The sequence below is a fragment of the Sporosarcina quadrami genome (assembly GCF_014836615.1).
GTDB lineage: Bacteria > Bacillota > Bacilli > Bacillales_A > Planococcaceae > Sporosarcina > Sporosarcina quadrami.
In genome coordinates, this window is the sequence record NZ_JACSQN010000007.1 from 1 (window position 1) to 57,671 (window position 57,671).

Annotated in this window: 48 protein-coding genes (1 of these 48 running past the window's edge); 14 read left to right on the forward strand and 34 right to left on the reverse strand. The window is 42.2% G+C overall.

Annotated features, from left to right (window positions below):
* Positions 1-294: 294 nt before the first annotated feature.
* Together H9649_RS08870 and H9649_RS08875 are read right to left on the reverse strand one after the other, a co-directional pair.
* The gene (locus H9649_RS08870; RefSeq protein ID WP_191694394.1) at positions 295-789 is read right to left on the reverse strand and encodes a C40 family peptidase; all 495 of its coding nucleotides are present in this window, start codon (positions 787-789) and stop codon (positions 295-297) included.
* Between the two features lie 207 nt (positions 790-996).
* Positions 997-1,701 carry a glucosamine-6-phosphate deaminase gene (locus tag H9649_RS08875; RefSeq protein WP_225229773.1) on the reverse strand — a complete coding sequence of 235 codons (705 nt, stop codon included), beginning with the start codon at positions 1,699-1,701 and terminating at the stop codon, positions 997-999.
* A gap of 350 nt (positions 1,702-2,051) precedes the next feature.
* Here H9649_RS08875 and H9649_RS18035 point away from each other — a divergent pair, with 350 nt between their 5' ends.
* From H9649_RS18035 to H9649_RS08890, 3 genes are read left to right on the forward strand one after another with little or no spacing between them, the layout of a single operon-like run.
* A complete protein-coding gene (locus tag H9649_RS18035; protein ID WP_318241672.1) occupies positions 2,052-2,198 on the forward strand; it encodes a cytochrome c oxidase subunit 2A in 147 nt (48 codons plus the stop codon).
* Positions 2,199-2,222: 24 nt separating this feature from the next.
* Positions 2,223-2,729 (forward strand): cytochrome c oxidase subunit II, encoded by a 507-nt coding sequence (locus H9649_RS08885; protein WP_191694397.1) that lies wholly within the window; start codon positions 2,223-2,225, stop codon positions 2,727-2,729.
* Positions 2,726-4,378, forward strand: coding sequence for a b(o/a)3-type cytochrome-c oxidase subunit 1 (locus H9649_RS08890; protein ID WP_191694398.1), 1,653 nt, complete (start codon positions 2,726-2,728; stop codon positions 4,376-4,378). The genes H9649_RS08885 and H9649_RS08890 overlap by 4 nt, the downstream gene beginning before the upstream one ends.
* 118 nt (positions 4,379-4,496) lie before the next feature.
* Here H9649_RS08890 and H9649_RS08895 read toward each other — a convergent pair whose 3' ends face one another.
* Positions 4,497-6,407, reverse strand: a complete 1,911-nt coding sequence (locus tag H9649_RS08895) for a sensor domain-containing phosphodiesterase (protein ID WP_191694399.1) — start codon at positions 6,405-6,407, stop codon at positions 4,497-4,499.
* 215 nt (positions 6,408-6,622) lie between these two features.
* Between H9649_RS08895 and H9649_RS08900 the strand changes: the two genes are divergently transcribed.
* From H9649_RS08900 to H9649_RS08920, 5 genes are all read left to right on the forward strand, one after another.
* Positions 6,623-6,970 carry an SCP2 sterol-binding domain-containing protein gene (locus H9649_RS08900; protein WP_225229774.1) on the forward strand — a complete coding sequence of 116 codons (348 nt, stop codon included), beginning with the start codon at positions 6,623-6,625 and terminating at the stop codon, positions 6,968-6,970.
* 136 nt (positions 6,971-7,106) lie between these two features.
* The gene (locus H9649_RS08905) at positions 7,107-7,853 is read left to right on the forward strand and encodes a C40 family peptidase (protein ID WP_191694400.1); all 747 of its coding nucleotides are present in this window, start codon (positions 7,107-7,109) and stop codon (positions 7,851-7,853) included.
* Between the two features lie 138 nt (positions 7,854-7,991).
* Positions 7,992-8,600 (forward strand): ECF transporter S component, encoded by a 609-nt coding sequence (locus tag H9649_RS08910; RefSeq protein ID WP_225229775.1) that lies wholly within the window; start codon positions 7,992-7,994, stop codon positions 8,598-8,600.
* Positions 8,601-8,618: 18 nt separating this feature from the next.
* A complete protein-coding gene (locus H9649_RS08915; protein WP_191694402.1) occupies positions 8,619-9,386 on the forward strand; it encodes an energy-coupling factor transporter transmembrane component T family protein in 768 nt (255 codons plus the stop codon).
* Entirely contained in the window at positions 9,383-11,038 is a 1,656-nt protein-coding gene (locus H9649_RS08920; protein ID WP_191694403.1) for an ABC transporter ATP-binding protein, read from the forward strand. Before H9649_RS08915 ends, H9649_RS08920 begins: the two co-directional genes overlap by 4 nt.
* A 63-nt stretch (positions 11,039-11,101) precedes the next feature.
* Here the strand turns inward: H9649_RS08920 and H9649_RS08925 are convergent, their stop codons facing one another.
* The 6 genes from H9649_RS08925 to H9649_RS08950 form a co-directional block, all read right to left on the reverse strand.
* A complete protein-coding gene (locus H9649_RS08925; RefSeq protein ID WP_191694404.1) occupies positions 11,102-11,839 on the reverse strand; it encodes an SDR family NAD(P)-dependent oxidoreductase in 738 nt (245 codons plus the stop codon).
* A gap of 149 nt (positions 11,840-11,988) precedes the next feature.
* Positions 11,989-13,956 (reverse strand): TRAP transporter permease, encoded by a 1,968-nt coding sequence (locus H9649_RS08930; protein WP_191694405.1) that lies wholly within the window; start codon positions 13,954-13,956, stop codon positions 11,989-11,991.
* A gap of 31 nt (positions 13,957-13,987) precedes the next feature.
* Positions 13,988-14,989 carry a TAXI family TRAP transporter solute-binding subunit gene (locus tag H9649_RS08935; RefSeq protein WP_191694406.1) on the reverse strand — a complete coding sequence of 334 codons (1,002 nt, stop codon included), beginning with the start codon at positions 14,987-14,989 and terminating at the stop codon, positions 13,988-13,990.
* Between the two features lie 252 nt (positions 14,990-15,241).
* Entirely contained in the window at positions 15,242-16,360 is a 1,119-nt protein-coding gene (locus H9649_RS08940; RefSeq protein WP_191694407.1) for an amidohydrolase, read from the reverse strand.
* A 77-nt stretch (positions 16,361-16,437) separates the two neighbouring features.
* The gene (gene murJ / locus H9649_RS08945; protein WP_191694408.1) at positions 16,438-17,721 is read right to left on the reverse strand and encodes a murein biosynthesis integral membrane protein MurJ; all 1,284 of its coding nucleotides are present in this window, start codon (positions 17,719-17,721) and stop codon (positions 16,438-16,440) included.
* A complete protein-coding gene (locus H9649_RS08950) occupies positions 17,714-18,817 on the reverse strand; it encodes a glycosyltransferase (protein ID WP_191694409.1) in 1,104 nt (367 codons plus the stop codon). The genes murJ and H9649_RS08950 overlap by 8 nt, the downstream gene beginning before the upstream one ends.
* A gap of 385 nt (positions 18,818-19,202) precedes the next feature.
* Here H9649_RS08950 and H9649_RS08955 point away from each other — a divergent pair, with 385 nt between their 5' ends.
* From H9649_RS08955 to H9649_RS08965, 3 genes are all read left to right on the forward strand, one after another.
* Positions 19,203-20,102 (forward strand): C40 family peptidase, encoded by a 900-nt coding sequence (locus tag H9649_RS08955; protein WP_191694410.1) that lies wholly within the window; start codon positions 19,203-19,205, stop codon positions 20,100-20,102.
* Positions 20,103-20,238: 136 nt separating this feature from the next.
* Positions 20,239-21,969: an N-acetylmuramoyl-L-alanine amidase gene (locus H9649_RS08960; protein WP_191694411.1), complete on the forward strand. Its 1,731-nt coding sequence runs from the start codon at positions 20,239-20,241 to the stop codon at positions 21,967-21,969.
* Positions 21,970-22,162: 193 nt separating this feature from the next.
* Positions 22,163-24,328: a 5'-nucleotidase C-terminal domain-containing protein gene (locus H9649_RS08965; protein ID WP_191694412.1), complete on the forward strand. Its 2,166-nt coding sequence runs from the start codon at positions 22,163-22,165 to the stop codon at positions 24,326-24,328.
* Positions 24,329-24,372: 44 nt separating this feature from the next.
* Here the strand turns inward: H9649_RS08965 and H9649_RS08970 are convergent, their stop codons facing one another.
* The 7 genes from H9649_RS08970 to H9649_RS09000 all read right to left on the reverse strand — a co-directional run bounded on the left by H9649_RS08970 (position 24,373) and on the right by H9649_RS09000 (position 31,735).
* Positions 24,373-25,440 (reverse strand): CapA family protein, encoded by a 1,068-nt coding sequence (locus H9649_RS08970; protein ID WP_225229792.1) that lies wholly within the window; start codon positions 25,438-25,440, stop codon positions 24,373-24,375.
* Positions 25,441-25,582: 142 nt separating this feature from the next.
* Positions 25,583-25,774, reverse strand: coding sequence for a hypothetical protein (locus H9649_RS08975; RefSeq protein WP_191694414.1), 192 nt, complete (start codon positions 25,772-25,774; stop codon positions 25,583-25,585).
* 72 nt (positions 25,775-25,846) lie between these two features.
* The gene (locus tag H9649_RS08980) at positions 25,847-27,271 is read right to left on the reverse strand and encodes a methyl-accepting chemotaxis protein (protein WP_191694415.1); all 1,425 of its coding nucleotides are present in this window, start codon (positions 27,269-27,271) and stop codon (positions 25,847-25,849) included.
* A 235-nt stretch (positions 27,272-27,506) separates the two neighbouring features.
* Positions 27,507-28,862 carry an ABC transporter substrate-binding protein gene (locus H9649_RS08985; protein WP_191694565.1) on the reverse strand — a complete coding sequence of 452 codons (1,356 nt, stop codon included), beginning with the start codon at positions 28,860-28,862 and terminating at the stop codon, positions 27,507-27,509.
* Between the two features lie 40 nt (positions 28,863-28,902).
* The gene (locus tag H9649_RS08990; protein ID WP_191694566.1) at positions 28,903-29,715 is read right to left on the reverse strand and encodes a carbohydrate ABC transporter permease; all 813 of its coding nucleotides are present in this window, start codon (positions 29,713-29,715) and stop codon (positions 28,903-28,905) included.
* A 2-nt stretch (positions 29,716-29,717) separates the two neighbouring features.
* Positions 29,718-30,605, reverse strand: coding sequence for a carbohydrate ABC transporter permease (locus H9649_RS08995; protein WP_191694416.1), 888 nt, complete (start codon positions 30,603-30,605; stop codon positions 29,718-29,720).
* A complete protein-coding gene (locus H9649_RS09000) occupies positions 30,602-31,735 on the reverse strand; it encodes an ABC transporter ATP-binding protein (protein WP_191694417.1) in 1,134 nt (377 codons plus the stop codon). The genes H9649_RS08995 and H9649_RS09000 overlap by 4 nt, the downstream gene beginning before the upstream one ends.
* A gap of 150 nt (positions 31,736-31,885) precedes the next feature.
* On the opposite strand from H9649_RS09000, the gene H9649_RS09005 reads away from it, so the two are divergent.
* Positions 31,886-32,740, forward strand: a complete 855-nt coding sequence (locus H9649_RS09005) for a glycerophosphodiester phosphodiesterase family protein (RefSeq protein WP_191694418.1) — start codon at positions 31,886-31,888, stop codon at positions 32,738-32,740.
* Positions 32,741-32,809: 69 nt separating this feature from the next.
* Here H9649_RS09005 and H9649_RS09010 read toward each other — a convergent pair whose 3' ends face one another.
* The 4 genes from H9649_RS09010 to aceA form a co-directional block, all read right to left on the reverse strand.
* Positions 32,810-33,976 carry a pyridoxal-phosphate-dependent aminotransferase family protein gene (locus tag H9649_RS09010; protein WP_191694419.1) on the reverse strand — a complete coding sequence of 389 codons (1,167 nt, stop codon included), beginning with the start codon at positions 33,974-33,976 and terminating at the stop codon, positions 32,810-32,812.
* 122 nt (positions 33,977-34,098) lie between these two features.
* Complete coding sequence (locus H9649_RS09015) at positions 34,099-34,224, reverse strand: YhfH family protein (protein WP_191694420.1); 126 nt, start codon at positions 34,222-34,224, stop codon at positions 34,099-34,101.
* A 17-nt stretch (positions 34,225-34,241) separates the two neighbouring features.
* Positions 34,242-35,816 carry a malate synthase A gene (aceB, locus tag H9649_RS09020; protein WP_191694421.1) on the reverse strand — a complete coding sequence of 525 codons (1,575 nt, stop codon included), beginning with the start codon at positions 35,814-35,816 and terminating at the stop codon, positions 34,242-34,244.
* A 59-nt stretch (positions 35,817-35,875) separates the two neighbouring features.
* A complete protein-coding gene (aceA, locus tag H9649_RS09025; RefSeq protein ID WP_191694422.1) occupies positions 35,876-37,159 on the reverse strand; it encodes an isocitrate lyase in 1,284 nt (427 codons plus the stop codon).
* A 191-nt stretch (positions 37,160-37,350) separates the two neighbouring features.
* Here aceA and H9649_RS09030 point away from each other — a divergent pair, with 191 nt between their 5' ends.
* Positions 37,351-38,022 carry a LytTR family DNA-binding domain-containing protein gene (locus tag H9649_RS09030; protein ID WP_191694423.1) on the forward strand — a complete coding sequence of 224 codons (672 nt, stop codon included), beginning with the start codon at positions 37,351-37,353 and terminating at the stop codon, positions 38,020-38,022.
* 163 nt (positions 38,023-38,185) lie between these two features.
* On the opposite strand, the gene H9649_RS09035 is transcribed toward H9649_RS09030, so the two are convergent.
* The 3 genes from H9649_RS09035 to H9649_RS09045 form a co-directional block, all read right to left on the reverse strand.
* Positions 38,186-39,331 (reverse strand): polysaccharide pyruvyl transferase family protein, encoded by a 1,146-nt coding sequence (locus H9649_RS09035; protein WP_191694424.1) that lies wholly within the window; start codon positions 39,329-39,331, stop codon positions 38,186-38,188.
* 110 nt (positions 39,332-39,441) lie between these two features.
* Positions 39,442-41,670 (reverse strand): S-layer homology domain-containing protein, encoded by a 2,229-nt coding sequence (locus H9649_RS09040; protein WP_191694425.1) that lies wholly within the window; start codon positions 41,668-41,670, stop codon positions 39,442-39,444.
* A 272-nt stretch (positions 41,671-41,942) separates the two neighbouring features.
* A complete protein-coding gene (locus tag H9649_RS09045) occupies positions 41,943-43,406 on the reverse strand; it encodes an O-antigen ligase family protein (RefSeq protein ID WP_191694426.1) in 1,464 nt (487 codons plus the stop codon).
* A 315-nt stretch (positions 43,407-43,721) separates the two neighbouring features.
* On the opposite strand from H9649_RS09045, the gene H9649_RS09050 reads away from it, so the two are divergent.
* Complete coding sequence (locus H9649_RS09050; RefSeq protein ID WP_318241674.1) at positions 43,722-45,725, forward strand: S-layer homology domain-containing protein; 2,004 nt, start codon at positions 43,722-43,724, stop codon at positions 45,723-45,725.
* Between the two features lie 48 nt (positions 45,726-45,773).
* Here the strand turns inward: H9649_RS09050 and H9649_RS09055 are convergent, their stop codons facing one another.
* The 11 genes from H9649_RS09055 to ilvB form a co-directional block, all read right to left on the reverse strand.
* Positions 45,774-48,038 carry an S-layer homology domain-containing protein gene (locus H9649_RS09055; protein ID WP_225229776.1) on the reverse strand — a complete coding sequence of 755 codons (2,265 nt, stop codon included), beginning with the start codon at positions 48,036-48,038 and terminating at the stop codon, positions 45,774-45,776.
* 40 nt (positions 48,039-48,078) lie between these two features.
* Entirely contained in the window at positions 48,079-48,294 is a 216-nt protein-coding gene (locus tag H9649_RS09060) for a hypothetical protein (protein WP_191694427.1), read from the reverse strand.
* A gap of 312 nt (positions 48,295-48,606) precedes the next feature.
* Complete coding sequence (locus H9649_RS09065) at positions 48,607-49,038, reverse strand: hypothetical protein (protein WP_191694428.1); 432 nt, start codon at positions 49,036-49,038, stop codon at positions 48,607-48,609.
* A gap of 111 nt (positions 49,039-49,149) precedes the next feature.
* The gene (locus H9649_RS09070) at positions 49,150-50,097 is read right to left on the reverse strand and encodes a hypothetical protein (protein WP_191694429.1); all 948 of its coding nucleotides are present in this window, start codon (positions 50,095-50,097) and stop codon (positions 49,150-49,152) included.
* 150 nt (positions 50,098-50,247) lie between these two features.
* Positions 50,248-50,832: a 3-isopropylmalate dehydratase small subunit gene (leuD, locus tag H9649_RS09075; protein WP_191694430.1), complete on the reverse strand. Its 585-nt coding sequence runs from the start codon at positions 50,830-50,832 to the stop codon at positions 50,248-50,250.
* 18 nt (positions 50,833-50,850) lie between these two features.
* Positions 50,851-52,260 (reverse strand): 3-isopropylmalate dehydratase large subunit, encoded by a 1,410-nt coding sequence (leuC, locus tag H9649_RS09080; protein WP_191694431.1) that lies wholly within the window; start codon positions 52,258-52,260, stop codon positions 50,851-50,853.
* 16 nt (positions 52,261-52,276) lie between these two features.
* Entirely contained in the window at positions 52,277-53,377 is a 1,101-nt protein-coding gene (leuB, locus tag H9649_RS09085; protein WP_191694432.1) for a 3-isopropylmalate dehydrogenase, read from the reverse strand.
* Positions 53,378-53,467: 90 nt separating this feature from the next.
* The gene (locus H9649_RS09090; protein ID WP_191694433.1) at positions 53,468-55,018 is read right to left on the reverse strand and encodes a 2-isopropylmalate synthase; all 1,551 of its coding nucleotides are present in this window, start codon (positions 55,016-55,018) and stop codon (positions 53,468-53,470) included.
* Positions 55,005-56,039, reverse strand: coding sequence for a ketol-acid reductoisomerase (ilvC, locus tag H9649_RS09095; RefSeq protein ID WP_191694434.1), 1,035 nt, complete (start codon positions 56,037-56,039; stop codon positions 55,005-55,007). The genes H9649_RS09090 and ilvC overlap by 14 nt, the downstream gene beginning before the upstream one ends.
* 250 nt (positions 56,040-56,289) lie before the next feature.
* The gene (gene ilvN, locus H9649_RS09100) at positions 56,290-56,805 is read right to left on the reverse strand and encodes an acetolactate synthase small subunit (protein WP_191694435.1); all 516 of its coding nucleotides are present in this window, start codon (positions 56,803-56,805) and stop codon (positions 56,290-56,292) included.
* Positions 56,802-57,671, reverse strand: partial view of an acetolactate synthase large subunit gene (gene ilvB / locus H9649_RS09105; RefSeq protein ID WP_225229793.1) — the 3' portion only. The gene runs 858 nt beyond the window's last position; 870 of the gene's 1,728 nt are visible here — the last part of the coding sequence; its start codon lies off the right edge, out of view; its stop codon occupies positions 56,802-56,804. Before ilvB ends, ilvN begins: the two co-directional genes overlap by 4 nt.

Below are 57,671 nucleotides of genomic sequence, written 5' to 3' on the forward strand. Positions count from 1 at the left end.
CATAACTCCCGCGCAACGAAACGTAACTGCTTCGTATCGAAACGTAGGCGCCGTATCGAAACGTAACTGCCGCGCAACGAAACGTAACTGCTTCGTATCGAAATGTAGACGACGTATCTAAACGTAAACGCGGCGTATCGAAACATAACGCCCGCGCAACGAAACGTAACTGCTTCGCATCGAAATGTAGACGACGTATCTAAACGTAACCCGCGCGCAACTAAACGTAGACACGATAAAAATCCCCATAAAAAAACAGACCCCTTAAAAAGGAAGTCTGTCTATTCGTCACAATCACTTTGCAAACGCAACATCGCTTGAACCATTAATGCGCTTTGCGCCAATATAGCGTTTACCCCAATAGTATGGATCATCGAGTGCATCCACACTCACACCTTTAGACGTTGACGCATGGACAAATTTTCCGTCCCCTACGTAAATGCCTGCATGGGAAACACCTTTACCTGTCGTATTGAAGAAAACGAGGTCGCCTGCTGCCAATTCAGCTTTATCGACTTTGACACCTGTCGCATGCATACCTGATGTAGTACGCGGCAAATTGAGGTCATGTTTTTTAAATACATATTGGATAAATCCTGAACAGTCAAAGCCGGCCGTTGTCGTTCCGCCGTATTTATATTTAATTCCTTTTAAACTAGTAGCTGTGTCAATAAGTCCCACAGTATCATGTGAAGAAGCTTGAGCTTGGCTGATGAATGGAGTGACAAATAATACGAATGAAAGAGCTAAAATCACAAAGGACTTCTGTGCATGTGCTAAGATTCTCATATGTTCCCCCAAAATTTTAAATTTATCTGAAAAAATCATCTGAGATAACTTTACCATGACCTATGCTCGTCCTATATTACATTTATGTAACAATAGCGTAACAAATGGAATACTAAATAACTGAATACTGAAATCATTGTTACATTCCTATAATCAAGTAAAAAGCCGTGTCCCTTTGTGATTAAAAGGGCACGGCTTATTTATCGTTTACTTCAAATCTAAATCTGTAATGATTGTTACATCATCATGTTGTAACAAATACGTAATTGTCCAGTCTTTATCCACTTTGCCTTCCAACACTTTCATCAAAGCTGGTCTTTTCTTTTCACCAAACGCAAGTAGAACCAATTTCTTTGCACTTAAAATGGAGGCAATCCCCATCGTCAACGCCGTCTCAGGTATCTTCTCATCGTTTTCGAAATACTGGCTATTGACGCCTAAAGTGGATTCAGTCAATGTCGCTACATGCGTGGCTGAATCAGCAGGAGTTCCAGGCTCGTTGAATGCAATATGACCATTCTCCCCTACTCCTAGCAGTTGAATATCGAGTTTTGCATTTTGCAAAGCCGCTTCATATCGTGCGCATTCTGTGTCAAGGTCAGAAGCCATACCATCAGGAATATTCGTTTCTTTAAATGTTTTTTTGTTAAATAAGTTGTCTTTCATGAAATATGCATAGCTATTTGGACTGGATGCCGGCAAGCCTACATACTCATCCAGGTTGAATGTCGTTACATTGGAGAAATCCAGTGCTGATTCCGTCAACTTCTTATAAACGGGGATCATCGTACTGCCTGTCGCTAACCCGAGCACATGAAGTCGATCGTTTTCAAGCTCTTCTTTTATCAGATGATAAAATTGATCTGCTCCTTGTTCAGGGCTATTCACTTGAATAAATTTACATTTTTCCATCATTCTCAACCGACTTTCATTTTAGATTTTTTCTCACTCTTCATATTGTAAATTCCATTAATCGTCTGGTCAACTTAACGGATAATTTACACAAAAAGGATAACTATACTACCTTTCCCTATTATGACGTTAGCAAAACATGAAAGTTCCCCAGTCGATATCAGTGGCTAAATAACTCTTAACACATTTACGAGCATAAAAATGTGGCAATCTATTGAAGTGCTTTTGTATATTTTGTGAACTCTATGTATTTTGAACGATTCATAGGGATATCCCTAATTCTCTATTTTCGTTAAGTGCTTATGATAAAAGTATGAGCAAACGACATTTTTATGCAGGGGGTGGAAGGCGTGGCTAAAGATAAGTTAAGGCACCAAACGACAAAAAATGATGATACTAGTATTGATTTAAAAGGAACATTCATATCGGTCATGTTGCTAGGAATCTTCATTCTAGTATTGTGGTTCGGCATATACGCACTGTTTTTATCAAGATAATAAAACCTGTTAGGAGGAACAACGATGCATTTGCATAAATACGAAAAGATCTGGCTTGTATTTGGATTAGGTTCACTCGCACTATTCTTACTTATAATCGGTTTTGCAGCATTTTGGAAAGGAACCCATCCACAAAGCCATATCGAAACTATCGATCCGCAAAACGTTGAAGCACATGAATCATTCAAACCTGAAAATCTTGGCCTTCGAGAAGTTGCGGATGGAAAGTACATCGTTAATATTGTCGCTTCGGCATTCAACTATGATATTGGTAGCGACGATGCAGGAAAGCCGGTCAAAACGATCCGTGTACCAAAAGGATCAACCGTTTTGTTCCAAGTTACTACTAAGGACGTCGTACACGGCTTCCAAGTTGCAGGAACAAACGTCAATATGATGGTAGAGCCTGGTCACATCAGTAGACTTGAGACAGTCATGAAAAACGCAGGTGAATTCACAGTCGTATGTAACGAATACTGTGGCATCGGTCACCATCAAATGTTCGCAACTGTGGAGGTGTATGACGAATGAATAAACATTTGAACTTTACAAAGAAAGAATCACGTTTATACATGTCATTCATGTATGTTACTTTTGCTTCACTTCTAATCGGTGGTCTGATGGGATTATTGCAGACATTTGCACGTTCAGGTAAATTCCAATTACCATTCGGGATAAATTACTATACAATTTTAACAGTACACGGTGTCATTTTAGGATTAGTATTGACCACTTTCTTCATCATTGGATTCCAATTCGCTCTACTCGGAAAGACGGTCGGTCTTTCTGACAAACAGCGAAAATGGGCTTGGATTTCATTCTGGACAATGCTCATCGGTACTGTCATTGCAGCGGTCACAATTTTAGTCGGTCAAGCAAACGTATTATATACATTTTATGCACCATTACGTGCTCACGTAGCCTTCTATATCGGGCTAGCTCTCGTCATCGTAGGTAGCTGGATTGCCGTATTCACGAACTTCCGTCAATTATACGTATGGAAAAAGGCGCATCCTGGTGAAAAGTCACCACTCCTGGCATTCATGGTTACAATCAATATGGCCATGTGGTTCATCGCTTCACTCGGAGTTGCTGCGTCCGTTCTCATACAGTTCATCCCTTGGTCACTTGGCTACGCTGAAACAATCAACGTCTTGTTGAGCCGTACATTGTTCTGGTATTTCGGTCATCCATTAGTATATTTCTGGTTGCTGCCAGCTTATATGGCATGGTACGCAATCATCCCGAAAATCATCGGCGGAAAATTATTCAGTGACTCACTTGCAAGACTATCATTCATTCTATTATTAATGTTCTCGATCCCTGTCGGATTCCACCATCAGTTGACTGAACCAGGAATTGACCCGACTTGGAAATTCATTCAAGTAGTATTGACATTTATGGTCGTCATCCCTACTTTAATGACAGCATTCTCGATTTTTGCTACATTTGAAACAACTGGAAGACGAAAAGGCTATAAGAGCTTGTTTGGCTGGTTCAGACATCTTCCTTGGAAAGATGTACGTTTCTTGGCACCTTTCATCGGTATGGTCGCATTCATCCCTGGTGGAGCAGGCGGTATCGTCAATGCTTCTCACCAAGTGAACACATTGATTCACAATACGATATGGGTTACGGGGCACTTCCACTTAACTGTTGCGACTACAGTTATCCTGACGTATTTCGGTGTTGCTTATTGGCTCGTGCCGCACTTGACTGGAAGACGTTTAACGCCGAAGTTGAATAAACTCGGGATCATCCAAACAATTATCTGGACTTTGGGTATGACAATCATGTCCACATCTATGCATATTCAAGGATTACTAGGCGGTCCTCGACGCTCCAACTTCTCAAACTATGCAGGCGGAGCTCAAGTTGACACTTGGATCAACTACCAGATTGCACAAGCAGTCGGAGGTACAATCCTTTTCGTCGCGATTATCTTGATGACGTACATCTTCATCCAGCTTGCGTTCTTTGCTCCACGTGGCGTTCAGGAATTCCCGATCGCAGAAGAGGAAATCGATGCCGAACCGACACCTAAGATTCTCGAAAACTGGTATTTGTGGATTGGTATAACAATTGCATTGATCTTATTCGCGTATACAATTCCAGTCATCGATATATTAAAACACTCTCCCCCTGGCTCAATTCCATTCGATTGGCCAATCGGTAGATAATAATAAACGTAAAAGACGCTGGATAACATTTCGTTATCCAACGTTTTTTTCAATAAAGAAGACTGTCCAAGAGAGAGAAATACCTCCTCTTCTTGGACAGTCTATTTTAATGAAATCATTAAACGGCAGTTAAGTCTTTTGTATAAGGCAATAGTAATTTCCCTGCCACACCGTACTCTTCGAATAAGCCATTAATGACATCTACTTCAAGCGGTCTACTGAAATAATAGCCTTGCAGATCAGAACAGCCGAGTTGCTTTAAAATGTCCCATTGCTCTTTCGTTTCTACACCTTCACCAATTGTCCGCAAACCGAGCATTTCTGCCAGATGAATGATTGTTTGAACGATACCTGTACTTTTAATATCATTGCCGAGTTCAGAAATAAACTCACGATCAATTTTAATTTCATGGATTGGAAAATGTTGCAAGTAAATGAATGCCGAATAGCCTTTTCCAAAGTCATCGATTGAAATGGAGTAACCCATTTCTTTTAGTAGTTTAATGCGGCTTATAACTGCTGTCTGGTCTTCAAGCGCTACATTTTCAGTAATTTCCAAGACGACTTTATCAGGTCCAATCCTAGCCTCTGCAATGCACTGTTCTAAATAAAGCGGTAACGTTTGGTGCAGAAAATGACGGGGGGACAAGTTTATCGAGATGGATATATTGTCGATACCAGTCTCTTGCCACTTCCTAATCTGCTGTGTCGCCTCTTTAATGACCCATTCTCCAATAGGTGTGATCAAACCCGTCGATTCTGCAAGCTCGATGAATTCAGCAGGGAAAATCAGACCCCGTTCGGGATGTCTCCACCTTAGCAACGCCTCAAAACCGACGACTTCCCCTGTTCGGCAATTGACTTGCGGCTGAAAGTGTAATTCGAATTCATCCAAGTCGAGTCCTTTACGCAAATTCATCTCTGATAACATACTCTCTTTTAAAAATGTATGCATATCATCCTTGTAAACACTTGTCGCTTTACGATTGGATATTTTCCTTCCTGATTGCAACGCCATATAGGATGCTTGAATACCGTATTTCACATTTAGTACATGATCCGGGTATATCGCAACTCCTAAACTTATTGTCATATACACTTCCTGACCGGATATGTACATTGGAAATTTCATCTTGTCCATCATTCTTTCTATTAGCTTCTCAATTTCAGCTTGCTCATCTTTTTCATACGGATGGAAAACGATAAAATGATCAAAACCGATGCGCGAAATCCGTGACGGCAATTGAAACACTTCTTTCAGTCTGTCAGCCATGACTTTCAAAATTTTCTCTGAGCCTTCAGGACCTAACACACCTTGAACTTCGGTGAACTGATCCAATACAAAGTAGATGAACACACTTTTTTGCTCTTTCCTGAATTCATGCAAATCCTTTGTTACTTTTTCCGCGAATGAATGCTGATTATCGAGTCCCGTGATCAAGTCTTGGTATGCTAGCTTATGGACGTGTTGCTCGACTTCTATCCTCTCGATCCGATCAAATATGAATGACAGCATATCAGCTATAGAAGCGACGAGCACTTTATCCAAGTTTGTCCACTCACGTTTTTCATAGGACTCACAACAGACGATTCCTCCAATCCCTTTGCTCAGGATAATAGAAGCGTCAATCATTGACTGGATTTTGCCGTCGCGATATGTCTTTTTCAGCTTGATTTCGCTCGTCGCAGGATGATTCGCCACATCCGATACGGCTAGCACTCGTTGCTGTTGAATCGCCGCAAAATAAGAGGGAACTTCCGTTTCTAAAATCACTTCATTTACTAAACTATTCGTTCCGCTTGATAAATAAGACATTTGTGAAGTTAAAACAGTATACTCCTTGTTGAATAACCAAATGCTAATCTGCTCACAGGACATAATTTTCGCTATGCGCATACATAATTCCTCGAGTATTGAAGAAATCGACTCCATTGAAATGTTCAAATGCTTCGCTTGGGTAAAGATATATTCCTGTTTCCTACTTAGTTCTTCTAGTAAGAAGGCAATGTCTTCGTCTGATCGCTTCATCGAACATATACACCACCAATTCTTCATAAATATTGTCTACTACTCTTATCGTCATAATACGTATGAATATGAAGTGAATTCCCTCATTTATTCATTATTGTTTTTGTGATGTGACAATTATCTACAAGAAAAGGACTACTAAAATCAGACCATTTCTACAACTCATGTTATAATGAATGAATAGTCACTCACATTATACTGGGATGGTGCTGAAAATGGACATTAATGAAATGAGCATGGATGAAATTTGGAAGGAAATCAATCGTCAATTAAATGCAAATCCTACACCTTATACGGGACTGAACACATTGTATGCATTGGATTTGGCAGGTGATGACGGAGGTCAATTCGGATTGAAATTTGCAGATGGGAAGGCCGAAACAATGAAAGGTCAAATTGAAAACGCTGACTGTGCATTGCAAATGAGTGTATCCGATTTCAAAAAGTTACTTGGCGGAAAGTTAAATTCTACTGCTGCTTTCATGATGGGAAAACTGAAAGTAAAAGGCAATATTGGACTTGCTTTAAAACTTGAGAATTTGCTGAAAGAATATCAATTATAACCAATTGCCGACTCCATAATTAAAGAGTCGGCTTTTTCATAGAATTTTCAAAATACAACAGAATACCCTCTTGTTTTATTGCTAGTTTACCAGTACTATAGATTTATAGGATTTTGTCAAAGAGGGGGAAACTTGCATGAAAAAGACCGTTTTTTCGGTTTTAGCAACTGTTGTTCTTGCGACAAGTATCGCGTCAAGCAATGCTGAAGCCGCCAACGATGAATATATTGTAAAAACTGGTGATACGCTTTGGAAAATCGCTACTCTTCATAAGTTAACGGTTGATGAGTTAAAAGATTTGAATGGTTTTACGAAGGATTCCATTACTGTATCTCAAAAAATTTATGTCAAAAAGAAGACGGATATGGAAAAGAATGATAAAGTGTCTATTAAAAACAGTGTTACTGTAACGAAACAGACATCTTCCACAAATGAATTCAAAACACCTGTCGCTCATATGGACAAGCCGATCATCTCTTCATCTCCATCTCTGACAGCTCAAGCAATACAGGCAGCTACAGTGGACGTTGCAATGCCACTAATCGATACACCATACAAATGGGCAGGCACAACGATAGAAGGATTCGATTGCAGCGGTTTCATCCATTTTGTATTTACGACAGCGGGACTAGATTTACAGCGACTCGACACAATTGGCATGTACAACAATTCCTCGGAAGTTGTGACACCAGTTCCGGGAGATCTTGTCTTTTTTGAAAATACATATCGTAAAGGGATTTCACATGCCGGTATCTACTTAGGTGATGGTCAATTTATCCATGCCGGTACAAAGAAAGTCGAAATCGCCAAAATTGATTCGGTCTATTGGAAAGATAAATTTGTCGGCTTTAACCGTTTTAACCAACTTCAAACAGTTCAATAATTATGCGGCCAATTAGGGAGAAGAAAAATTTCCTTATTGGTCGTATTTTCAATTTCAATAGAACAGGGCTTCCTTAATCTCTAAAAGTAGTTTAGTATATACATGTGTCTTGACACTTATAAAAAGCGAACGGAGTAGATGAAATTGAACAGAAAAAGTATGTGGTCTTTGCAATTTTCCACAGTAGCGCTAGTACTAATACCTGCAGCGATAGGTATTAACTTTTTAGGTAAGCTATTTGCAGAATTATTGAAATTACCATTATGGATCGATTCCATTGGTACGGTATTATCCGCTATGTTGGCAGGTCCAATTATCGGTGCTATTGTCGGTATTATAAATAACGTCATTTACGGTTTTACAACAAGTCCAATTTCTTTCGTCTATGCAATTACGCAGGCGGTCATCGGTCTAGTCGTCGGTATTATGGCGTATAAAGGCTGGATTTCAAGTGTAAAAAAAGCAATCATTCTTGGTCTAGTTGTCGGTTTTATCGCAGCGACTGTTTCAACGCCGCTTAATATTATGTTTTGGGAAGGGATGACTGGCAACGTATGGGGCGATGCCTTATTCGCTTATTTACGCGCAAACGATAATGCATTATGGGTAGCTTCGTTTGCTGATAGCATCGTCGTTGATGTACCTGATAAGGTCGTCACTGTCCTATTAAGCTTCCTGCTATTCAGAAGTTTGCCGAAGAACGTCAAAAACATGTATGACAACCACGGAGAAATTGAGAAGTTGTAAAATGGAGGGAACCCTACTATGAAGACGATGACATTATATAGAGAAAAGGATTCGCCCATTCATAGGATTGATCCGTTGACAAAGCTTTTGTTTGCCATCGTCGCTGTTTCCACGTCATATATTGTGTCGAATCATGTCTTTGTATTATGTGTCTTAACAGTAACTTTTCTCATACTTATTGCCGGTAAAGTGATCAAATACATTTTACCGGTCATCGCACTAAGCTTTTTACTAATTGCTTCCATCATTATTGTCCAAGGGTTTTTCCATCCCGATCGTGCAACGGTCCTTTTTGAGATCGGCTCCATTCCAATTTACAAAGAAGGATTCTCTATCGCATTGCTTGTTACGTTACGTGTTGTGACTATGATTTCTGCATTCGGTGTACTTATCCTAACGACAAAACCAGATGATCTCGTAGAAACGCTAGTCGAAAAAGGTTTATCTCCACGATTTGCATATGTATTGCTTTCCGTGTTGCAAATTATTCCGCAGATGGTGGCGCTGACAGGTAAAATTACAGATGCACAGCGAGCACGTGGACTTGAGACAGAAGGCGGACTTTTTGTGCGCTTTAAATCGTTCATTCCCCTACTCGGTCCTGTCGTTCTAAATTCGTTGAATGAAACACGCGAACGCTCAATAGCGCTAGAAATTCGAGGATTCAATTCAAAAAGCCGACGTACATATTTACACGAACGAGAACCCTATAAATTCGGATTGCCATTGAAAATCATCCTTGTTCTATTTTTAGTTACCGTCATCGTCTGGAGGGTTGTGTCATGAGTATCATTCGCGTCAATCAGTTGAAATACAAATATCCCGATAGCGATGCGTTAGCGATTGATGACCTTTCATTCACAGTAGAGAAAGGTGAATTTATCGGAATTACCGGCATGAACACTGCAGGTAAATCGACATTATGCTATGCGCTTTGCGGACTCGTCCCCCACTTCTTTAAAGGCGGTTATGGCGGTACAGTCACTATAGATGGCATGGATGTTCTTACACATGAGCTCAGTGAAATCACTTCCAAAGTGGGTCTAGTATTTGAAAATCCTTTCTCCCAAATGACGGGCGCAAAGTTTACAGTGTATGATGAAATTGCATTCGGTCTAGAAAACATGGGATTGCCGCGCGAAGAGATTCATAAGCGCATAAGCGACACGATGAAAATGCTTGGTATTGAAAAACTGAAAGACGAGAATCCATTTTCCTTGTCGGGAGGACAAATGCAGCGTGTAGCAATTGCAAGTGTTATTGCGATGAAACCAGCCATATTAATACTGGATGAACCAACATCTCAATTGGATCCGGAAGGCACCGAAGAAGTGTTCCGTATTGTCGATATGCTTTCAAAGCGTGGGATGACGGTTATTATGATTGAACAGAAGCTTGAGAGATTAGCTGAATATGCTAACCGTATCATTTTAATGCATGAAGGGAAAATCATTCATGACGGCCTACCCGCAGAAGTATTTTCAAGAGAAAACCTTTTCGAATACGGCATTCAACCACCTTTATATGTAAAGATTGCAAAAGCACTTAACATTCAAGACGCTCAAACAGGGTTGTATCCGGTCAAGCTGCAAGATATGCATGTCGATCGGAAATTAAGTTTTTCTATACAAGCGGCACGTTCGATCAATTATAAGACTGTAAAAATTGACGTGCACAATCTTCATTTCTCCTACAATGAAGGAATTGACATTATTAAAGGAATGAATGTCACACTTGAAGGTGAACCAATCGCGATTATCGGACAAAACGGTGCCGGTAAATCAACTTTTGTTAAACTATTGAAAAAGTTATTGAATCCGAATGCTGGAGAGATTCTACTTGACGGTCATACTATTTCAAAGCGCACAGCAGCGAAACTGGCAGGACGCATTGGACTAGTTTCACAAAATCCGAACGACCAAATATTCAAGAACAATGTGTTAGACGAAGTACTGTTCGGCCCGTTAACTATCGGTCAATCTAAAGAAGTAGCTACTACAAATGCATTAGCTATGCTAGAGCTAGTTGGTCTATCGGAAAAAACCGACGAGAATCCTTATGATTTAAGTTTGGCAGAACGTAAAATGGTCGCCATCGCCTCTATCCTTGCAATGGATACAGACGTTGTCATTTTCGACGAACCTACTATGGGACAAGATTACCTCGGTAAATTGAAAGTGAAGGAAATCATCCATTCACTGTATGAACAAGGCAAACTGGTCATCTGCATCTTGCATGATATGGATTTTGTAGCAGAAGTTTTTGACAGAACAATCATATTCAGTAATGGAAATATACTTTTTGATGGTCCAACGCGTGTTGCTTTCTCAAACAAGGCGATATTGCATCAAGCCCGTGTGGAACAGCCTCACTTAACAAAGTTCGTAGGGAAATTGGGGTATGAAGAGATCATTTTAGATGTGAATGAATTGAAATAAAATTGCTCATAAAAACAACAAAACGACATTGCCTGTAATGCAGCAATGTCGTTTTGTTAGTCATTATCGTGCTGAATATCCACCATCGATAACTAGTTCCGCACCGGAGATATACGAAGCGTCATCCGATGATAGGAATAACACTGCATTAGCAATATCTTCAGGTTGTCCTAAACGTTGCAATGGAGTCATACGGATAAGTGCATTAACCGTTTCTTGTGAGTCTTCAAGTGACTTTGTCATCGGTGTTTCGATAACTCCAGGGAAAATCGCATTGACACGAATTCCATGCTGTCCGAACTCCGCTGCTGCAGCTTTAGAGATTGCACGAACAGATCCTTTAGATGCAGAATAAGGATTAACACCCATTCCAATCAATGCTGTATAAGATGAGATATTGACAATCGAACCTTTTTTCGCTTCCTTCATGTATTCAAGAGCATGTTTCATACCGAGGAATGTACCAAATCCATTAATATCAGACAGACGGCGCCAGTCTTCGATTGTAATTTCATTCATACCTTTTTCTGTTGAAATACCAGCATTGTTCACTAATACATCAATACTACCAAGTTGATCAACTGCTTTTTTCATTGCAGTTGCCCATTCTTCGTCAGATGTGACATTCAATTTCACAGTCATAACGTTATCAAAGCTGCCCCACTTTTCATTTAGAGCATCTTCATTTATATCAGCCGCTACAACTTTAGCGCCTTCTTCAGAATATTGTCTAACCATCTTTTCGCCCATACCAGATGCTCCACCTGTTATGAATACAACTTTATCTTCAAATCTTTTCAATTTAATCACTCCGTTTTTGTTTATTTTAACATCTAAATAGTAATCCTTTTCAGTGTAAATTACAAGTAAAAAGGATGCAAAATAGAAAAGCGGAACACAAAGAAAAAATCTCCTCTGCGTTCCGTTTTTCCTAGTTATTCATATAATTCTTACGCCATTACTTCCTCAATTTTCTGTTTCCCTTCAGGTCTTCTTCTTTGAATGACCCAGATAAGTGCAATTAGAAAAATTCCCATTGCACTTGTCGTAAGTTCAGGAATAATTAGCATTAACCCTCCTGCAAATAAAATAATCCTTTCCCAAATGCGTGAATCTCGGATGAAATAGCCGATTACCGAGCTGCTCACCCCAATCATTCCAATAACAGCTGTTAAAATACCGAGAATGAGCTTAACGGGTGTCACATCGACAAACACTAATATCGGATTATAAATGAACACATAAGGGATAATGAATGCAGCAATAGCCAGTTTCACTGCAGTAGTCCCTGTTTTGAATGGATTCGCCTTCGCTATTCCAGCACCTGCATACGCCGCAAGACAAACAGGTGGTGTAATATCCGCAACGATTCCAAAATAAAACACAAACATATGTGCAGCAATTGGAGCTATACCGAATTCGTTAATAAGTGCAGGGGCAGCAATCGTTGCCGTCACGACGTAATTTGCTGTCGTTGGTAGCCCCATCCCTAAAATAATACACGCAATCATTGTAAAGAATAGCGCAAGGAATAAGTAGCCGTTTGAAAGTGCAATGATACCGGAAGCAAATTTTGCACCTAGCCCTGTCATACTGACGACGCCTGCTATAATTCCTGCCGTTGCGACTGCTGCAATGACCGGCAACGCAACTCTACCCCCTTGCTCAAGAACATAGAGAATCCGTTTGAAATTGAACTCCGATTCCTTCCGTAACTTAGCATTTACTAACCAGATGATAATGGCCGCTAGGATACCGAACAACGCTGCCCGTTGTGGTGTGAAACCGGACATGATTGTCGCGATGATGACCAATAATGGAATAATCATATAGCCATCACGGATGAAGATCTTCCTGAATACGGGTAGTTCCGATTTCGGAAGGCCGAGTATCTTCAGACGTTTCGCTTCAAAATGTGTTCCAATAAAGATACCCGTAAAATACAAGATTGCTGGGATAAGCGCCGCCAACATGATCGTTGCATAACTGACACCTAAATACTCCATCATGATAAAAGCTGCTGCCCCCATCATGGGCGGCATAATTTGACCACCTGTAGAAGCGGACGCCTCTGTAGCTGCAGCAAATTCCGGCTTAAATCCAGCTCGTTTCATCATCGGAATTGTAAAACTACCTGTTGCAACAGTGTTTCCTACAGAACTTCCCGACACTGTTCCTTGTAAAGCACTCGCTACAACTGCCGCTTTTGCAGTCCCCCCAGTATATTTTCCAGTGAGAGAAAACGCGAGATTATTGAAGAATTGCCCAATTGGTGTATTGACGAGCAGAACACCGAAGAACAGGAACAGGAAAATGAATTTCGCGGAAATCTGAAGTGGTGTACCGAACACACCACTTTCGCGATACCAAAGATTTGTCATCGTCCGGTCAATTGAAAAACCGGGATGCGATAAAATTTTCGTTGGTATAAAGTTTCCATAGATCGCATAGAGCATCGCCACACTTGCTACGATGACAATCGGCAAACCTACTGTTCTTCGTGTCGCTTCTAATACTAGCAAGACGCCCAGAACCGAAAGAATCATGTCGAGATTGCTATAGCCTGACACTCTACTTTGAAGAATCGAATCGAAAAAGAGTATTTTATGATAGGACACATACATCGCAGTAAATGCGAGTAATACATCATACCAAGGAACTTTCTTCTGTGTTTTCCGCCATTCTTTTTTAGCAGGATAAAGAAGGAAGATGATTCCTAGTGCTGTACCGAGATGTATCGCTCCCTGTTGTTGGGAAGGAAGTACGCTCGTAGCACCTGTATATAAGTGAAAGACCGTAAGTGCGATACTTAGAAAAGTTACAATCCATGCCCATCTTCCGATTTGTGAGCGAAATTGGCTTTCCTTGTCATACTTTTCAAGAATCTCCTCTGCATCTACCACCTTCTGATCTTTCATATTTTGCCACCTTTCCGCTTCAGACTACTAATTACTTCAAGTCCTCAAAGCCTTTAATTTTCGTTTTCTCTCTCGTTACAATTTGTACAACTTCAGGATAAATATGTCCGATGAACGCTGCGTTAGTGACAGCATTTCCTTCAAAGTCCGCTTTGCCGTTCAGCGCATTCAAAGCAGGAACGTGAACAGACATCCCTAGATCCATCTCGTCTTTGCTGATCGAGGACAAGTTTTCAACCGATGCACCCGTTTCCATATTCGTCACGTTGATGCCATCAACATATTTGTTCCACAAGTTCGCCATTTCGCCACCAAGCGGATAATATGTTCCACCTTGACTGCCTGTTCCAAGTGTAAACTCTGCTTTGCGATCGCCTTTTGTTGCAGACACTTCCGCCACTTCATTATTGACTGTCAAACCCTGTTCTTCATAATACTTCTTTGCACCAGGGTGAATGAGTAACCCTTCTGCACCATTTAAAGCATTCTCCAAAATCATCTGTTTCGCCTGGGCATGTGTATTTTCGGAAGCATTTTCAATCATGCTCTTCGCCAATTCATACCCTAGCTCTTCATCAATCGTATTTGTATTCCCCATCAATATAGCGTAAGCAGTAATTGTCTGAACATCATCCGTCAGGAAATCATACGTATCCTTAGGAATCGTAAAATGCTTGTAGCCCGATTTTTCTTCGATTTTCTTAATCGCATCTTCAGATAGGCTAATCATTTTCACATCACCTGCGGACGCTTGTAAACTCTCAATACTCGCTGCAGGAAGACCGAGAATACCGATTGAAATATCAATATTGCCATCTTGCACCCCGTCAGCCGCTGCACCGAATCCTTCCAGGAACGCCTTATAGTCTCCATCACCAACTCCATAAGCATCCAAAATGATTTTTGAAACATTGTTCGTTTCACTTGCCGGCGGACCAATTGCAATATTTTTCTTGCCACCACCGCAAGCAGATAATAATAAAATTACTCCTAGTAAAACTACTAATAGACTGTGTACACGTGACTTTCTCAAATTCCGTTCCCCCTTTTGTCATTTTCCCTCTCTTCGTAAGCGCTTACAAAAGTACTTAACAATTGTCGCTCTTACAAAAAAGATGGTCGTACGTTGAAAATGAAATCTATCTCTAATTATACTAAACTTTCTTTAATAAGCAATCTGTTTTTATTTTATTCTGATTATCAAAACAATATATATCATCCGACTTCTTGCATTAACACATAAAAACTCCATCTTCAGGAATATCCTGTCAGATGGAGTTTTTTGTTAATTTGCGAAAGATGCTTTCTGTAGTGTACTTGCTAGCACTCTCGCACCAATATCTAGAGCGTCGTAGTTGAAAGTCATGTCTGGATGATGAAGCCCCGGTCCTAAATCTGCCCCTATCCCAATCATAGCCGCCTTTAAATCAGGACGATGGATTGTGTAGAAATGGAAATCGTCGCTGCCTGATGTAATGATAGCAGGTGCGAAAGAATCCTCATCTAACGACTCTCTAATTGCTTCTGCCGCAATTTCCGCCGCTTCTTCAGACACTTCCGCTGCTGGTGTGTAATCCGACCAGTTCAAGTCAATCTCTATGTTATGAAGTTCACTTATTGAACGGATACCATTGCTGACACGCTCTTTCAATTCCTTTAGGACGTTGTTCGATTGTGCGCGCATATCAATACCAAACGTAGCGGTACCAGGAATAATGTTCAAACTGTCGCCACCTGCCTGAATTTTTGTCAATTTAGCTGAGTAAGGCTCATACGGTGAAAAGTGGATAGTCTTTAAAAATGCAGCAAGCGCAAAAATCGGATCCAGTGCGTTTTTTCCTTGCTGAGGACGCGCTCCATGCGCATCTTCTCCTTTAATTTTCCCTTCTAAAAAAATTGCAGCGCCATGATGGATAGCCGGTGATACTTTTCCGAAAGGGATTTCTTCTTTCGGTCGCAAATGGACACCGAACAAATGAGAGACGCCGTCCACTGCTCCTCTTTCAATCATCGAATTAGCACCATTTCCCTTTTCCTCTGCAGGTTGGAAAATGAAGCGTACGCGACAACCAAGTTCCTGTTCTTTCAAGTAAGCAAGGGCCCCTAATACCATAGACATGTTTGCATCGTGCCCACAAGAATGGTTGGCACGAAATTCTCCATCCACTTCTTGCCAAAGTGCATCGATATCGGCACGTACCGCGATAATCTTTTCCCCTTCACCGATTTCCGCCACAACTCCTGTGACATCATTGAATGTATGATGTTTTACGTCCATCGATGTGAGGATTTCAGCTAACTTCCTTGTCGTTTCAACTTCTTTCCAGCTCACTTCCGGAAAAGCATGAAAATGTGCAAACCATTCACTAATCTGTTTATCCACGGCCACTGTATCCCTCTCCATTCCATTAAGTTCTTCTTTCAGAATAGCGCAATTCGGCAAAGAAAAAAAGCCGATTTTCAAGACCGGCTTTAATTACGTTATAATCTCCATTTTAATCTCGCATAAACCATTAGCATGACGAGATTTATAGCAGAACTGATGACAGTTCCGTATGCAATTGCAACAGCTCCCATTGAATCGATGAGTGCATAAATAACGAGTATATTAATGCCTAACACACTAATTAAGCTGAAAATAACGGGCAACATGGAATTGCCTTTCGCATAATAAAAGCGCGTGACATATGTGTTCGCGGCTAGGAAGAACATAGACAATGTAAAAATACGGAAAATCGGCGTCGTAATCATTGTTGAATCAGGGCCAAAATTACCTCGTTCAAAGATTAATCGGACAAGCGGTTCTGCGAAAAAGAAAGCAATTGCTGTAGCAGGAATTATAAGTGCTGCTAATAACAATAGACCTTTTTTGTAAAGTTTTTTAATGGATTCATTATCTCCTTCTCCTTGTTTTTTGCTCAGAAGAGGATAAATGACTGTAGTTACTGCAGTGATCATGATTGCTTGTGGGAAATTACTTAATTTAGATGCATAGTTGACGGCTGACATATATCCTTCACTCATTCCCGATGCAGCAATCCGTTGAATAAATGCATAAAATTGCATGGAAGCACCACCAAGAAGAATCGGTAGCGCAATTACCCACACACGTCTGACATCTTCCGATTTTCCGAGCATCGGTTTAAGTGAGTATAGCTTACTCCGTTTTACACCCACAAAAAGGAATAAGCCCATTAATAATGCACTTAACAAAGCTCCGATTCCATAAGCTGTCGGACCGTAAAAAGCGACTAATGGCGCAGATATGATGACGAACGCGGCATTATAAACTAGAATGGCAACGCTTGAAAGTTTGAATTTATCATTCAAATTCAATAAACCCGATAGCCAGGTGGATAGAACAAGAATAACCGTTGACGGCATCATCCACATGAATAAAGAAAAGGTCATGTCAAACTGTTCAACTGACATGTCTTTAAACGCTAACCTTAATAGTGGTTGTGCAAATAGAATGGCTAATACAGTTATCGTCGTCGCCGACATTAGCACAGACGTGAACATTCGTCGGACGAACAGCGCTTTGTCGGTTTTCGACGAATGATAGACCGAAATGAAAGCAGTAGTCAATCCACCTCCGACTACAAGATAGATAAAGTTTGGAATGGTATATGCTGCGGCGATGGCATCCGCTGCTGCTGACGTCCCGAATTGATTACTGATGACCATTTCCCGCAAAAAACCAAATAGACGAGCGACAATATTAATGATCGCTACTGTGCCGATAATTTTCAACATCTTATTCATCGGTTTTTCGCCCTTTCGCTACACTGTCATAAATTGTCTGCAATCTTTCTGCTATTACGTCATATGTATGCTGTGCAACTTTACATTGCATATTAGGTTTTCGGTCAGTCTGCCCTTCATTGAGCGCTTGTATAATTCCGTCAGCCAAAGAATCAGAGTTTTTCGCTTCAACTAGTATACCTGCGTCATTATCGAGCAGATAGGATAGCCCCCCAACATTTGTCGCTACAACCGGAGTGCCCGTCGCCATGGCTTCAAGTGCAACTAAGCCGAACCCCTCATGATGTGATGGAAGGACAAATACATCTGCGGCAGACAACCATTTGGCAATTTCGATTTGTGACAGAGGTGCGTGATGCGAAATGTGCACATCATCCATTTGTACACGCGCAGCAAAAGTCTTCATAAACTGCTCATCTTTGTCAGAACCTATTAGATGTAAAGAAGTATTAGGATAGGCATCATGAACAACTTTATATGCATCGACTAAATCCAGAACACCTTTTGCTTCTATTAGATTACCGACAAATAAAATCATCTTTTCAGTTTGCGATATGTTTAATTCATCACGCATGTCGACTTTCGGCAATGGCTTAAAGATTTGTGTGTCAACACCCATACTCATTGTGTGGACAAGCTCTTCACGAACGCCAAATTGTTCGATGACATCTCTTTTTAAGCGCTCTCCCACAACGATAACTGCTGATGCCTGCTGAAGAATTTCCTTTGTCATGCTAGCAATTCTTTCGCTTTTCGTGGCCATTTTATCGATATCTCCACCATGTACAGTAACTACGTAAGGTAACCCCAACCACTTCTTCCCAAGTAATGAAATATAGCCTGTTGGAAATGCATAGTGTGCGTGTGTAACGGAAATGCTTTTTCGGTTTTTCAACATGTAGCCCAATGATTTCAAAAACCAAAAAGCATATTTCCTTATAGCATTCACTTTCCCTTTAGAAGGATCATCGATAGCAGTTACTTCAACGTCAAGACCCTTTGACCGAAGAAGATCCACTTGATTTTTTACAAAGATCCCAAATGTCGGATGTTTTTCCGATGGATACATATTACTGAACACAGCAATTTTTCGCATTGTTTTTTCATCCCATCTATAAGTGACTTGATTATCCACCATTTATACATTGAACGATTATAACATGACTTGAGTTCCTTTTGTGAGATTGGCATTCCTTAGCAAATCATTGGACTTTTACAGTAATATTACATTTCGCACACAAATTTTTATTAGGTATATTGCATGTAATTGTCGAAAAATGAAAAATGAGACTACTGACTAGGTTTTCCACTATTAAACATAATGAATTTTCTGTTGATACCATTGACTTGGTAACTGCTGGAAGTGTTTGTAATCTGTTTGTAATACAACTGTAATCAAAATGGAGGTTTAGCTATGATAGGATAATCTCAGATAAAGCACACTGTACGTAAACGTGCGAAAGGGGAATTTGAGAACCATTATGAAACGACTGTTTTTACTTGTGTTTGCTAGTTTACTAATATCAACGTCCATTCCTGCCATGGCCTCAGCGAATTCACCAACCTCGCTCGTCAGTACAGCGCGGACTTACATGGGAACACCTTATTCCTATGGCGGTACAACCACTTCCGGATTCGACTGTTCAGGATATACGCAATTTGTGTTCAAGAAACAAGGGGTTTCAATTCCAAGATCGACAGGACAACAGTATGCTATGGGAACATCTGTTAAGAAAAGCGATCTTAAAACTGGCGATTTAGTATTTTTCAATACGACGGGCAGAGGGGTATCACATGTAGGTATCTCAATCGGCTCGAACAGATTCATCCACGCTTCAACTAGTAAAGGTGTTATGATTTCTTCAGTGAACGATCCTGCTTACTGGGGTAAACGCTATTTGGGGGCTAAACGGGTTGCAAGTTTTGAGAACGACAAAAAAGTCGCTTTCGAAGAACCGACAGCAACTGAAACAACTCCAAACTATGTATCTCGTGCAAAAATTGCTGAAACGCTTGTAACAGAATTAGGATTAGAACCGACAGACATTGCAAAATTCGACGATGTAGCATCTACTCATCCACAATTCGGAGCTATAAATGCTGTCAGCAATGCAGGACTTTTTTCAGGAAATGACGGGAAATTCAATCCTGATGAATCATTAACGCGTGCACAATTGGCGAAAGTAATCGTCGAAGCATTTGATTTGAAAGGATCAGCTCCTACATCTTATACGGATGTTTCTGCGGATCACTGGGCAGCAGAATATATTAATATATTAGCTTTCAATCACGTTGCAAGCGGATATGAAGATGGCAGTTTTGGTCTTAACGACAAGTTAACTGAAAAGCAATTCCAAAAAATCATCGATCGTCTGCATTAATTGCTTATGAAACTGGGTGCTCCGTTTTATTGGACACCTCTTTTTTTTCGAAATCCGCTAGTAATCTATCAATTTCGTCTAGATTTACATTACGATCACTGTTAAACTAAACCTACATCTTATTTAGGAGGACAACATGAAAACGTTTAAATGGGCAGTAATCACTTCTCTGCTATTGGCTCTTGTTTCCATCGTCCCTGGACATTCTTCGGCAAAGTTCCAATTCTCGGATATCTCTCCAAGTAAGGAGTACTATGAACAAGTTCATTACATAGCCGAACTTAAAATCGTCAACGAAGCGGATAAATTTAATCCTGGTGACAAATTGAAGCGTGCACACGTAGCAAAGATGCTCGTTCTTGCTTCAAACAATCAAAACTTCTCTGCTCCAGATATGCATTTCAAAGATTTAAAATCAGGTACAGAGCAATATGATTTCGCCAGCAAAGCTGTTGCATTAGGATTCTTACAAAAGCAACCCGATGGTAGTTTTAAGCCTAATGAATATATTAAACGCGAAGAAATGGGCTATGCCCTATCAAAGGCTTTCAAACTATCAGAAGAAATTAGTGTCGAAAAACCACTCATGTTGAGAGACATGAAATCCCATGAGTATGCCAAGGAAATTAACGGTCTGTACTATGCAGGTGTAACTCAAGGTGACGCGGGTAATTTCTTGCCAAACGACTATTTGACTCGTTCACAATTCGCATTATTTGTCGCACGTGCATTAAACGATACGTATAAACTACCCGTAAAACTACCAGAACAAACATCTCGCACATACTTTGCAAAAGTTGTGACCGGCGGGGACGTATTAAATGTCCGCCATCTTCCAGCTGTCACAGGCAATGTCATTCATAAGCTGAATGATGGTGAAATTGTTGAAGTCATTGGACAAAGCGGAGATTGGTTAGTAGTCCTTGTCGATGGCAAGAACGGTTATATCCATGGTAAGTATACGAAAGAAGTAACAGTAGATACACCTTCAGACGGTGATGTGGCAATCGACACACCTGAAGAAGAACCTGAAGTTGATGAACCAGTTATAGAAGAACCTGAAGTGACGGAGCCTGAAGAAGAGGTTGATAACACCCCTTCCCTATCCGGGTTAGTCGGAAAAGTGACAGCTTCAAGCCTCAACATAAGAAAGACCCCTAGCACATCAGCTGCCATTATTGGAAAGCTGTCTGCAGGCCAGAAAGTCGAAGTCCTTTCACTTAACGGTTATTGGGCAAAAATCAAAACTTCAAGTGGTACAGGCTATATTCATAAAAACTACTTAAAGCTTACTAATCAAACCGGAAATCCCCTTAAAGGAAGAATTATCGTCATCGATGCCGGCCATGGAGGAAAAGATCCAGGTGCATCGAGTAATAAACTGACGGAAAGCACAGTTACTTTGAATGTTGCCAAAAGAGTGGAAGCTAAATTGAAGAAAGCCGGGGCACAAGTATTGATGTCTCGCTCAAACAATACGTACCTAACATTAGAACAGCGTACTGACTTTGCCAAAAAGAATTTTGCAGAAACATTCGTCTCCATTCACGTAAATGCCGCGGGCTCTACAGCTGCGAAAGGGACGGAAGTGTATTACGACTCTTCCACAAACCCTAACGCATCAGAGAGTAAACAATTGGCAAATAAAATTCATAACAGCATTCTAAAAGGTGCTAATATGGTGGACAGAGGAGTTCGCGATCAACGGTTCTACGTTATCCGTAATAACAATGTTGCAGCAGTATTAGTAGAATTAGGTTTCATTACAAATTCTGATGACTTCAAAAAGCTTTCAAGCGATCAATATGCAGAGATTTACGCTGAAGCAATCTATCAAGGACTTGTACAATACTATTCAGCTAATTGATAGAGTATGCCGGAAAGGAGATAATTCTTCTTTCCGGCTTTTTTCATCTATCAATCTATAAGTTTACAGAAAATTAATTTGTTCTTTATTTTTGATAATGGTACACTTAAATTGAACTTATTTTCATCATTATTCCATCTTTGTTTATTATTTTGAAATAATGGTGGATAAAAAAGAAAAGGGAAGGTGTCCTATGTCAAAGAAATATTTCAAAGGTGTTGCGGCATCCATGCTTCTATTTAGCGTGGCCGGTATTACACCAGTAGCAGTATCAGCAGAAGAAGCTTCAAAAGACTTTTCAATGACGGTTTTCCACACGAATGACACGCACGCTCATTTGAAAGACATTTCGTATTTTTCCGCATTATTAAAAGCAAAGCGTGCTGAAACTCCGCACAATGTTCTTCTGAATGCTGGTGATGTTTTCTCTGGTACATTATATTTCAATGAATTCCAAGGTCAAGCGGATCTTGCATTCATGAACTACTTTGGTTATGATGCGATGACTTTCGGTAATCATGAGTTTGACCTTGGTTCATCAGAAGATGGTCATAAGGCTCTTGCTGAATTCATAAAAGGCGCTAAGTTCCCATTCGTTTCAGCTAACGTCGATTTCTCTGCAGACGCTAACTTTGAAGGCTTACAAACGAAAGGAATTGCTGCAGAACCGGAAGATGGAAAGATCTTTAATGGTATTGTAAAAGAAGTGAATGGTGAAAAGGTCGGTATTTTTGGTTTAACAACAAAAGAGACTGAGGACATTTCAAGTCCGGAAAAGATTACGTTCACGAATTATATTACAGAAGCAAAAGAAGCTGTTGCAGCATTTGAAGAAATAGGTGTCAATAAAATTATTGCACTTACTCATATTGGTTTCGATGATAACGCGGCAGTTGATAATGACCAGGAATTAGCTAAGAACGTTCCAGGCATCGATATTATTGTTGGCGGTCACACGCATTCAAAATTAGAGGAGCCTAAAGTGATTGAAGGGACTTCTGGTCCTGTCATCATTGTACAAGCTGACCAATACCATAATGTCCTTGGTCAATTAGATGTCACTTTTGATGAAAATGGTGTCGTAAAAGAATTTAACGGTGTCCTTCATACTGTTGACACAAAAGAAGGAGAAAAAGATCCTGAAGCAGAAAAGATGTTACAACCTTTCTTCGAAAAAGTCGAAGCCACTATGACATCACCGACAGGAGGAGTAGCTGAAGTATTTTTAAGCGGTCTACGTGGTCTCGGTGGTGTTCGGGCAGGTGAAACAAACCTCGGAAATATTATTACAGATGGCATGCTTGGAAAAGCGAAAGAAATTGACCCTGAAGTTACAATTGCATTTCAAAATGGTGGAGGCATCCGGTCTTCCATCGACAAAGGAGAAATCACTTTCGGTGAAGTTTTGACTGTCCTGCCTTTCGGGAATAATCTTGCAATTATGCAATTAAGTGGGGCCGAAATACGTGAGACATTTGAGCATTCCTTAAAAGAATATCCAAAAGAAAACGGTGGGTTTTTACATGTTGCTGGCATGAAAGTAGTCTTTGACGGAACCGCAGAACCGGGTAAACGTATTGTCTCCTTGAAAATCAATGGAGAAGAAGTTGAAGCAGACAAAATGTACAAGGCTGCAACAAATGTCTTTACCGCTAGAGGTGGGGACGGCTTTGAAGCATTAGGCAAAGCATATGAAGAAGGACGTGCAAGTGAACCTGGTTTTAGTGACTGGGAAAACCTTGCGGATCATGTAAAATCGCTCAACAAAATTCCCACTGGACTTGAAGGACGAATTATTGCAACTGTGCCTTATAGTGATGTAAATGAAAATCACTGGTCATACGCATACATTTCCGATTTATACTATCGTGATATTTTAACTGATGACGCCACTTTCAAACCTGGAGAACAAATCACTCGTGCAGAAATGGTTTCTTGGATTGTTAAAGCACAAGATTTAAAATCTACTGGAGATGCACCTTTCTCTGATCTTGATGGACTATCTGATGATTTGAAGACTACTATTGCAGCAGCTTACGAGAATGGCATCATTAAAGGAACTGACGGCAAGTTCATGCCAAATGATAAAGTGACACGTGCACAATTTGCATTGATTCTTGATCGCGCTCTCGAAAAGTACACAGGCGAAAAATACACAGCAACAGAAAAAGCACCTTACTCCGACTTCGGTAAGTACTCTGAAGACGCGGTAAATGCAATTTCCATGTTGCATGATTATGGCATTGCTACAGGCTATGAAGGTAAATTTATGCCTGAACAATTTACAACACATCAGCAAGCAGCTAAAATCATTTCAAACTTCATCTATGCGACAAAGCAAGTGAAAAAGGCAGAATAATAGTAAATAGAACCTCATCCGTGTTAGTGCGGATGAGGTTCTATTTAGTTTGCAGACAAGCCTACTTGTCTTTCAACCCATGCTTCATTAAAATTCACTGCACTTCCCGCTTCACTTAATGGGACGACAATGAATTTCCGGTTTTTATCACGACTGACGGCTGTCGGATAAAATGAAGCAGGACCAGTCGTTATCTGCGTACGCCCAGCGACTACGTTTTTAAATACTTGAACTTGTGCAATTCCTCCAATATTAGTGGAATCAAATTGCTGGGCAGAATAAAAATTCCCTATAGAGTAAAATACTTTTGTCTTTCCAATTTCGGTATACGATTGCAACACATGTGGATGATGGCCAAAAATGATGTCCGCTCCCGCACTTGCAAGTATGATTGCAAGCTCCTTTTGCTTTTCGGAAGGTTGTAACGCATATTCATTCCCCCAATGCACAGAGACGACCGTGAGATCTGCCAGCATATTCATATCCTGAATGTCTTGCTCTATCCGTTGCTTGTCAGTTAGCGAAACCATATAGTCCTTTCCAGCAGGAGTCGGCATTCCGTTCAAACCATATGTGTAAGCGAGTATACCGACTTGAATGCCATTCACTTCAACAATACGTTTCGTCTCACTGTCTTTTTCTGACTCATAGGCGCCGACATACGGCATATTGTATACTTTCATATTTGCAATCGCTCGTAACAAACCTGCACCTGTTTGATCCATCGTATGGTTATTTGCAATTGACAGCATATCGACGCCATTATTTTTCAAGTCTCTAATTATATGTTTTGGGCTATTGAATAGTGGATAGCCAGACAAGCCAAGTTCAACTCCACCAGGCAAAGATTCTTGATTAGCGAGAAGAAAATCGATGGACCTCATTTTGTCCTTCACAGCCGCAAATGAAGGATTGAAATCTGCATATGTGTAGAGCGGATTGTGTAACAGAATATCTCCAACCATTCCGATTGTGGCTACAGATGAATGCATTTTGATATCAAGCTTCCCCGGCTTGCATTTCAGTGGTTCAAAATTAGCTACAGGCTCTATTACTTCCTGTTCAGAGCAACCTGCACATAATCCTATGAGTATCATAAGTAAAACTACCATCCATCTCAATGCACTATCCCCAATCTACGCACTTGACGTATATTCCTATTTTTCCATTATACCCCACAACCAATAATGTGGATAGACACACAGCAAAACGAGTGCCTAAGATTGAAGGCACTCGTTTTGTTTTATATGTTAGTTATACACGGAATCGACTTAATTCTTGTTGTAAATCTTCAGCGAGCTTTGCCAAACCATATGAACTATCCGATATTTCCTGGCTCACTGCCAACTGTTCCTCGGTTGCTGCGCTCGTATCTGCCGCAGCGTCATTCGCTCCAATGCTCAGTTCACGGATTTCACCAGAACCCCTCATCACTTCATCAGCCATCGCCTGGATTTCTTCGATTGCAGCTGAAACCGTTTCAATTTTCTCCGCTACATCCCCAACAGCTCCCTGGATTTACTGGAATACTTGATGGGACTGCTGTGTTGCGTTAATGCCTTCATCTACACGTGCGCTACCTGAACTAATCGAAAGAACAGCACGTTTTGAAGCTTGTTGAATCATGCTCACCATTGTCGCAATCTCAGAAGCTGATGTTTTTGACTGTTCAGCAAGATGGCGGACTTCTTCAGCGACTACTGCAAATCCTTTACCGGACTCCCCTGCACGCGCCGCTTCGATTGCTGCGTTGAGTGCCAACAGATTAGTCTGTTCAGCAATACCGGTAATTAAAGAAGTAACCTTCTGAATTTCATTCGAGTGGCTTTCCATCTCTTCCATGATTGCAGAAGACTCCCGAATCGTCGAATGGATTGTCCCCATCTGATTCGATACTTCGTTAATGGAGTCTGAGCCTTTGATTACGAGCGCGGAAACTGCTTCTGCGGAATGGAGCATTTGCTCGTTGTTTGTAGCTATTTCAGAAACACCTAATGTCAATTCAGTCATTGAGGCTGCGGCTTGTTCAGTTATCTGTTTTTGTTGTTCACTGCTTGTCAATTGAGATTCGGCAGTTTTCGCGACCATTTCAGACGATGCAAGACTTTCCTGCGAACTTGCTGATAGTTCTTCAGATTGTGCGGCTAGTTGCATCGTCGAATCGCTGATATGCCTAATCATGTTGGCAACATCTCCACCCATTTTATTGAATGCAGTTGCCATTTCACCAATTTCATCTTTGTTTTTCACAACAAGCGGGTCGATTGAAAAATCTCCAGCTGCAATGGAATTTAAACCTTCTGTAACAACCTTTACTGGACGCGCAATACTTCTGCTAATGACAGTAGAAATTATGATTCCAACAATTAATGAGAAAACAATAAGTCCGATATCGAATATAATGACACCGTTCATTACTTTTTTAATCTCACTCAACTTATCTTCCATAATCGTATGCTGAGCATCTTTAATCATTTCTGCTCGATCTAAAACGATATTTCCTACGTTTGATGAAGTTTTGCCGAGATTGATTGCCAGACTTTCCTTCCCAGCTCGGGAATTGGATAAAATTCCTTCTTGTATTTCTTCAAATGTTTTCATTGAATCTTCAAGTGCTTCATAATGATTGCGTACTGATTCGAAAACAATCATCTTGTCCAACTCTGCTAATAGTTCATGTGACCGTTCAATATTTGCAATACGGCTATCCAAATACTTTTCTTCTTTGTACAACATATATCCTCGCACATCATTATGTATTTCTATTTGTTTGAGGATGAATTCATCAACGATATCCACTTTCTTCACTTCTTCATTTAACAATGACTGGTATCTGCTATTCATGTCAACAGCTGTCCAGAAACTTAACGCACCGACAATAACTAACAGGACAAGAATCGCCCCAAAGCCGCCCCATAATTTCTTTGATACAGACCTACCCATATTCACAGTTCCCCCTGTAAGCCGATATCGTTCAATTCACATCACACTTCTACCGACTTTTTATGTATTCAAATAATAATATGCAAGCCTATAGACTTATTCATATATATATTACTAATTATTTATTATACCATTACTTCTATACTATACAATAGAGACTTACCTAACTTCTTTATGTATTAAAAAAACAATAAAAATCCACTAGCCTGAAATTCAGCTAGTGGACAATCCATTATTATTTCTTTGTTTTATTCGCAATTTCCATTGCACGGTTTGTGCCTTCTGCAGCTTTATCTAACACTTCCTGCGGATCATTGCCTTGGTACAATTCTTCCAGAGCCGTTACGATCTGTTGACGGGATTCCGGAAATACGGAAATGAGCGCTCCTTGCGTTGCAAGTCCTGGTACAGTGTCTTGAAGCTGATCGACTGTCACTTTGAATTGCGGGAACTCTGCCCATTTCTCTTTTACGTTCTCTTCATCATATGCTGCCGGGTTGATGGCGAAATAACCTGTGTCAAGGTGCCATTGTGCTTGGACTTCAGGCGTTGCCATGTATTTCATGAACTCCCATGCCGCTTCCTGCTCTTCCTCAGCGATGCCCTTTGACATCCATAGTGAAGCACCACCGATGACAACACCATTGCGTTGCACTTCATCTGCATAGGGAATATAAGCAACACCGACTTCAAATGGTGAGTTATTGATTGCTGCTGCAACACCTGCGGAAGAGTCCATATACATAGCGACTTTTTCAGTAGAGAATGCAGAACGGATGTCATCCCAAACTGTTCCAAAGTTTCCGAAAGTACCTGCTTCGTTCATATCATTCAAGAAATTGAAGACATTCAGACCTTCAGGACCGTTGAACAACGCTTCTGTTGCGTCACCTGATCGTCCGTTGTCTTCGTTAACGTATAAACCACCTTGTGTCGCTACAAGCTGCTCGAAGAACCAGCCGTACGTCAACATTGAGAAGCCTTTCATATCACCTGTCGTCAATTTCTCTGCTGCTGCAATTACTTCAGAGAACGTTCCAGGTGCTTTCTCTGGATCAAGACCTGCCGCTTTGAATGCATCTTTATTGTAGATCATAACTGGAGTAGACGAGTTAAATGGCATTGAATAGAGCTCACCATCTACTTTATAGTAGTTCAAGATATTTTCTTCCAACTGGGAGAGATCATAATTATCTTTGTCGATGAATGACTGCATCGGCTCGATATACCCACTATCAATCATATACTTCGTTCCGACTTCAAATACTTGTGTGATGGCAGGAGCATCTTTCGTTCCGCCGACACCACGTAATTTTGTCAATGATTCTTCATATGAACCTTGATACTCAGCTTTTACTTCATAGTTATCTTGAGATTCGTTAAAACCTTTGACAAGCTTGTCAATTGACTCTTGTCCTGTACCTGACATTGCGTGCCAGAACTCGATGGATACCTTTTCGCCATCGTTTGTAGTGCCACCTTTATTTCCATCTGTTGACGGTGTACTACTTTCTTTGCTGTCACTATTTGTACAAGCCGTCAAAACAGCCATTGCTAAAATAAGAATTAAAAACAACGATGATTTAAGCATTTTCCTCACTGTACATGCACCCCTTTTAATGTTGGTTTATTTACTTTAACGCACCCTTTGATAAGCCTTTTTGCAATTGCTTCTGTCCTAAGAACAGTAACAACAATGTCGGTATAATAACGACGATGACACCTGCCATGACCACCCCCCATTCTGTTGCAATTTCCTGGGACTGCAACTGCTTCAAACCGATTTGCACAGTACGTACTGATTGATTTGTTGTAATAAGTAACGGCCATAAATACATATTCCATGTCGTCAGGAAGCCGTATGCGCCTAACGTGACAAGGCTCGTCTTTGAGACAGGAAGCACGACTTTCCAGAAAAACTTGAATCTGCTCAAACCTGCGATTTGGGATGCCTCATGCAATTCTTTCGGGATTGTCAAGAAATGCTGTCGCAATAAAAACGTCCCGAATGCTAAAGCGAAGAAAGGTACTGTCAGCCCTTGATACGTGTTGTACCAGTCAAGGTTACGAATTGTAAAGACGTTCGGAATCATCGTCGCTTCCCATGGAATCATCATTGTCGAGATGAACAGGAAGAAGATGAAATCCCGGCCTTTGAATTTTAAGAATACGAATGCATACGCTGCAAGACTACAGACAATAAGCTGCCCGATCATAACACTTGCCGAAACGATAAAACTATTCAACAAGTAGTTCATAAGCGGAAGTCTGCTGAACACTTTCGTATAGTTCTCAAAGCTGAATGTCTGCGGGAAGAATTTCCCTTGGATAATTTCAGGTCCCGTCATGAATGAAATCATGAATGCGTACAGAACCGGGAAAAACACGAGTGCCGATGTAAGTATTAACAGAAAGTAAATCCATATTTTTTGTGGAAGTCCCATTTTCATTGGTAATGCACCTTCTTCTCAACAAGCTTAAATTGGAGGATAGTGACAATGAGAATGATGACAAACAATACGACAGCTTGCGCACTCGCTGTACCGAATTGATAGTTGATGAATGCTTCACGGTAAATTGAATAGACGATCAGATTTGTGGACTGTGACGGTCCACCCTTTGTCAGGATATCAATCTGCCCGAATGTCTGGAAAGCATTGATTAACGAAATCGTAATGATGAAAAATAATGTCGGTGATAACATTGGTAGCGTAATTCTCCGCAACCGGTAGAAATAACCCGCACCATCAATTCTCGAACTTTCATATAGATGCTCATCGATGTTTTGCAAACCGCCAAGAATGATGAGAAATGAAAAACCGAGATTCATCCAGATCGTCGAAATGGCAACAGACAAAAGTGCCCATTCCGGATCAAGCAACCATTGGATTTGCGGCAAGCTGAATACGCTTAGCAACCGGTTGAACATCCCGATACTCGGGTTGAACATGAATAGCCAAATGACAGAAGAAGCCGCCACTGATATCCCCATCGTCGATGAATACATCGTCCTGAAAAAGCCGATTCCCTTCAATTTTTCATTTGCCAAAAGCGCAAAGAACAACGCAAGCACGATGCCGATTGGTACCGTATAAAGAACAAATAGAACGGTAGCTTTCGTACTGTTGATAAACTCTGACGAACTCAATAAATATTGATAGTTTTCAAATCCGACATTGATAGCCGCGTTCCCATTCTGATCCGTCAGGAAAAAGCTCAAATAGATTGTGCGGAACATCGGATAAAAAATGAAAACTGAAAAAAGAATAATAGAAGGCAATAAATAAAGCACAGCTGTCCTTGCGTCAACCGATTTTCTCCAAAATGTGCTCATGCCTGCACCTCTTTGGTTGTGACGTAATTGCCGTGATCAACTGTCCGTTTCAATAATTCACCGCTTTGTCCGTCGAAAATTGAAATCGATTCGAATTCCATTCGGACAGGCAGTTGATCGCCAATGTCGATATGCCATTGGCCGCTCCATTTCGCCATCCATTCCTCCTCGCCGATTGTAAATGAAAACACCGTTTCATTTCCCAGTATTTCAACGTTCGTTACAGTCGTATGGAAGATGTCTTCCGCTTTCGTTTCGGGTGTGACAGGATAGAGATTTTCCGGACGGATACCTACTGTCATTGTCGTTGTTGGCAATTTCCCGCTTTCATCCATCGGTACTGGCAATCTGATTTCACCGCCGAGGACTAATTCGGATGTAGCTTTATCGAATTCGGCTTTCGCCAAGTTCATTGGTGGAGATCCGATAAAAGTCGCAACAAACGGATTGGCCGGATAATTATAAATGTCAATCGGTTTCCCGACTTGCTGGATTTTCCCTTCGTGAAGGATCATAATACGATCACCCATCGTCATCGCTTCCACTTGGTCATGCGTAACGTAAATCATCGTAATGCCTAGTTGCCGTTGGATTCTTCTAATTTCTGAACGCATATGTGCACGAAGTTTAGCATCTAAGTTCGAAAGCGGTTCATCCATTAGACAAATCGGCGTTTCACTGACAATCGATCTCGCAAGAGCGACACGTTGACGTTGACCGCCTGACAGTTCACGCGGCTTACGATCAAGGTAGTCAGACAAACCGAGCATCGCTGCCACTTCTTTCGCCTTTCTCCGTTGCTCCTCTTTTTTCATCCGCTTGACGTCAAGTCCGAACGTGATATTCTGTTGAACCGACAGATGCGGGTAGAGAGCGTAGTTCTGGAAGACCATCGACAGATCACGTTTATCCGGCGTCAAGTTGTTAGCCACTTTATCGCCGATTTTCAACGTGCCTCCCGTAATTTCTTCTAATCCCGCTATCATACGAAGCATCGTACTTTTTCCACATCCCGATGGACCGACTAGCACAAAAAACTCGCCAGGCTCGATCGTTACGTTTATATTGGAAATGACGTCAACTTGTTTGTCGTATGATTTCGAGACATCGATCAGTTCCACTCTTTTCATTCAATCAAAATCCTTTCCTTTAGAAGTTTTGCTCTCGATGCACTATGTAGCACTATTTAATAGAGTGCTAATGACATATTTCGACAGGAGCATTAGATAATCCTTCCTTTTTTCGTACTTTTACAATTTCTTTACATAAGGAGATAATCCATGAATAAAATAATGCTCAGTTTACTGCTCGTCCTGCTGTCAGCTTGTTCAGCAGCAACGTATACTGCACCGCTGCCTGAAGATGAATTCCTCATCATTGCACATCGTGGTGCATCTGCTTATGCACCAGAGCATTCGCTTCTCGCTTATGAATTAGCCGTGCAAATGCAGGCGGACTATATCGAGCTAGATGTCCAACAGACGCGTGATGACGAATTGATTGCGATGCACGACAGCTTTATTGTTTCTAACGGCGCCAAACGCGCAGTTTCTGACATCACCTTCCAAGAGTTAAAAGAAATACCGAGGTCTTCCGTTTATGACGGCATACTACCTGTATCGTTAAATCACGTTACAGATCCTTTACGCATTGTCAGTACTGAAGAGATTTTCGATCATTTCGGCACCGACGTTAATTACTATATTGAGATTAAAACGACTGATTCAAAGCGCGCTATTGAGAATGAACTGTTGCGACAATTACATATGTACGGTCTATTGCCTATGACGGGCGAAAAACCGAAAATTATCGTACAGTCATTCCATCCGGCTTCTTTGCAATACATTCACGCGGAAGAACCTGACATTCCGCTCATACAACTATATTCACAAAAAAAGGAATCGATGCTGACGAAAAGGCATTTGAAGAAAGTATCGGAATACGCTTCTGGTATTGGTGTTGAAAAATCCATTGTGACGAAGCCACTTGTAGAACGTGCTCATAGTGCCGGATTGCATATTCATCCGTATACAGTGAATGACAACGAAGAAATTAGAACGATGATTCAACTTGGTGTAGATGGAATTTTCACTGACGCTCCTGATGTTGCTAAGCGGATGTTGGACGAGCAGTAGAGCAACTTTAGGACGAATAAAATGATGAAGGCCCCACCTTTCTCTTTTATTGAAAGATGAGGCCTTTTTTCAAACGATTGCTTGCACTTCTTCTTTAAAGCGGTTTACGGCTTGTTCCGTATTTACGGATTGACCTAGTTCGTTCAACGTTTCACCGATTTTTGTAAGGCAATCGATGAGCATTTGCTCAGTCGTGTTCCCCATATGACCGATGCGGAAAGCTTTACCACCTAAATGCGCGAGAGCGCCCGCTACAATTACACCTTTATCGGCTAGTGCTTTTCTGAACTCCACATCCTTTACACCTTCTGGATAAAGAATGCAGCTAAGCGTAGATGCTGCCACCGTTTCTTCAGCAAGCGGCGTCATTCCGTATTCACGAAGAGCCGTTCGGACGCCTCGACCGAATGCCGCATGTCTCGTGTACCGTTTAGCTAATCCTTCATCCATGACAATTTTCATGCCTTCATCGTACGCATAGATTAAGTTCACAGGCGGTGTTGCGAAGTATTTCGATGGATCTTGCATGATTGGAATCCAGTTCTGAATATCGCTGTAATAAGCCGGTACACGGTCCATCTTCGCTCGAACATCCAATGCGGTTTGATTAAATGCAACAATCGCAAGTCCTGGCGGCACACCAATCGCTTTTTGTGAACCTGTTAAAACAACATCTATCTTGTTCCCGGCTCCACCATATTCATTGCTCATATCCTCTTCCATCGCAGCTGTCGCACATACGCCGTCTAGGATGACAAGAGCGCCGTGAGCTTTGATGACTGGCACGAGCGCATCCAAATCAGCCGCTACACCTGTTGATGTGTCTGCATGCGTAATTGTCACAGCCTTATATGTATGCTCTTGTAATTTATTTTTCACTTCTTCAATAGAAATTTGTTTACCCCATTCCGCTTGTAAAACGTCCATTTCAATTCCGAACGCTTTCCCAAGTTGTATGAATCGATCACCGAAGTAGCCATGACTTATAATGAGAATGCGTTCTCCTGCAGCGACTGTATTGACAAGCGCCATTTCCATACCAATTGTTCCCGATCCCGCTACGACAAAGACTTCCCCATCCGTCTTAAACATGTCACGAGTGTTTTCAATGGATCGCTTGTAGATTTCGACGAAACGGGGATCCGTATGACCTCTCGTTTCACTTGCCATTGCATCATAGATTGAATCTACGACAGGTGTCGGTCCAGGTATTAATAACATTTCTTCATTCCTCATATGCGATTCCCCCTTGTTTGTGTGTACATTCTTTCAATTCGCCATTACCGAGAATTAATCCTTTATTTCATTCACATAAAATGGCTTCATTCCAGAAGTTCCTGAAATAAAGCCATGTGCTGTTATTCTTTATGCTTGCCGATACACCGTTCACATTCGTAGAGTAGAGACTCTACCTTCTCCACGATTTCACACCCGCACTCTTGGCAAATTTTCATCGACTTATGCTGTTCTTCTGTTTTATTCATAAGAATCTCCTCCGATTTCATTGTAGTTTTCCGTATCCCGGTATCGTCAAAAACTCTTCAAACTCGTCATTTAACGTTAGCTCTGCGAACAGCTCACCCGCTTCTTTGTAGTGTCCTAAACGGTATTCCTTTTCACCGACTAGCGTTTTCAAGTTTTCCATTTCTTCATTAAATACTGTTTTGAACAGGTCTATCGTAATTTCCCTTCCGTCAATCAATTTCGCTTCAGGATGCCTAATCCATTGCCAAACTTGTGACCTTGAAATTTCCGCGGTCGCCGCGTCTTCCATGAGATGATTAATGGGTACCGCTCCATTTCCATTCAACCAGGAAGCGATATACTGGACACCTACATGAATATTCATGCGGAATCCTTCTTCTGTAATGCTTCCCTCTGGTACTTCGAGAAGATCGCTTGCAGTCACATGGACGTCCTCCCGTTTTCGATGAAGCTGATTCGGCGTCGGCATGTGCTTATCGAACTCCGCTAAAGCAACTGGTACGAGTCCCGGATGAGCAACCCATGTGCCGTCATGGCCGTCAAGTGTCTCCCGCCGCTTGTCTTCAGCGACTTTACGGAACGCTTCTTCGTTCGCTTCTGGATTATGACGGATTGGAATTTGTGCAGCCATTCCTCCCATCGCGAAGGCATTCCGTTTATGGCAAGTTTGGATGCACAATTGTGTATACGCTCTCATAAAAGGCGCGAGCATTGTTACTTGGCCCCGTTCAGGCAAGATTACATCGTGTTGCTTATGCAGTCTTTTAAGGAAGCTGAATATATAATCCCAACGTCCACAATTCAACCCTGCAGCGTGATCACGAAGTTCGTAAAGCATTTCATCCATCTCGAATGCTGCTGGTATTGTTTCGATAAGCATTGTCGCTTTTATCGTTCCGTTTGGAATCCCTAGCTTTTGTTGCGCGAAGACGAAGACATCATTCCATAGCCTTGCTTCCAAATGACTTTCAAGCTTTGGCAAATAAAAGTATGGACCTGTATTTCTCGCTAACAACGCAGCCGCATTATGGAATAGATACAAACCGAAGTCGAAAAATGCTCCTGCCATTGGTTCCTTGTCGATGAGAACGTGGTTTTCATCCAGATGCAAACCACGTGTACGTACGAGAAGTACGGCTGTCTCTTCATTTAACCTATATGTTTTGCCGTTTGACAGCTGGTGAAATTCAATCGTCTTGCGCACAGCATCTTTTATATTGACTTGCCCTTCGATCATATTCGACCATGTCGGGGACGTTGCATCTTCGAAGTCCGCCATAAAGGCTTTTGCCCCTGAGTTGAGGGCATTGATAATCATCTTCCTGTCGACAGGTCCCGTAATTTCCACGCGCCGGTCCTGCAAGTCTGCTGGAATTGGTGCCACTGTCCAATCCCCTTCTCGGATATGTTTTGTGTCATCCAGGAAATCCGGCTTTTCACCTGCGTCGAATCGCAGTTGTCTATGTCGCCGATTTTCCAATAACGCTTTTCTGCGTCCATTGAATTGGTCGTGCAAACAATAAAGGAACTCCAATGCCTCGGGCGTCAAAATCTCTTCCGTGCCCGCTGTCATGTTACCAGCTATATTCATATTGAATCGTATTTCTTGAGTCGCCAGAGGAAACACCCTTTCGGTAAGTTAGTTGAAATTTAGACGAACTGTGCAGTTTCCGTAGAACCTTTCATCGCAGTCGTAGACGATGTACCACCTGAAATGACTTGCGCGACTTCGTCAAAATAACCTGTTCCAACTTCCCGCTGATGACGGGTCGCTGTGTAGCCTTTGGATTCATTCGCAAATTCCGCCTGTTGCAACTTGGAATAAGCGGCCATCCCGTGATCTTTATAGTCATGTGCCAATTCAAACATGCTATGGTTTAATGAATGGAAGCCTGCCAATGTGACGAATTGGAACTTGTAACCCATCTTTCCTAGCTCACGCTGATACTTCGCAATCGTTTCATCATCCAAATTCGCTTTCCAGTTGAATGAAGGCGAGCAGTTATAAGCAAGCATTTTGCCAGGAAACTTCTCATGGATGGCATCTGCGAACCGCTGTGCTTCATCCAGATCAGGCGTGGACGTTTCACACCAGATGAGATCCGCATAAGGCGCATAAGCCAATCCTCGTGCAATCGCCTGATCCACCCCTGCCCGCGTGCGATAAAATCCTTCCGGCGTTCGTTCTCCTGTAATAAATGCGTGATCACGTTCGTCGATATCACTCGTTATCAAATCCGCTGCGTCCGCATCTGTCCGAGCAATAATGATCGTATCCACTCCTGAGACGTCGGCTGCTAGTCTCGCAGAAATGAGATTTCTCACTGCATTTTGTGTCGGTAATAACACTTTCCCGCCAAGATGGCCGCATTTCTTTTCAGATGCCAGCTGATCTTCGAAGTGGACACCCGCAGCGCCAGATTCAATCATCGCTTTCATCAATTCAAAGACGTTGAGTGGTCCACCGAAGCCAGCTTCCGCATCCGCGACAATCGGAGCGAACCAATCAAATTCGTCTGCTCTGTTTTCCGCATGGTCAATCTGATCTGCGCGTTGTAATGCTTGGTTAATGCGTTTAACGACATTCGGTACGCTATTTACGGGGTATAGACTTTGATCAGGATACATCTGGCCCGCCATATTGGCATCTGCTGCCACTTGCCAACCGCTCAAATAGATTGCTTGCAAACCAGCTTTCACTTGCTGTACCGCTTGGTTGCCTGTCAATGCGCCTAATGCATTGATGAAATCCGTTTCATGAAGTGATTTCCACAAGCGCGATGCACCCTTTTCTGCAAATGTATGGCGGATTTGAATTGTGCCACGAAGCTTTACAACTTCTTCAGCGCTGTAGCCCCGCTCAATCCCTTTCCATCTCGTGTCCTCCCGCCAGCTTCTTTCCAACTGCTCAATCTGCTCATTTCGATTTGTCATTCCAGTCCACACCTTCCATTGAATTTGTTCAACTGTTGGATTTGTGACTTTGTTACTGTTCCATAACAGTCAAAGATGTTATACATTAATATATAACAGAATATACTAACTGTCAGTGTATTACGACAAAAGGGTTTATTTTCACGATGAACGACGAAATAGACGGACGAATTCGTATGGGAGGAAGATCGATGACGATGGATAATATCGAGATAAGCAAGGAGTTTTTGAAACAGTATACTGATTTGTTAAAGGACTGGATTCCGAGGAACGCCTCTTTGGCGATTGCGATGGACGGACATTATAGTTATTATTTTTCAGGCCAACATGATATCCGATTAATAGAAGGGCAGCCGATCGCGGCAGACAGTGTGGCAGATAGGGTGTTGAAGTTGAAGCGGAAAGTTGAGCTTATACTAGATCAGACATTATCGGATTTCCCATATTACGGCATCGGCTATCCGATTGAAGTGCGCGGTAAGCTAGGGGCATTGGTTGTCATACTCCCTCCGACATATGAACAGGAGAAAATATCCGCGGTAAGTATGCTGACTGGCAAACTAGAACACGAATGGTTTCCTGTACCAATCGATAAGATTACACATATCGAAAGTTTCCAGAAGAAGACATTCTTTTACACGGAAGACGGACAATACAGCATTGCAAACACACTAAAAGAACTGACGACGCGCCTTCCACAAACTTTTTTGCGCATCCACCGTTCGTACATCGTCAACACAACATGCATCGAACGAATTGCGCGCGACTTTTCGTCGAACTTGGTCGTGACGTTGAAAGACGGCACTGAATTGCCGGTGAGCCAGTCGTATGTGAATGAAGTGCGGTGTGCGCTAGGGTTTTAGTGTGGAACAGACATATTGGTGAGATTTTCGATAGAGGCGCGCTTTATTTCTGGATAGAAATGGGCGAGCGGTGATAGAACGGGATTAAGCGGTGATAGAGTCGGTTTAAGCGGTGATAAAAGGCGGCTAAGCGGTGATAGCCGCCTAGCCACCTCTATTCAACTCATTTTCCTATTGCATCTGTAAACTGCTTCGTCCCATTCATCGCTTCTTCATACAGCTTCTTCGATAACTGCTTTGTGTCGTTCAAAGTCGCTGGCCAATCTTCATTCATTGAATTAAAAGCCTCCAAGAAATACGTATCGTTGTCGTGCAACTCTCCGATTGGGAATGAAAACTTGTCCAATTCAGCGAGATTCATGAAGTCATTCACTTTATGGTGATACGAAATTGCCATGATTGGCGTTTCCGTACACGTTGCGAGTATGAGTGAATGCAATCTTGTGCCGATGACGATATCCTGTTGTTCAGTCACTTTGAGAATATCGCTCGGCAATAGATTTTCATCCATAATGGAAGTCTTCGCGCTTTGTGTCATTAATTGCTGAATATCCTTTGTCACGTTGGCGTCTTGGGGAAATTTCGTTGCGAAAAATGTAATGTCCACGTCGTTTCCTTCTGCAAGCTTATCCAAGTTTTTAGCCATTCCTGTTATATAGTTGTTGTATAGCTCTTCATTGCCTTCAGGCCAATAGTCGGCGTTGTAATAAGGAACAGCAGTGACACCGATTTTTTTCGGCGAGGAAGATTTCTCTTTCGCTTGTCCATCGCGCAATGAAAACGCTGGGTCACCGATGACGTCCACTTGTTTCGTTACACCGATTGATTTGAGAAGTTGTGCGGATTCCGGATCACGAACAGAAACGTTTTGTGCGTATTTGCACATATTGCGTATAAACCATTTACCAAGATTTGTTTGTAGCGGTCCAGCGCCACACCCATAGACGACGTATGGCGTTTTCGACTGCTTCGCCATCATGGCATAAGAGCCGTAAAGTGGCGCTTCTGTTCGGTACAAGTCCATAAGTATGCCTCCACCGCCAATAATCAGCAAGTCGAGCTTTTTCACGATTGGTCTGTTTTGTTTGTACGTTTCAAAGAACGTTTTCGGCGCGCTACCTTTGCGGTAATAGAGTGGATAGCTGTCGACGCCGTAGCGCTCAGAAGTCTGTTGGGGATTATTGCTGAAAATCGTTAACTGGTTCGTCTCAATACCAAAAGTCGCGGTCACTTGCTTAACGAGACTTAATAGAATCGCTTCATCGCCGTTATTATCGTTTCCGTAATTTCCTACAATGCCTACTCTCATATATTAACAACTTCCTTCTGTAATGAAATAATGTGTCTAGTATAGCATGCTTGCGCGTTAAAGAAAAAAGCCGCAGACCCGATTGGACGGATCTGCAGCTTTGTAGTCGTTTACTGATTAATGCTTCGGTAGAGGAATGCACTGAATTGCGCACGGTTCACCGGTTTATTCGGTTCGAAGTTTCCTTTTTCATTACCCGTCGTAATGCCGTGGTTGGCAAGGGTATGAACTTGTTTGTATGCCCAGTGACTCGTCGGGACATCTTTGAACTTAGTCGAAGATTCGCCTGAAAGCTTGTACGCTTTGACAAGAATTGCCGCCATTTGTGCACGTGTCAGTTCGCCTGCTGGATCGAAGCTGCCGTCACCTTTTCCGCCGACATAGTTCGCTGATGCGATAGCGTTGATTTCATTGAAATAGCGGTGTGTTGTCGGAACGTCGCTGAATTGCTGAGCGCCTGCAGCTGACGTGTCCAAGTTGAATACGCGACTTAAAATAACGGCTGCGTGTTCGCGAGACAACGTCTGACCCGGATTGAATTTCCCATCGATATCGCCTTTAATGTAACCTAGGTCTTTCAAGAAACGGATTTCATTATAGTAGGCGTAATCCGCCGGAATATCTGTAAATGCTGGAGTTCCGTCAGTCATTTCAATCGCCATTGACGTCGTTTTCGTTCCAAGCTTAACATTAATGGATCCTTTGCCTGGTGTCGATGATGCTTTAAATGTACCTGTTTCTGTAATGGTTCCAATATTTCCTGTCACGCTCCACGTAAGTTGTTCAGGTGAATAAATGACAGGTTTTCCTGTTGCGTCAGTTGCCGTTGCAGTGAAACGTTTTGTTGTACCTGGTTCAATGTTTGATGTGGCTGGTGAAATCGTCAATTTTGCAGGAGCATCTACGACTTTTATCGGGAAGGACTGTTTCGCTCCCCCGTATTGGATATTAATGCGATCGTCCCCTGCTTCCGTTGCAGTAATTGTCGTTCCTGAACCTGTAGCTTTGCCTTGTTCTGCTGTTATTGTCAGTTGAGAGCCGTCAACTTTGAGTGGATTATAGTACTGATCCAACACATAGTTCACAGTCAACGGTACACTAGCACCGACGAGCATGTCCCCGACTTGTCCGCGAGAAACGCTAATATGCGCAGGATCGCTTACCGGAGCTGTACTAATTGCTTCAACGATAGCTGATACTTTTCGTTGGCTCGATTCAGTCGTACGATTCGCTAACTGGACTGTGTTACTGCCATATTTACGAATACCCATTGCAGTCGAGCCGCCGCCGTCAAAGTTGATGGCGCGGTCATAGCCTTGTGCTGATAGGTAGTTCGCAAATTGCGTCAACGTCATGCCGTTGCTGTAGCCGCTTTTGTTATCGACAGTAACTAGATCGACTTTCTTCTTATCTTTACTAATGGCGATAGCTGTACGCGCTGTTTTCGCTTTTGCACGCCAGTTGTCTGTGTTCATCGTAATATATGGCTTGCCGTCTTTTAACAGCATCGGACCGCTTGCCAGCATGAATGAAGAATCCATCCATTTTGCATCGATTGTGAGATCCATTGTTACGGAATCGCCCATTCTGATGTTTTTCATCCGATCAAGTGCTTTTTGTCCGTGCGCTGAAATGACAAATCCGTTCTTCGGGATTGTCACTTTCTCTTTGGAGCCATAATCTCTAACTTTCACAACTTTACCAGTCAGTTGCTGACCGTAATATGTAGAGTCCACTGGTGATCCTGTATCGACTACGATTTCAATTCCGAATTCATTGGAACCCGTAGCAGTTGATATATGTTGTGGTGTGAAGATAATTGTTTCGCCCGCCTGACGCTCACGGTTTAGGCCAGTCATTTGAAAACTATTCCCTGCATGCGTGATGCCAACATTGAAATTGAATTCATCAATTTCAGCGCGTCCATCATTCATGACTCCAAACGCGATTGGTTTGCTGACGTAATAATCACGTGAGCTTGAGATGACGCCGCCGTTGATGATTTCATTCCCTTGGGATATTAAATACATCGGAATGCCCGACTTCATGTCGAAAAATGAAGCATTAACTGCTCCGACAACTCGGTTCCCGTCTTTGCTGTCGCGGTTTGCGAGTGTCGTTGTCGCTTCACGTTTGGTGAGTGGAGACGGTATTCCAACGTCTAATTTCGTATGCGGATCGTTTAAATCTACACTGACTGTATTCACATGGCTTGAGCCTGCATGCGTGTAGTGTGAATAGGTGACACCTGATGAGACTGGGTAGCTTTCCACTGTTGTAGTTTTTGCCGAAGCACCTGCTGGTAGTGCAAATATGAGTGAAACAGCAGCTGCTGTCATTACGACTTTTTTCCCTAATGTTTTCAAAGAATGTACTTGATTATTGATAAGTCGACACCTTCCTTTCTATGAATCAAGTTTTAGCTTACCAAAGTTATAGTTAAAAAACTATAATACATAAGAAGGAAATAGGGTAAATAGTGTACAATTTACCGACTCGAAAGTCTTGTTAAATGGGTCATTTCAAGGAGTTTTGGAAGGAATTGAGTGATTTATCATAGTACATAAAGTTAAAAACCCATCCAAGTTCGTACACCGTGGATGGGTTCTGTTTATTTATCTTTAATACTAAATCTCGCATATTGCATAGTCATCGAGGCAAATGTGCCGAACAGGATGAAGTAGAACATCGTGTAAAGCTTCAGTTCCCAAATATTATAATAGAAGCCGGAGACGCCTGTTGCGAACCAGAGGGCGATCATGAACTTACCCATTGTCGTTTTTCGTTCCTTCCAGAACAGATACAGCATTCCGAGAAGGAAGCCTGCAAACAGGATGACACCGATGACACCTGTTTCCGTGATGATCTGAATGTATTGATTATCCGAATAGAAGTATTTTCCTCCATATACATCGGATCTGATTCCATAATGATCATAGATTGGCGAGCCATAGGATAGTGTGGCGGATCCACCGAACGATCCGAATCCTGACCCTATAACCGGGTACGCTTTGAAGATTTCAAACCCTTTACTAATATAGAAGAAACGTCCACTTTCCGACATGAGCGCTAGATTCTTTTCATCAAATGTTTCACCGAATCGGCCGCCAATGCTTTGTGTCAAATCATCAGGAGGTTCAACGCCTAAGGAAGCGACGAATTGGACACCTAAATTGACAGGGTAGTAAATTAAAATGATCGAAGCGACCCCTGTAACGATAAGCCGTTTTAACAGATGCCAGTTTTTCGATAGAACGATGAAGATTGCTCCAAGTACGAATGCTGAAATCCACGTTCCTCGTGAATATGTCAATATGAATACGCCTAGGAAAACGACAAGAGTGATGTTCAAGAACCATTTATACTTCTCGTTTTTATAGATGCTTTGTAGGAACAATAGCGAAATGATCCCGAACAGCAAAAGCAATGCCATGGAGTTCGGATTGCCAGGCAGACCGTAAATGCGGACAAAGTTTGTTGTACTCAACGTTTTATATTTCCATACGTCTGGCAACAGCAATTGTCTCATGGATAGTTTTTCAATGAGACCATGAACAGATGCTATCAAGCTTGTCCAAACGGTTATCCATGCAAGACGTTTCAGCCAGTTGTCCGGTAAAACCATTCTCGCAATGATGTAATACAGCAAGTACATGATGATAAAAGTACGTACTTGGAAAATGATTGCTGACGGTAAAACGCCGTTTACATAGCCGCTAATTGAGCCTGCAATGAGTAATGCAAAGAAGAACCATTCAAACCATTTGAATGTGAAAAGCGACTTCAAATTGCTTCTGCTTGCAATGACGATTCGCGCGAAAGCCACGAATGTAATCAAATCCCCTATCAGCTTCAATCCGGTGTTCACTTCAACTAGCAAAGGACGGATACTGACATAGATGACGAGGAATAGTAAACTTTGTTGCGGTCTTAAAAATGTGAAGACCGTAAAAAATAGCGCGGTTAACACTAGTGCAATAGAAGTTGGCAAAAATAAAGCAATGCAAATGACCGCCAATGCGATCATGAAATAGACTGTATCTTTTTCTCTCAGTTTACTTGTTAGTGTAGTCATAAAAAATAAATCCCTTTCTGAATATGTTCTCCAAATACGTTTGTCTATGATTAAAACGCCACTTTCCACTATGGCAGTAGGTAATTGCCCTAAGTCATTATAGCATCTAATAAGACGTAGCGGTTTATAGTTTAGTTCCATTTTAAAAAAAATTCATTTCAATAGAAGATTAGTGAAGAATGTAGCATGTAGTAGCCACTTTTCAAATTTCAATTCTATTTAACCTATGAATCTGACATCTGAAATAAATTACACCTTATTATTTTATAATATATCTGCTAGTATTATAGAAGATGCATAAAAGGAGGTTTCCCGGTGAAAAAAATAACGATTTTTACCTTACTCATGTTACTGGTGTTTGCGCCGCTATTCCAGCAATCAGCGGAAGCAAGTACTGTGTCTGGTCATCAAATGGAAACAGAACTTAATTATTGGATTCAAAAGAACGTTATTCGCACGGACAGCAAATTTAATCCGAACAAAGCCGTCACTCGTGCCGAATTCGCCTCTTATCTCGCACGCGCTTTGGATTTACCTGTTTCTACTAAATATACGTTCAAAGATTTAAAGAAAGGTTCCAATTTGACGATTGAAATCCAAAATGCTGCAGGCGCTGGTCTACTGTCTGGTTATCCTGACGGGACGTTCAAGCCGAGCGACAAAATTACTCGCCAGCAGATGGCAGGCATGATTTATAAAGCATTCCGCTATATGGATCTACCAATTGAAAAGACAGATTTCACATTCAAAGATTCAAACCAAATATCGGCAAATTTTAAAGAACCTGTATCTGCTGCAGTGTATTTAGGAATCATTCGTGGCGATCACCAAAAGAATGGGGTTTATTTCAAGCCTAAAAACAGTGCAACGATTGCCCATGCAGCCGCTTTCCTATTCAGAATGGAAGCTGCAGCGCAACTATTAGAGCCACAAGTACCAACAGATCCATCCAATCCGGAATCACCGACAGTACCTGATGTCGATCCTGAAATCTATAAAGTCAGTTCAGTATCAAATGGACAAATCGTTCCTACAACCGCTTTATACACAACTTATGAAGATGCATTGGCTGTTTACAATGCATCTTCGTCCATAGATGTCATCCAAAAGGGAAGCAAAATCATTAAAATGAAAGCGGGACGAGCTTTCGGTTCCAATAATAAAAAACAGCTCACTTCCCTCTACAGCAATTCATCATTGCGTGATGAAGTGACGTACATCCAAAAAGGCCGTGAAATGAAATATATCGGTAGCGGTGGCGATTATGTCATCGTTGAACTTGCGGGTACGACCTTTTACGCAAAACATAGCGAAGTCGACCTCGTCCCTTCCGATCTAGTAACTGGTTACGATTATTACATGGTCGACAGCAATAGTATTTTGACACATTATACGTACGATAATCTTTCAAAAACAAGAGGGATTTACTCAATTGGACCTGTACCTCCGACAATGCCTGCAGCTACATATACAAGCCTTGACGGTGTGCATTTCACTGAAGTCGGATCTAGAAAAGTGTATACACATTATCCGTACTTCCAGTTCCAATCAGTCCGCCAACCGACTAGCTATTCAGCGGCAGAACTTGATGCATATATCCAATATGCACTACAGGATCGTCAAAGTACAGGTGCAAAGCGTTATGCAAATGCAACTGTGAATTCAAAATTAATAGGACTTGGCACGTACTTGAAGTCCGTTGAAGAAACGTATCGCGTAAATGCCATGTTCATTCTTGCGACAGCTATTCACGAAAGTGACTATGGTATAAGCGACAACGCTCAAAAGAAAAATAACATTTTCGGCATTAAAGTTTTTGACTCCTCTCCCGAAATGGGCGAAGTTTATGCGACACCTGAAAACAGTATTAATGCGTTCATTCAACGCTACATGAACTTGAACTACGCCAACCCACTTGGCGCTCACTCAAATGGTGCGGTTCCGGGTAATAAAGCTGTTGGCTTTAACGTGAAATATGCATCTGATCCGAACTGGGGCAGTAAAATCGCCGGTCATATGTGGAAAATGGACAAGTTCCTCGGCAACCGCGATTACAAGCAAGTACAACTTGGAAGCATTAATTACACAGGTAAAGAGGGTGTAAATGTTCGAACAAGCCCGGAAGTTTCGTATGATAACAAACTCTTCACATACAAACCGAAAAGTCCAGGATTTGAAGCATCCTTTGGATACCCTGTTGTCATAGTTGACGAAACGACAGGCAGCGACGGATACGTTTGGTATAAGATTCTTGCAGACATCAATCCTCCTTCTGATTTCGGGTGGATTCGCTCAGATCTTGTCAATAAAATCGATTAATATGAAAAGAAAAATCCTCCGCATATGTGGAGGATTTTTCTTATTTACTTATAGCGCATCTGTATGTTCGGCTCCTGCCGGCAACAATTCAGGCATATTAATACGGTCTAAGCCATTTTTAATCTTTGTCGTGTAGCCTTTTTCGTTTTTATCCATATACCCTGCTTTCGAACGAATCATCCGTTCAAATACATCGACTTTGGATGGATCTACGTCTAACCACATTTCGTAAGAATGAATCAGATCTTCCAATGTGAGATGGATATAATCTTCGCCGACTAGCGTACGGTCAGGCGACATTTTGTACCAAATATCTCCATTCGGACGGATCCATTTATCAGCATCTTTTTCAATCGCAGAGCGGAGACTTTCCGCTGTTTCCAAGTAGACCGGCTTACCTGTTTCCTTGTATGCGAGCAGAAGAATGTTCATGCCCCCAAGTAAATGGTTCATGGATGTATGTGTTTTGACGTTCTGTTTGGAAGGGAAATAATCTTGGATATAGAAAGAATCAGCATCCACTTTAATAATATTCCCTTTGCTCTTTTGAGAGACAAGAAGATCGGCATAGTTAATCAAACCACGGTTATAGTCGTTATGACCAAACTCTTTCCCGCTATTATAAAGGAACAATGCAATCTGCTCATTGAATCGCGTATCGACAAATGGTGCCGTTATGCCGAACAGATTTTTCAAATATGTGCTTGTTACTTCCGTTTCCCAATACGTCTTGTCGCCTCTGAAAATATCGAGATTGGCAAATGAATTATACAGTAGGCTCTCGTAATACCGTTCTTGTGTATCATTATATTTCGCCATGACACGGTCTTCCTTCACAAGCAGAAGATTCCGTCCGTAGCCTCGTCCTGAAGCAGGCATCGGCTCGATTGTCGTCGCCATTTTATTGTAAGGACCGTTCGCTGTGTACCATTTGTTGCGCTTCTTATAGTAGATAGCCGATTCAAGCATCCAGTCGTCCATCTTTTGATTCGATGAAAAGAGCTGTTGATCAGAAATTAGTAGCCATTGATCGACAATATCGTAACCACGTGATTCCAATGTATAGACAGAAAGTTGCGTCTCACCAAGCAAGATGCTGCTGAATGCTTCACTTTCATCCATCAGTTCACGTGTATGGCTGCTTTCGCCATTTGGATACTTGAGAGAAAGTTCTTTAGAACGGAAAGCTTTCCCGATCATTTTCTGTGCCTTTTCCCCTTCTGTGAGAGTCTTCTCAAAAATTCCTGTCGGATATGTTGTCATATCGAATCCGAATGTACCGTCGGAATCTTTCTTAATCGGATAACGCCCGTATTCACGTAAAATTCCTTTTGTTAAGCCGCTTTCCGCCTGAATGAGATCGACTGTTACAGGCATACGTTGCGGATTTCTTAGCTCAGTGAAGATGAAATAATCGCCGTTTTCAAGTTGTCTTTTCGTCACATTCACGACTGCCCCGGACATTCCGGAAATCGTATACGTGTACACCGTATCAGAAGCGTGTGAGTGCTTAATCGTCTTCTCCCCTGCATATTGCAAATAGGAATTCGATCTTAAGTACGTTTTGTCCGTTTTTGAAACAGGAACTTCCACGAAATTCTGTTCATGACGGACCGGTTTGAAATCGCCGTACGTTCCCGCCTTTTTGAATGAAACCTGTGGAGTCTCTTGGATTTTGCCGGTTTCGACCATTGCACGGTGAAGGAATACGACATATGTCGCACGGTTCACAGCAATCTTCGGATCGAATGTGCCGTCTTCCTTACCAGTAGTGATACCATGTTGTGCAAGAATTTTAACCCCTTCTCTATGGGATTCACTTATTCTGTTTTGATCAGCAAACTGAATGTCTTCGCCAGTATCCTCTAATTTGAATGCACGGACGATAACAGTTGCCATTTGTTCACGTGTCAATGAATCCCCGACACCAAACGTGCCATCCTCTTTCCCGAGGAAAATTTCCGCTTCAAATGTGGCCATCGCACCTTTTAAATGGGACGACTTACTGCTCACATCTTTGAAAATCGGACGATAGGGAGCATCGGGCAATTTAAGTGCCGTCGATAACAGATTTGCGGCCTGCCCACGTGATACTTCAAGTGCAGGTCTGAATTGCTTGTCCGGATAACCATTAATAATCCCCATATCCACTAACTGAGTCACTTCATCTTTTGCCCAGAACTCATTATGTATATCGGAGAAGCTTTGATCGATCTCCATCGAGTTCGCACCAATCGTGTTACATCCGAATAGTGCAAGCGTCATTGTTAGCATCGTCGCCAGTATGACTTTCATTAGTTTTGAACTAGACATGTTTCTTGTCCCTCCTGTTAAGTAACGCCTTAGCGCAATTTCATGTCGCTATGTATAATTTTGGTGAGTGCGTGTTGTGTGTGAGATTATTGCGTGCGCCCGTATTTGCACCGGCCGCGCTCGTAAACTTGTCGCGTGCGCCCGTATTTGCACCGGCCGCGCTCGTAAACATGTCGTGTGCGCTCGTATTTGTACCGGCAGCGCTCGTAAACATATCGCGTGCGCTCGTATTTGTACCAGCAGCGCCCGTAAACATGCCACGTGCGCCCGTATTTGCACGAGAAGAAACGACAACCGCTCAATGTTGCACCACATCTGCTCAATGTCGCGCGGTTTCCGCTCAATATGGTACCACAACCGCTCAATGCCACACGATTTCCGCTCAATACGACTCCACAACCGCTCAATGTCGCACGATTTCCGCTCAATACGACTCCACAATCGCTCAACCACACACTTCCCTCACAGCAGAAAACCTCATATAATGTCAGATTTCATCATACCATAAAACTGCAATAGAAAACCTCCTACGAACTAGGAGGTTTTATAGTAACTATATTTCTATTAGTCATTCCTTCGTATCTTGTGCAAATGTTTCGCCGCTTTTACGGACTTGAATATCTATTTTATGGTCAGGATATTTCTCCTCGACCTTCTTCAAATATTTCGAAGTCAGTTCCTTCGCCGATTCCTCGCTCATTGCATCATCCGCATCGATATCGAGCAATACATAACCGCCACTATCTTCCGTAACAATAAGACTGACAGATGTAACACCTTCTTCATTGCCTATTTCTTCTTTCAGCTCGTCATCTGATTTGGCAGAACCTGTTTTGTCGACAGCGCCTTGATCTTCAAGATTCTGTTGCGCTTGCTCTTCCTGCTGTTGTTCTTCTGTCGGCGTGTCAGCATCCTTCTTGCTCGTATCCTCTTTGTCACTGCACGCGCCAAGGACGACTGAGCACCCTAACATTGCAGCAAATATTGCTGTTTTCTTCAATCCGAAAACCTCCTTTTGAGAATATAGGTGCCATGATAGCATAAAAAAAGCACGAGCTGCAAGGCTCGCACTTTTCCATATGTTCATAACAATACATTCACATTTTTCGAATCAACCAACAGAAAACTTTCGATCGTCAGCCTTCTGATTCATGAGATCGAGTAAATAATCATGTGATGATTTAGCCACTGTTTCTTGTCTTTTAGCAAACAACTCTGCAGCTAGATTTGTCGGAGCGAACTGTTGCGCAAATTGCTCCACTTTCATTGTCGATGCTTCTTGGACAACTTCAGTCGCATATTCCAAAATACGCTCAGTTTTCTGCTCAACAATCTTTTCCACAGGAAGTTCTTCTTGCGGAATAGCAGCACTACTAAATGAAGAAGAAGCAACATTATTTCTATACGCACCTTTATTAATAGACGCTGCAATTTTCGCTATATCAGGGCGTACTTCCTGTACCGCTGCTATTGCAAAATCCATCTCGCCAGGATTATCTGCAAAAAACGGGTTTTCGTACCAATAGTTGTCTTCAAACTTCCCTTGAGAAGCGGCCATCGCGTTATTATAAGGTGAATTGAACCAGTCATTTGCGACTTTCGGAATATCATGCTTTTTTGCAAGATCTGAGTTATTCGCAAACGCGATTACATGTGGAACCGCACCTGGAGCGTTTTTAAAGTCATTGATTAAATCATTCAAATGCGCTTCACGTTTCGCGATTTCCGCTTTGTCGCCGGACTGTTTCGCTTCTTGTACTGAACGGTTTTGCACATCAATTAGATTACCGTAATATAACTTATTCTGTTTCATTTCTCCGCCGACTTTGTCATACCAAGCAGGATGTTGTTTTGCTTGGAACTGATGATAATCAGTCCAGTCATTTTTACGTATCGACTCCATAATTAGAGAGTTTCTTCCTTGATTGACAGCCGCCAACGGATTAATTGCTGCCGCTTCTTTACCCCAGACTTTGCGCCATCCGTCTTCTGAAGTACTATTTGTATCTTTCACATGCATGGAAAACGTCGTCGGATCATTCAGTGCTGAAATAAACACGTTGCCACCCCATCATTTATATAGTAAGTATGTCATAGACTCTAGTAATATACGTTTCTATGTATTATACATGAGTTCGACATGGATAGACAGGTGGATTTGTGAATAAAAATAGAAAACCTTCCTCGATAAATAAGGAAGGTTCATCAATCAGGCATGCATTTTTTCATAATTCGTAATCTGTTCTTCATACTGGAATGTCAACGAGATTTCATCCCAACCATTCAACAACATCTGCTTGTAATACTGATCAATTTCAAAAGCATAAGCCTTTCCATCTTCACCTGTGACAGTCTGCTTTTCCAAATCCACTTCAAGCGAATAAGGATGCTGGAGTCCCTTTGAAAGCAGTTCTTCAATTTCACTGACAGACAATCGGATAGGCAAAATGCCGTTCTTAAAACAGTTATTATGGAAGATATCTGCGAATGACGGGGCAATGACGACTTGAAAACCATAATCCAAGATCGCCCACGGTGCGTGTTCCCTTGAGGAGCCACATCCAAAGTTATCATGCGCAACGAGAATAGTTGAACCCGCAAAGCGTTCATCATTCAATACAAACGCTTTATTCTCCGTTCCATCCGCATTGAATCTCCAATGGTAAAACAAGTATTTACCGAATCCAGTCCGCTCGATTCGTTTAAGGAATTCCTTTGAGATAATCTGATCGGTATCTACGTTTTTCCGGTTAAGAGGAGTCATGACACTCCGAACTTCATTTATAGGTTTCATGGAATCATCCTTTCCTCATTATGCATGCGCCAAACGCATTTCCCGGACATCGGTGAATCGTCCTTTAATCGCCGCAGCTGCAGCCATCGCGGGGCTCATTAGATGCGTACGAGATCCTGCACCTTGCCGCCCTTCAAAGTTCCGATTCGACGTTGAGGCGCATCTTTCACCTGCTGGTACGACATCATCATTCATCGCCAGACACATACTGCAACCTGACTCGCGCCATTCGAATCCTGCTTCTAAAAAGACTTTATCCAAACCTTCTTCTTCCGCTTGTTTTTTCACAGTACGGGATCCCGGAACGACAATTGCTGTCACATCAGGATGGACTTTCTGACCAGCAATGACTCCTGCCGCCTCCCGCAGATCACTCAATCGCGCGTTCGTACACGATCCGATAAATACATGCTGGATCGGGATGGACGAGAGCGGAGTCCCTTCTTCAAGCCCCATATAAGCAAGTGCTTTCTCCAGAGCCTCTTTGTCCGATTCATCCTCAAAATCCTGCGCTGATGGTACAAGTGAGCTAATTCCTGCACCCATGGAAGGATTCGTCCCCCATGTAACAAAAGGTTCGATGGATTCAGCGTCTATTTCAAGTACTGTATCGTAAGTCGCTCCTTCGTCAGATGCAAGCGCAAGCCATTTTTCTGCAGCTTCTTCAAACGCATCCCCTTGTGGCACATAACGTCTTCCTCTTAAATACTCCACCGTCGTTTCATCTGGACTAATCAAACCTGCTTTCGCTCCAGCCTCAATGGACATATTACAAATCGTCATTCGCTCTTCCATCGTCAAATCCCGAATCGCTTCACCTGTAAATTCAGCAATATGACCTGTTCCGACGTCAATGCCGAATTTCGCGATAATCGCAAGGATAACATCTTTTGCAGTTACACCGAAACCGAGCTTACCGTTAATGCGGATTTCCATCGTTTTCGGTTTTGATTGCCACAACGTTTGTGTTGAAAGGACGTGCTCCACTTCACTCGTGCCGATACCGAATGCGATGGCACCGAACGCACCGTGAGTGGATGTATGGCTATCGCCGCAGACGATTGTTTTACCTGGCTGCGTCAATCCGAGTTCAGGACCGATAATATGAACAATTCCCTGATCGGGATGGTCCATATCTGCAAGCGGAATTCCGAACTCCTGACAATTCGTTTCAAGAGTTACGATCTGCTTTTTAGCAATTGGATCAGTAATGAATGGCAAATTCCGTGTCGGGACATTGTGGTCCATCGTCGCGAAACAAAGGTCGGGACGACGCACTTTTCGCCCTGCTAATCGCAATCCTTCAAACGCTTGGGGAGAAGTCACTTCATGCAATAAATGTAAATCGATGTATAACAAATCCGGTTTACCTTGTTCTTCGTAGACAATATGCTGATCCCAAACTTTTTCAATAATAGTTTTAGCCATTTTAGTTTCTCCTCCCTCACACGTATGAAAACATAATGCTGTTAGATACAAATTGCAAATCCAGTTCTCCAATCACTTTTTCCGTCCACTCTTTCGTCGAATGGACTCGATCGCCATCACCCGATAGATCCGCAGTGAAATGACCATCTTCAAACACAGTTTCTACCGCCTTCTCAATTGTTGCCGCTTCCGTCTCCATTCCAAATGAATACCTCAGCATCATCGCTGCGGATAGAATAGCGGCTGCTGGATTCGCAACGCCTTTTCCTGCTACATCGGGTGCCGACCCGTGTACTGGTTCATACAGACCGAAACCGTCAGACCGGACACTCGCAGATGGCAATAAACCAAGGGAACCTGTAATGACAGACGCTTCATCACTCAAAATATCTCCGAACATATTCTCAGTAACAACAACATCAAAAGCACCAGGGTTTGTAATTAACTTCATCGCGGCAGAGTCGACTAACTGATGTTCCACTTCAACATCCGGATAGCCCTGCTTCATCTCTTCCACAACTTCTCGCCATAACTTACTGGACTGCAAGACATTCGCTTTATCGACAGATGTCACCTTACCGCGGCGCAACCGGGCAAGTTCAAACGCTTTTTCAACAATCCGTTCAATTTCTTCGCGTGTATAGACTAGTGTATCTACGGCAGAAGTCGCTGTTTTTCGGCTCGGTTCCCCGAAATAGATACCGCCTGTCAATTCCCGGACAATCATCATATCTACGTTTTTCGCAACTTCTTCTTTTAAAGGAGAAGCATGAAGCAAGGAAGGAACGGCTTTCACCGGACGCAAATTCGCAAATAGGTCAAAATGCTTTCTAATGGCGAGAAGACCTTTTTCCGGCCGCAATTCAGTTGGATTCTGATCCCATTTCGGACCTCCTACCGCCCCCAAGAGTATTGCATCACTTGATTCGCAGAGGGCAATCGTTTCCTCCGGCAGCGGATTATTGAACTTGTCAATCGCTTCGCCGCCAATCGAACCGTAATTGAATTGGAATTTGTGATTGAACCGTCTTGCAACCACTTCAAGAATTTTCACTGCCGCTTCTGTCACTTCCGGTCCAATTCCATCACCTTGTAATACAGCTACTCTTTTTTCCATTGAACTTCTCCTCCTTATTGTTTTTAAAATTTATTCATATTGTGAAATGCGCGAAATATTCAGTCTAAATAACATGAAGTACGTTCTTTCTTAACTTTCAACAGCCACCACGTCCATCTTTTTTTCCTGGTCTTTCACTAACTTCCTGTTAATAGCGTTCAAATACGCTTTCGCTGAAGCTTCTAGTACGTCTTGTGAAATATCACGTCCTGTATATGTCTCACCATTAAAACGTAAATTCACAATCGCTTCGCCTAATGCATCGCGGCCTTTTCCAATAGAAGTAACTCGGTAATCGAGTATATTAACATGACCTTTGACGACCATTTCCAATGCGTTGAATATCGCTTCCACAGAACCTGCACCAGTCGTTGCAATAACGACGTTTTCGCCTGTCGGAACCGTAACCGCGACAGTAGCAGTCGGAACGTTCGACGTACCATATTGGACTTGCACATTTGTCAGTTCATAAATGTCTGCATCCGCATATTCAATTTGTTTACCAGTGAAGAGGACGAATAGATCATCTTCCGTAATTTCCTTTTTCCGGTCAGCGAGTCTCTTGAATTCATTGAACGCCTCATTCAACTGGTCTTCTGATAACTCAAAGCCCATTGTAATGGCACGATCATTGAATGCATGTCTGCCGGAATGTTTGCCCATAGCCAGCGGAGCTGTTGTTTCGCCAATCAATTCAGGTGTAATAATTTCATATGTTTCACGGTTTTTCAGCATACCGTCCTGATGGATTCCTGATTCATGTGCAAACGCATTTTTGCCTACAACCGCTTTATTCGGCTGGATCATGACGCCCGTCAACTGACTGACAAGTTGACTCGTACGTTTAATTTCGTGTAAATGAACACCCGTTTCCAACCCGTAATAGTCTTTTCGTATATGAAGTGCCACTGCGATTTCTTCGAGCGCGGCATTTCCAGCCCGTTCACCAATCCCGTTAATCGTACCTTCCACTTGATCGGCTCCATTTTCAATGGCAGCAATCGAGTTCGCAACCGCCATCCCTAGATCATTATGACAATGAGCGGAAAGCTTCACACGGTCAATACCTGTCACATTCTCTTTCAAGTATTTGAATAAAGCCCCGTATTCCTTAGGTGTTGCGTAGCCGACTGTATCTGGAATATTGATTGTTGTTGCGCCTGCTTGAATCACTTGATTAATGATTTTTACGAGAAAAGCAGGGTCAGAACGGAATGCATCTTCTGCTGACCATTGAACGAGAGGAAAGAACTTTTTCGCGTATTTTACAGCTTCCACTGCGATATCCACAACTTGATCAGGTGTTTTCTTCAGTTTATATTCCATATGAATCGGTGATGTCGCAAGGAATACATGAAGGTGGGGGTTCTGTCCGCCTTTCAGCGCTTCCCAAGACGTATCGATATCACTCTTCATTGCCCGGGCAAGCCCTGTCACTGTTGAGTTTTTCACCGTATTCGCAATTCGTTGTACAGCATCAAAATCACCAGGTGAGGAAGCAGGGAATCCTGCTTCGATCACCGTAGCGCCAAATCGTTCGAGTTGGCGGGCAATTTCCATCTTTTCGGCTGTATTCAGATTGATACCTGCTGATTGTTCACCGTCACGAAGTGTCGTGTCAAAGATGTCAATTTTTCGCACTCGCCACCACTTCTTTCTGTTTGGTTTTCTTCCCTTCATTAACGAAAGGCATCATCGCACGCAACTTTTCACCGACAACTTCAATTTGGTGCTTCGCTTCTGATTCTTCATATGCGTTAAAGTTCGGACGACCGTTTTCGTTTTCATCAATCCATCCTTTTGCGAACTTACCTTCCTGGATATCTGTCAAAATATCTTTCATGCGTGCTTTTGTATCTGCATCGACTACACGTGGTCCTGAAACGAAATCGCCCCACTCAGCTGTATCGGAGATTGAATAGCGCATTCCCGACATTCCACCTTCGTACATTAAGTCAACGATTAGTTTCAATTCGTGCATCGTTTCAAAATACGCAAGTTCTGGCTGGTATCCTGCTTCTACCAACGTTTCAAATCCTGCTTTGACTAGTGAAGTCAACCCGCCGCAAAGTACAGCTTGCTCTCCGAATAGATCTGTTTCCGTCTCTTCTTTGAATGACGTTTCAAGAACACCAGCACGAGCTGAACCGATCCCTTTTGCATAAGCAAGTGCAACGTCTTTCGCCTGACCGGATACGTCTTGGTAAACTGCGAACAATGCCGGTACACCTGCACCTGCTTCGTATGTTCTACGAACGAGATGTCCAGGGCCTTTAGGTGCAACTAGGAATACATCTACATCTGATGGTGGATTGATTTGTCCGAAGTGAACGTTGAATCCATGTGCGAAAACGAGTGATTTGCCAGCTTTTAGTGCCGGTTGGATTTCCTCGTCGTATACTTTTTTCTGTCTTTCGTCCGGAAGTAAGATCATGATGATATCCGCTTGTTCAGCCGCTTCAGCAACTGTCTTCACTTCAAGGCCATCTTCTTTCGCTTGGTCGAATGATTTACCTGGACGTACGCCGACAACTACGTTGAATCCTGAGTCCTTCAAGTTTTGTGCGTGCGCATGACCTTGTGAGCCGTATCCTACTACCGCGATTGTTTTTCCTTCTAAAAGTCCTTCGTTGATATCTTGGTTATAATACATTTTAGCCATTGTAATTTCCTCCTCGGTTTTTGGTTTCTTGGGTTTTAGTTTTTTATATTGGAATTTCATTGTCACGCCTGTATTTGCTAGTACTGCGCCCGTATATAGCGGTTCTGCGCTCGTATTCGTGGCTCGTGCGCCCGTATATGCCCGTTCCGCGCTCGTATTCGTCGGCCACGCGCCCATATATGTCAGTTCTGCGCTCATATTCGTCGGTTGTGCGCCCATATATGCCGATCACGCGACCATAAAATCCTACCTACTTCAATATCGACAACTGAGGCGATGGCGCTTTTTGGTTTTCACGGGTAAATGCCGTGACTCCAGTCCGCGTCAATTCTTTAATGCCATAAGGTTTCACCAGATCGATAAATGCTTCAATCTTTTCCGGCGTACCGGTCACTTGGTAAGTGACGACACTTTTACCTGTATCGATGACGGTCGCACGGAATGGTTCGATGACGCTGTTAATTTCACTGCGTGCATGCGGCGGTGACATCACTTTCACTAATGCCAACTCCCTCATAACAATCGCTTTGTCGGTGATGTCATGTACTTTGATGACGTCAATTTGTTTTTGAAGTTGTTTCAGCAGTTGTTCGGTTTTACGCTCTTCATCGATATGGACAATGAATGTCATTTTTGACATACCAGATTGTTCTGTATGACCGACTGTAATGCTTTCGATATTGAATTGACGCTTCATCAATAAGCCTGTCACTCGGTTCAATACGCCGCTTTGATTAATAACAGTAACAGTTATAACTCTTCTCATTTGCTTTTCACCCCGATCATTTCATGCAGACCTTTTCCTGGTGCAATCATCGGATAGACATTTTCTTTCATTTTCACACGACAATCAATTAATGCCGGTTCGTCAGATAATAGTGCCTCACGGAAAATTTGTTCTGCATCGTCTTTTTTCGTAATGCGGTAACCTTTAATGTCATAGGCTTCAGCCAGTTTGACGAAGTCCGGTTGCACGGGAATCAAAGACTGCGAGTAACGTTCATCGTAAAACGTTTCTTGCCATTGACGCACCATGCCAAGTGCTCCATTGTTCAAAATGACGATTTTCACCGGGAGACGCATTTCCTGCAATAACGAAAGTTCTTGCGCCGTCATTTGAAACCCGCCGTCACCGACAAATGCAATAACACGTTTATCGGGTCTTGCAATTTGTGCGCCGATTGCTGCCGGGAATCCAAAGCCCATCGTTCCAAGTCCGCCGGAAGTCACCCAATGATCAGGGTTGTTCAATGCGTAATATTGAGCTGCCCACATTTGATGCTGGCCGACGTCTGTCGTAACGATTGCATCGCCTTCTGTAATGCGGTGAACCATCTGGATTGCTTGCTGTGGCAAGATTTCATGCTCATCCTCGATGTACCAAAGTGGAGCGTCTTCTGTCATGTCATTCAAGTGAATCCACCAATCAGCAGTATCAGGTGCTTTGAAATCTTGCTTAAGCAATGCTGCCAATGCTTTTTTGGAATCTGCGACAATCGGAATCTCCGTCGGGACGTTTTTACCGATTTCAGCTGGATCGATGTCGATATGAATGACTTTCGCGTTCGTTGCGAATGAATTCAAATTACCTGTCAGCCGATCGTCGAAACGTGCACCGACATTCAATAGCAC

Bases quoted from the DNA above. Each gene is read 5' to 3' on its own strand.
- H9649_RS09000 (WP_191694417.1), bottom strand. From the start codon at position 31,735: ATGAAAAGAGTGGAACTGATCGATGTCTCGAAATCATACGACAAACAA.
- H9649_RS08955 (WP_191694410.1), top strand. From the start codon at position 19,203: ATGAAACGACTGTTTTTACTTGTGTTTGCTAGTTTACTAATATCAACG.
- aceA (WP_191694422.1), bottom strand. From the start codon at position 37,159: ATGACAAATCGAAATGAGCAGATTGAGCAGTTGGAAAGAAGCTGGCGG.
- H9649_RS08885 (WP_191694397.1), top strand. From the start codon at position 2,223: ATGCATTTGCATAAATACGAAAAGATCTGGCTTGTATTTGGATTAGGT.
- H9649_RS08985 (WP_191694565.1), bottom strand. From the start codon at position 28,862: ATGCTTAAATCATCGTTGTTTTTAATTCTTATTTTAGCAATGGCTGTT.
- H9649_RS09055 (WP_225229776.1), bottom strand. From the start codon at position 48,038: ATGTCTAGTTCAAAACTAATGAAAGTCATACTGGCGACGATGCTAACA.
- H9649_RS08940 (WP_191694407.1), bottom strand. From the start codon at position 16,360: ATGGAGAGGGATACAGTGGCCGTGGATAAACAGATTAGTGAATGGTTT.
- H9649_RS08975 (WP_191694414.1), bottom strand. From the start codon at position 25,774: ATGGCTGATGAAGTGATGAGGGGTTCTGGTGAAATCCGTGAACTGAGC.
- leuD (WP_191694430.1), bottom strand. From the start codon at position 50,832: ATGAAACCTATAAATGAAGTTCGGAGTGTCATGACTCCTCTTAACCGG.
- H9649_RS08900 (WP_225229774.1), top strand. From the start codon at position 6,623: ATGGACATTAATGAAATGAGCATGGATGAAATTTGGAAGGAAATCAAT.
- H9649_RS09045 (WP_191694426.1), bottom strand. From the start codon at position 43,406: ATGACTACACTAACAAGTAAACTGAGAGAAAAAGATACAGTCTATTTC.
- H9649_RS09060 (WP_191694427.1), bottom strand. From the start codon at position 48,294: ATGTTTACGGGCGCTGCTGGTACAAATACGAGCGCACGCGATATGTTT.
- H9649_RS08875 (WP_225229773.1), bottom strand. From the start codon at position 1,701: ATGGAAAAATGTAAATTTATTCAAGTGAATAGCCCTGAACAAGGAGCA.
- H9649_RS09035 (WP_191694424.1), bottom strand. From the start codon at position 39,331: ATGAGAGTAGGCATTGTAGGAAATTACGGAAACGATAATAACGGCGAT.
- H9649_RS08915 (WP_191694402.1), top strand. From the start codon at position 8,619: ATGAAGACGATGACATTATATAGAGAAAAGGATTCGCCCATTCATAGG.
- H9649_RS09010 (WP_191694419.1), bottom strand. From the start codon at position 33,976: ATGAGGAATGAAGAAATGTTATTAATACCTGGACCGACACCTGTCGTA.
- H9649_RS08980 (WP_191694415.1), bottom strand. From the start codon at position 27,271: ATGGGTAGGTCTGTATCAAAGAAATTATGGGGCGGCTTTGGGGCGATT.
- H9649_RS08890 (WP_191694398.1), top strand. From the start codon at position 2,726: ATGAATAAACATTTGAACTTTACAAAGAAAGAATCACGTTTATACATG.
- ilvC (WP_191694434.1), bottom strand. From the start codon at position 56,039: ATGGCTAAAATGTATTATAACCAAGATATCAACGAAGGACTTTTAGAA.
- H9649_RS08995 (WP_191694416.1), bottom strand. From the start codon at position 30,605: ATGAGCACATTTTGGAGAAAATCGGTTGACGCAAGGACAGCTGTGCTT.
- H9649_RS08960 (WP_191694411.1), top strand. From the start codon at position 20,239: ATGAAAACGTTTAAATGGGCAGTAATCACTTCTCTGCTATTGGCTCTT.
- H9649_RS08910 (WP_225229775.1), top strand. From the start codon at position 7,992: ATGAAATTGAACAGAAAAAGTATGTGGTCTTTGCAATTTTCCACAGTA.
- H9649_RS08920 (WP_191694403.1), top strand. From the start codon at position 9,383: ATGAGTATCATTCGCGTCAATCAGTTGAAATACAAATATCCCGATAGC.
- leuC (WP_191694431.1), bottom strand. From the start codon at position 52,260: ATGGCTAAAACTATTATTGAAAAAGTTTGGGATCAGCATATTGTCTAC.
- aceB (WP_191694421.1), bottom strand. From the start codon at position 35,816: ATGAATATAGCTGGTAACATGACAGCGGGCACGGAAGAGATTTTGACG.
- H9649_RS08990 (WP_191694566.1), bottom strand. From the start codon at position 29,715: ATGGGACTTCCACAAAAAATATGGATTTACTTTCTGTTAATACTTACA.
- H9649_RS08950 (WP_191694409.1), bottom strand. From the start codon at position 18,817: ATGCGAAAAATTGCTGTGTTCAGTAATATGTATCCATCGGAAAAACAT.
- H9649_RS08905 (WP_191694400.1), top strand. From the start codon at position 7,107: ATGAAAAAGACCGTTTTTTCGGTTTTAGCAACTGTTGTTCTTGCGACA.
- H9649_RS09030 (WP_191694423.1), top strand. From the start codon at position 37,351: ATGACGATGGATAATATCGAGATAAGCAAGGAGTTTTTGAAACAGTAT.
- leuB (WP_191694432.1), bottom strand. From the start codon at position 53,377: ATGGAAAAAAGAGTAGCTGTATTACAAGGTGATGGAATTGGACCGGAA.
- H9649_RS08965 (WP_191694412.1), top strand. From the start codon at position 22,163: ATGTCAAAGAAATATTTCAAAGGTGTTGCGGCATCCATGCTTCTATTT.
- H9649_RS08970 (WP_225229792.1), bottom strand. From the start codon at position 25,440: ATGGTAGTTTTACTTATGATACTCATAGGATTATGTGCAGGTTGCTCT.
- ilvN (WP_191694435.1), bottom strand. From the start codon at position 56,805: ATGAGAAGAGTTATAACTGTTACTGTTATTAATCAAAGCGGCGTATTG.
- H9649_RS08895 (WP_191694399.1), bottom strand. From the start codon at position 6,407: ATGAAGCGATCAGACGAAGACATTGCCTTCTTACTAGAAGAACTAAGT.
- H9649_RS09005 (WP_191694418.1), top strand. From the start codon at position 31,886: ATGAATAAAATAATGCTCAGTTTACTGCTCGTCCTGCTGTCAGCTTGT.
- H9649_RS08930 (WP_191694405.1), bottom strand. From the start codon at position 13,956: ATGAAAGATCAGAAGGTGGTAGATGCAGAGGAGATTCTTGAAAAGTAT.
- murJ (WP_191694408.1), bottom strand. From the start codon at position 17,721: ATGAATAAGATGTTGAAAATTATCGGCACAGTAGCGATCATTAATATT.
- H9649_RS09015 (WP_191694420.1), bottom strand. From the start codon at position 34,224: ATGAATAAAACAGAAGAACAGCATAAGTCGATGAAAATTTGCCAAGAG.
- H9649_RS09040 (WP_191694425.1), bottom strand. From the start codon at position 41,670: ATGACAGCAGCTGCTGTTTCACTCATATTTGCACTACCAGCAGGTGCT.
- H9649_RS08870 (WP_191694394.1), bottom strand. From the start codon at position 789: ATGAGAATCTTAGCACATGCACAGAAGTCCTTTGTGATTTTAGCTCTT.